Raw genomic sequence first — 57,671 nt, 5'->3', positions numbered from 1 at the left:
TCGTCGTGGCGGATCCTTTCTCTCGGTATCCCGATCCGCCTGAGCGCATCCACCCCGCTCCGGATCAGCCCGGGCGGACCCGATATGAACGCGTCGTACGAGTTCCACGGCCCGTGCCGGCCCACCGCCTGGGGCAGCTGCCCAGCCAGCCCCTCGCCCACCACCGGCCGCACCGACAGCCACGGATGCGAACGCTGCAGGCCCAGCAGGGTGTCCTTGTCGTACAGGTCGCTGTCGCAGCGCGCCCCGAAGAACACCTCCACCGGACGCCGCTCACCGTGCTCGGCCACGTCCTCGATGAGTGCCTTGATCGGGGCGATGCCGGTGCCGCCTCCCAGACACAGCATCCCGTTGTCCGTGCTGTGGTCCACCACCATCGAACCGGCCGGCGGCCCCAGCCGCAGCACGTCCCCCGGCCGAGCGTGCCGGACCAGGGCATTGGAGACCCAGCCCGCCGGCACCGCCTTGACGTGGAAGGACAGCAGCCCGTCCGCCCGCGGCGCCGAAGCGAAGGAGTAGTGCCGCCACACCCGGGGCCACCACGGTGTCTCCAGGCTCGTGTACTGCCCCGCCAGGAAGGCATACGGCCGGTCGGGACGGACCGTCACCACCGCGATGTCCGCGGTCCGCAGATCGTGGGAGACCACCTCGGCCTGCCACCACGCCGGGGCACGCTGCTCGTCCTGGGCCGCCGCATCGATCATGATCTGGGAGATCGCCGTATACGCCCGCACCCAGGCGGCCTCCGCCTCCGGCCCCCAGGTCCGCTCGGCAAACCGGGCCAGGGCCCCGATCAGCGCCTCGCCGACCACCGGATAGTGCGCGGCCTGGGTGCCGTACTTGCGGTGTCCCGTGCCCAGCCTGCGCAGATACGGGGTGAGCACCTCCGGGTTGTCGATGTGCTCGGCCGCCGTCAGCAGCGCCTTCAGCAGCCGGTCGCGCTGGACGTCCATCGCCGCCGGGAACATCGACCGCACTTCGGGGTGCCCCATGAACACCAGCGCGTAGAAGTAGGAGGTCACCTTGTCGGCAACGGGCGCTATCTCCGTAAGAGTGCGGCGGATGAGCACGGCATCGGGGGAGGGCTCCATGACTTCGCAGCATGCCAGCAGGACACCGGCCCCGCGGGCATTTGCGCAAAATCCACGCTGCGAACCCACTTCCCCCTTACGATGTCCCAACTCCCGGGCGTGCCACAGCCACCAGCTGATAAGCCTCCCGAAGGTCCCGCCCCTGGTACACGTGCGTGGCGCGCTCCGCGAGATACGGCCGTGCATTCACCGCCACCGAGACCGGCACCGCCCCGAAGAGCACGGCATCGGTCATCGAATCCCCGTAGGCCACACAGTCCGCCCGGCCCACTCCGAACCGCTCGCACAGCCGGTCCGCAACTGTCACCTTGCCCTCCGGCGTGAGGATCCCGGTCACATCCACCGGCCGCGTGAACGGCACCTCCGGAAAGACCGAGCCGTGTGCCGCATGTGCACCCCACTCCAGCAGGAGCTCCACAAAGAAGGACGGGGACAGCGAGATCACCGCGCAGTACTCGCCCCGCGCACGGATCTCCCGCCAGACCTCACGGATGCCCGCCAGCCACGGCGCTCCCTCAAACGCGGCCCGCACATGCTCGGGCGTCAGATGGGCCCACAGCGCGTGCACCCCCACCGCGAACTCCGGCGGCCCGATCTCCCGCGCGCTGAACGCCCGCTCCAGCTCCGCGATCTCCGCCAGCAGCCCCAGCTGCCGGGACAGCTCCACCGGCGCCGCCGATCCGTACATCAGGGTGCCGTCGAGGTCGAAGAGGTGCAGGCGGGTCATAGCCCTCGAGGCTAGTGGGTCCGTTTCACGTGAAACACCGTGTTTCACGTGAAACACCAAATCCTCTGGACGCCCCCCGGCCGGTGATCCACTCTGGGCCGGTGACACCATCACACCTCACCGACCAACCGATCCGCCCGCTGACCGTAGGCGATCTCGCCCGCTGCGCCGATCTCTCCGTAGACCGCGGCTGGCACCGGGAAGACCACAAGTGGTCCCTGCTGCTCACCGCGGGCACCGGATACGGCATCGACGCACCCGACGGACAGGGCCTCGCCGCCGCCTGCACGGTCACCCGCTACGGCACGGCCCCCGACCTCGCGGCCATCGGCATGGTCCTCGTCGCCGAGCGCTACGCCCGCCAGGGCCTCGGCCGACACCTGATGACCCAGGTGTGCGACGGGGTCCTCAAGGGCATCCCGCTCACCCTCCATGCCACCCCCTACGGCCGCCCCCTCTACGAGCAACTCGGCTTCACCACCGTCGGTCACGCCGAGATGCTCCGCGGCAGCTTCCGTCCCGAGCCCGGCATCGACACCTCCCCGGTCCGGCCGGCCGTCGCCGCCGACCTGCCGCACATCCTGCGCCTGGACCACGAGGTCCACGGCACCGACCGAACCCACCTCCTCGCCCGGCTCCCGGCCTTCGCCGACCAGCTGCTGGTCTCCGAGGACCGCACAGGCGCCCTCACCGGCTACGCCGCGGCCTGGCCCAATACCGACAGCGACGTGATCGGCCCGCTGATCGCCGCCGACGTCCCGACCGCCAAGGCCCTGGTCACCGCCCTCGCCGCCGGCACCGATCGGCCCCTGCGCACCGACATCGACGTACGCCACGAGGACCTGGTGAGCTGGCTGACCGCCCGCGGCCTGGAGTCGATCGCCGACAACACCGTGATGACCCGCGCGCTCCCGGCACTGCCCGGGATCTGGACCCGCCGCTTCGCGCCCCTCACCGTCGCCGCCTGACGGCACACCGGAAGGAAAGACACCACCATGACCGACCTGACCATCCGGCCCGCCACCGAGGACGACCTGCCCGCGATCGTCGCCATGCTCGCCGACGATCCGCTCGGCGCCACCCGTGAGTCCCTGGAGGACCTCACCCCCTACCGGGACGCGCTCCAGCGGATGGCCAAGGACCCCCATCAGCGCGTCGTGGTCGCCGTGCGCGACGACCGTGTGGTGGGCACCCTGCAGCTCACCCTCATTCCCGGTCTGTCGCGGAAGGGGGCGACCCGCGCCCTGGTCGAGGGCGTCCGCGTCCACGCCGACGAACGCGGCAGCGGCCTCGGCACCCTGTTCATGGAATGGGCGATCGAGGAATCCCGCCGGGAGAACTGCGCTCTGATCCAGCTCACCTCCGACGCCAGCCGCACCGAAGCGCACCGCTTCTACGAGCGCCTCGGCTTCACCGCCTCCCACGTCGGCTTCAAGCTCCAGCTCTGAGCAGCCCGCGGGAGCGCGAACCGGCCGGTTAGCCGATGCCCCGCCAGCCCTCCGGGTCCACCCCGCCGGGCACCGGGGCATCCGGGTCGTAGGGCTGCCGCGTGAACACGAACGAGCACAGGTCCAGATGGCCGACCGTGCCGTCCGGCCGGCGCACCGCCCGCAGCGACTCGCCCGCGTAATAGCCCGCCAGACCCGTCCACGTACCGTCCGCGGCGGCCCGGAACCGGGCGGCCCGGCCCATCGCACTCACCGGGCTCAGTTCCAGCAGCCCGTCGGCCGTCAGGCGCAGTACGAATGGCGTGGTCCCCCAGTACCAGGGACCGACCAGGTCCAGCGCCACCGGATCCGCCTCCCGGAACGGCCGCCACGGCTCCGGGATCCGCGGCTCCGCCTCGGCCACCAGGCGCACCAGGTCCGCCGCCACCGTCGACGCGGGCAGCCCCGAGGTGCAGTTGGCCAGCACCACCGCCGCCACGTCGTCCGCCTCGCCGAACCACAGCCCGGCCACGAACCCCGGCAGCGAGCCGCTGTGCCCGGCCAGCTTGCGGCCACCCGACTCCAGCAGCTGCAGGCCCAGCCCGTAGCCGGCCTCGGCGATCCCCGGCTCCGGCGGCGAGGCCGCCGTACGCATCTCCCGCACCGACTCCGCGCCCAGCACCCGGTCGTCCCCCCGCATCAGGAACACCGCGAACCGCGCCAAGTCACGGGTCGTCGACCACAGTTGACCGGCCGCCGCCATCAGTCCCAGATCCTCCGCGGGCTCCGGCATCATCACGTCCGCCCACGGATGCACCGCCCAGCCCCCCGCATGCGGCTGCTCCGGCTGTGCGCTCGTCCGGTCCAGTCCGAGCGGCTCCAGCACCTCGGCTCGCAGCACCTCGGCCCACGGCCTGCCCCGGACCGCCTCCACCAGCGAACCCAGCAGGGTGTAGCCGGGGTTGGAGTAGTGGTGCCGACGCCCGGGTGCCTGCCGGAACGGCTGCGTGCCCAGCACGTCCGCCAGATCGGGCCGCAGCTCGGCGGGGGTCCGCTCCCACCACTCGCCGGGGGTCTCGGCGCCCAGCCCCGCCATGTGCGAGAGCAGCTGAGCGATGGTCACCTCGCCCACCCCGGTGCCCGGAAGATGCTTCTCCAGCGGGTCGCCGAGGTCCAGCAGCCCCTCGTCCCGCAGCCGCAGCACCAGCACTGCGGTGAAGGTCTTGGTGATCGAGCCGATCCGGTACTGCACGTCACCGTCCGGGCCGTGCCCGGGCATCATCGTCCGGGAACCCTCCCAGACGATCTCCCCGCCCCGGGCCACGGCCGCCGTCAGCGAGGGCGACCGCCCCTCGGCCTGGGCCACCGCAATGCGGTGGAGCAGCGACCGGCGGGTGGCAGGAAGCAGGGCCAGATCCTCAGGCATGTCAGTCATGCCGCGGATGCTACGTGTTGGCCATGTCCACGAACCGCGAATAATGACCTTGGAAAGCCACGGTGATGGTCGCGGTCGGACCGTTACGGTGCTTCGCCACGATCAGGTCCGCCTCGCCCGCGCGCGGCGACTCCTTCTCGTACGCGTCCTCACGGTGCAGCAGGATCACCATGTCCGCGTCCTGCTCGATGGAACCCGACTCACGCAGGTCCGAGACCATCGGCTTCTTGTCCGTCCGCTGCTCCGGGCCACGGTTCAGCTGGGACAGCGCGATGACCGGCACCTCGAGCTCCTTGGCGAGCAGCTTGAGGTTACGCGACATGTCCGAGACCTCCTGCTGACGGCTCTCGGGGCGCCGGGAGCCGCCCGACTGCATCAGCTGGAGGTAGTCGATGACCACCAGCGAGAGGTCGTTGCGCTGCTTCAGCCGACGGCATTTCGCCCGGATCTCCATCATCGACAGGTTCGGCGAATCGTCGATGTAGAGCGGCGCCGCCGAGACGTCCGGCATCCGCCGGGCCAGCCGCGTCCAGTCGTCGTCCGTCATCGTGCCCGACCGCATGTGGTGCAGCGCCACCCGCGCCTCCGCGGACAGCAGGCGCATCGCGATCTCGTTGCGGCCCATTTCGAGGGAGAAGATCACGCTCGGCAGGTTGCTCTTGATCGAGCAGGCCCGGGCGAAGTCCAGGGCAAGCGTGGACTTACCCATGGCCGGACGGGCCGCGATCACGATCATCTGGCCCGGGTGCAGGCCGTTGGTCAGCGAGTCCAGGTCGGTGAACCCGGTGGGCACCCCCGACATCTGGCCACTGCGCGAGCCGATGGCCTCGATCTCGTCGAGCGCGCCCTCCATGATGTCGCCGAGCGGCAGGTAGTCCTCGGAGGTCCGCTGCTCGGTGACCGCGTAGATCTCCGCCTGGGCGCTGTTGACGATCTCGTCGACGTCCCCGTCGGCCGCGTAGCCCATCTGCGTGATCTTCGTGCCGGCCGCCACCAGCCTGCGCAGCACCGCCCGCTCGTGGACGATCTCCGCGTAGTACTCGGCGTTCGCCGCCGTGGGCACCGACTGCACCAGCGTGTGCAGGTACGAGGCGCCGCCGACCTTGGCGATCTCACCCCGGCGGGTCAGTTCCGCGCCGACGGTGATCGGGTCGGCCGGCTCGCCCTTGGCGTAGAGGTCGAGGATCGCCTGGTAGATCGTCTCGTGGGAGGGACGGTAGAAGTCGTGGCCCTTCAGGACCTCGACCACATCGGCGATGGCGTCCTTCGACAGCAGCATGCCGCCGAGCACGGACTGTTCGGCGTCCAGGTCCTGCGGCGGAACCCGCTCAAAGCCGCCCCCGCCGTCCCAGGAACCGCCCTCGCGGCCCCGCTCGTGCTGTTCCTCGCCGCGGCCCCGGCCCTCTCCTCGGCGCGGGCGGGAGACGGGCAGACGGTCACTGGGACCACTGTCGGCCCAGGGGTCGTCCATGGGCTCGGAAATGCTCACCGGGCCGCCTCCTCCCGTCCGCAACGCGGACCTCGCCGTGCCACTCTTTCCTACGACACGGCTCTGACATGTAGGGCACCCGAACCGCGCTTCAGCGAGTCGGGCAACGCACAACGGTAGGGCCGCGAGCGACGTCAGCCAATCTTGTTATCCACAGGCTGTGTGGATGAGATGTGGATGACGGGTCCGAAGCTGTGGGTAAGTCGCTTCGACCTGTGTACGGACCGGGGGACGGCACTGTGGACAAAATCACCCAACCCGCCCCGACACTCCATCTGACCTGGGATTTCTTCATCCACCGGCTGTGGGGGAGAAATTAATTCGACACTGCCTCAAGATCGCCCCGGACGGGCTGCCAGGAACGCCCAAGTCAGCGCCTCGGTAAGGGCTCAATATGGATTGCATCCATTACCTGTGGAAGATTAGATTGAGCACATGACACAGGCCCCCGCGCTACCGAAGGCCGGCCCGAAGCGGCACGACCGCGAGATCCTCGGACTCGCCGTCCCCGCCTTCGGGTCCCTCGTCGCCGAGCCGCTGTTCGTGATGGCGGACAGCGCCATCGTGGGCCATCTCGGCACCCCTCAGCTCGCCGGTCTGGGCGTCGCGGCTGCACTCCTCACCACGGGCGTCAGCGTCTTCGTGTTCCTCGCCTACGCCACCACCGCGGCCGTGGCCCGCCGGGTGGGAGCCGGGGACCTCCAGGCCGCGATACGGCAGGGCATGGACGGCATCTGGCTGGCCCTGATACTCGGTGCCCTCGTCGTCGTCGCCCTGCTGGCCTCCGCCTCCTGGCTGGTCTCCGCGTTCGGCGCCTCCGACACCGCCGCCCCGTACGCCCTCACCTACCTGAAGATCTCCGCGCTGGGCCTGCCCGCCATGCTGATGGTCCTCGCGGCCACGGGAGTGCTGCGAGGCCTGCAGGACACCCGTACGCCCCTCTACGTGGCCGTCGGCGGGTTCGCCGCCAACACCGTGCTGAACCTCGCCCTGGTCTACGGCGCCGGCCTGGGCATCGCCGGCTCCGCCTGGGGCACCGTCCTCGCCCAGTGGGCCATGGCCGCCGTCTACCTCGTCGTGGTCGTCCGCGGCGCCCGCCGGCACGGCGCCTCGCTCCGCCCCGACCCTGCGGGGATCCGGGCCTGTGCACAGGCCAGCGCGCCCCTGCTGGTCCGCACCCTGTCGCTGCGCGCCGCACTGATGCTCGCCACCGCGGTGGCGGCCCGGCTCGGCGACACGGACATCGCCGCCCACCAGATCCTGATCGCCCTGTGGAGCCTGCTCGCCTTCTCCCTGGACGCGATCGCCATTGCGGGCCAGTCGATCATCGGCCGCTATCTGGGCGCCGGGGACACCGAGGGAGCCAGGGCGGTGGGACGCCGCATGGTGCAGTGGGGCCTCGGCGCCGGGGCGGTTCTCGGCCTGCTGGTCATCGTGACCCGTCCGCTGTTCATCCCGCTCTTCACCTCCGACCCGGCGGTGGAGGCCGCGCTATTGCCCGCCCTGCTGGTGCTGGCCGTCTCGCAGCCGATCGCCGGCATCGTCTTCGTCCTCGACGGGGTGCTGATCGGTGCGGGCGACGGCCCGTACCTGGCCAAGGCCATGCTGGTGACCCTGGCGGTCTTCGCACCGGCCGCCCTGCTCGTCCCGGCCCTCGGAGGCGGTCTGACGATGCTCTGGTGCGCCATAACGCTGATGATGCTGGTGCGGATGGTCACGCTGCAGCTGAGGGCCCGCTCGGGCCTCTGGCTGGTCACCGGGGCCACCCGCTGACACCGCTGTTTCACGTGAAACATGCCGAAGGAATACCGAAGGAAACATGACGAAGGGCCGCACCCCGAGGGGTGCGGCCCTTCGTGTGCAGCCCTTAGGCGGCGACGACCTCGACGCCCAGGTTCGCGACCACGTCGGCGTGCAGACGCACGGAGACCTGGTAGGAACCGAGGGTCTTGATCGGCGCACCGAGCTCGACACGGCGCTTGTCGACCTTCGGACCACCGGAAGCCTCGATCGCCGTGGCGATGTCGGCCGGGGTCACGGAGCCGAAGAGACGGCCGGCGTCACCCGAGCGGGTGGCCAGACGGACCTTCGTGCCCTCGAGCTTGGCCTTGACCTCGTTGGCCTGCTCGATGGTCGCGATCTCGTGGATCTTGCGGGCGCGGCGGATCTGCGCCACGTCCTTCTCGCCACCCTTGGTCCAGCGGATCGCGAAACCACGCGGGACCAGGTAGTTGCGAGCGTAGCCGTCCTTGACGTCGACGACGTCGCCGGCCGTTCCGAGGCCGGAGACCTCGTGGGTCAGGATGATCTTCATTAGTCGGTCACCCTTTCCTTAGCGCGCGGTGGACGTGTAGGGCAGCAGTGCCATCTCACGGCTGTTCTTCACGGCCGTGGCGACGTCACGCTGGTGCTGCGTGCAGTTGCCGGTAACGCGGCGGGCACGGATCTTGCCGCGGTCGGAAATGAACTTCCGCAGCATGTTCGTGTCCTTGTAGTCCACGTAAGCGGTCTTGTCCTTGCAGAACGCGCAGACCTTCTTCTTAGGCTTGCGCACAGGCGGCTTCGCCATGGTGTTTCTCCTGTGTGATCAAGAAGTTTTGGTACGGGCTGCCCTAGAAGGGCGGCTCGTCCGAGTAGCCGCCGCCGGAGCCGCCGGAACCGCCGGAGCTTCCGCCCCAGCCGCCTCCGCCGCCCTGCTGCTGGCCGCCGGCCGGAGCGCTGGACGCCCACGGGTCGTCGGAGGGAGCTCCGCCGCCCTGCTGGCCGCCGCTGGGGGCTCCGCCCCAGTTGCCACCGCCGCCGCCCTGCTGGCCGCCGCCGCCGTAACCACCCTGGCCACCGCGACCGGTGGTCTTGGCGACCTTGGCCGTGGCGTTCTTCAGGCTGGGGCCGACTTCCTCGACGTCCAGCTCGTAGACCGTGCGCTTGACACCCTCACGGTCCTCGTACGACCGCTGCTTCAGCCGGCCCTGCACGATGACGCGCATGCCGCGCTGGAGCGACTCGGCGACGTTCTCGGCCGCCTGCCGCCACACCGAGCAGGTCAGGAACAGGCTCTCGCCGTCCTTCCACTCGTTGGTCTGGCGGTCGAAGGTGCGGGGAGTGGACGCGACACGGAACTTCGCGACCGCCGCACCCGAGGGGGTGAAGCGCAGCTCGGGGTCGTCGACGAGATTGCCGACGACCGTGATGACGGTCTCGCCTGCCATGGGTGAACCTCTCGGCGGGTTTTGCTGCTGGCTGCTAGTGCTACTCGGACCCGATTACCGCTGAACCGAAGTTCAGTGGGTCTCGGGACGGAGGACCTTGGTCCGGAGGACCGACTCGTTCAGGTTCATCTGGCGGTCGAGCTCCTTGACGACCGCAGGCTCGGCCTGCAGGTCGATGACCGAGTAGATGCCCTCGGGCTTCTTCTTGATCTCGTAAGCGAGACGACGACGGCCCCAGGTGTCGACCTTCTCGACCTTTCCGTTGCCCTCACGGACGACGGAGAGGAAGTTCTCGATCAGCGGGGAGACAGCGCGCTCCTCGAGATCGGGGTCGAGGATGACCATCACCTCGTAGTGACGCATGTGGAACCCACCTCCTTTGGACTCAGCGGCCACGGTCGTTCCGTGGCAGGAGGGTCGTGATGCGTGTTGCACGGCATCCGGCCAGCTCGGAAGGATCAGAGCCGACGGCAGACACCAGTGCAGTCGTACAGAGTACCTGCTCCCGTCCTTCCGGTTGAAATCCGGCAGGAGAGGACCACAATCTGTACACATCGGGTGTGCGCGATGCTATGCCCGCCTCAGCCAGGAGGTGCCTTCCGATGGCACAGGCAATGCGAAGCCGGTCCTCCATCTCTCTGCTCGCCACCGACGGCAAGCCCCATCCCCTGCAAGACGCCCTGCTCGCGGCAACAGTGGTGCTCGGCGCCGTGGCGTTGATCACGGCCTTCTTCCCCGATCTGCACCTGCTCACCTCGTGGGCCGGGCTGATCGGGATCCTGACGGGCGGGTACGGACAGTTCATTTCCGCGACGACACGCGAGCGCTTCGCACTGGTCGTCGGGCTGGGCGCGTCCGCGCTCGGCTTCTTCCTCGGCATGGCACACGGCGGCCTGTTCGGCGGCCTGATCGGCTGACCGGGGCACCTCCGCGGCAGGGCGCCCCTTGTCCCCCGGATGGGTGGCGCCCTCGTCACAGTAGGCTTCGCGGCATACCAGCGAAGCCGCCGGAGGAGACGCCCCGCATGAGCCTGTCCCTGAGGACCATTAGCCGAGAGCAGCATCTGGCCTATCTCCAGAGCCTGCCCTCGGCGAGTCACTGCCAGGTCCCGGCGTGGGCCGACGTGAAGAACGAGTGGCGGTCCGAGAACCTCGGATGGTTCGACACGTCCGGCGAACTCGTCGGCGCCGCCTTGGTGTTGTACCGACAGCTGCCCAAGGTGAAGCGGTACCTGGCCTACCTGCCGGAGGGCCCGGTCATCAACTGGTACGCCCCCAATCTGGAGGAGTGGCTCCAGCCGATGCTGGCGCACCTCAAGCAGCAGGGTGCGTTCACCGTGAAGATGGGTCCGCCGGTGGTCATCCGCCGTTGGAACTCGGCCGCCATCAAGGCCGGCATCCAGGACCCGGAGGTCAAGCGCCTGCGGGACGTGGAGGCTTCCCACATCGAGCCCCGCGCCTTCGAGGTGTCCGACAAGCTGCGCCGGATGGGCTGGCAGCAGGGCGAGGACGGCGGCGCCGGCTTCGGTGACGTCCAGCCGCGCTACGTATTCCAGGTGCCGCTGGCCAACCGTTCGCTGGACGATGTCCTCAAGGGCTTCAACCAGCTGTGGCGCCGCAACATCAAGAAGGCCGAGAAGGCCGGCGTCGAGGTGGTCCAGGGCGGCTACGAGGACCTGCCGACCTGGCAGCACCTGTATGAGATCACGGCCGAGCGCGACAAGTTCCGCCCGCGCCCGCTGAGCTACTTCCAGCGCCAGTGGACGGCCCTCAATTCCGAGGACCCCAACCGGATGCGGCTGTACATCGCCAAGCACGAGGGGGAGCCGCTGGCCGCCGCCACGATGCTCACCGTCGGCCAGCACGTCTGGTACTCGTACGGCGCATCGGCCAACCACAAGCGCGAGGTGCGTCCCTCGAACGCGATGCAGTGGCGGATGCTGCGGGATTCCTACGCCCTCGGCGCGAGCGTGTACGACCTGCGCGGTATCAGTGACACCCTGGACGAGAACGACCACCTGTTCGGTCTGATCCAGTTCAAGGTGGGTACCGGCGGCGAGGCCGTCGAGTACGTCGGAGAGTGGGACTTCCCGCTCAACAAGCTGCTGCACAAGGCGCTCGACATCTACATGTCGCGCCGCTGAGAGAACGCTGAGAGAAGGGGTCCGGACAGGCATGGCGCTCACGCTCTACGTCGACACCGCGCGCTGGCGTGCGCACCAGAAGCGGGTGTTCGACCAGTTCCCCGGGCTGATCCCGGTCTGCAAGGGCAATGGCTACGGGTTCGGCCACGACCGGCTCGCCGAGGAGGCGACCCGGCTGGGGACCGACATCCTGGCGGTCGGCACCACGTACGAGGCCGCGAAGATCAAGGACATGTTCAGCGGCGACCTGCTGGTCCTGACCCCGTTCCGGCGGGGTGAGGACCCGGTGCCGCTGCCGGACCGGGTGATCCGCTCGGTGTCCTCGGTGGACGGGGTGCGCGGGCTGGTGGGTGCCCGGGTGGTCATCGAGTGCATGAGCTCGATGAAGCGGCACGGGGTGTCCGAGCAGGACCTCGGCCTGCTGGCCGGGGCCATCGAGGATGTGCGGCTGGAGGGCTTCGCCCTGCACCTGCCGCTGGACCGGCCGGACGGCTCGGACGCCGTCGAGGAGGTCATCGGCTGGATGGACCGGCTGCGGGCGGCCCGGCTGCCGCTGCACACCATGTTCGTGAGTCACCTGCGTGCGGAGGAGCAGACGCGCCTCCAGCAGCAGTTCCCGCAGACCCGCTTCCGGGCCCGGATCGGGACCCGGCTGTGGCTGGGGGACCACGAGGCGACCGAGTACAAGGGCGGGGTCCTGGACGTCACCCGGGTGGCCAAGGGCGACCGGTTCGGCTACCGGCAGCAGAAGGCCGCCTCGGACGGCTGGCTGGTCGTCGTCGCCGGGGGCACCTCCCACGGGGTGGGCCTGGAGGCCCCGAAGGCGCTGCACGGTGTGATGCCCCGGGCCAAGGGCGTGGCCCGGGCCGGTCTGGCCACGGTGAACCGAAACCTTTCGCCCTTCGTGTGGGCGGGCAAGCAGCGCTGGTTCGCCGAGCCGCCGCACATGCAGGTGTCGATCCTGTTCGTGCCGTCGGACGCGACGGAGCCGAAGGTGGGCGACGAGCTGGTCGCGCACCTGCGGCACACGACCACTCAGTTCGACCGTTCGGTCGACCGCTGACCCCACTCGACCCGCTGTCCCTCCGAGGGCGCCGCCTGGTGCGGCGCCCTCGCGGCGTCTGAGAGGACGAACACGTCCGGGGCGCCGTCGAGGATGCCGCCGGAGGGGTCGTCCGAGCCGTCCCGGCGTACCGGGTCCCTCTCGGGCCGCAGGATGTCGCGTACGACCATCGCGCACAGGTAGAGGGTGCCCAGCAGATGGGCCGCGATCGCCAGCTGGTAGCCCTCCACGGGCAGGCCCTGGTGCTTTTCCTCGCTGGTGGTGTACGCGAGGTACATCCAGATGCCGAGGAAGTACATGACCTCGCCGGCCTGCCAGATCAGGATGTCGCGCCAGCGCGGGCGGGCCAGCGCCGCCAGCGGGATCAGCCACAGCACGTACTGCGGCGAGTAGACCTTGTTGGTCAGGATGAAGGCGGCGACGACCAGGAAGGCGAGCTGGGCGAACCGCGGCCGACGGGGCGCGATCAGGGTCAGCAGGCCGATGCCCGCGCAGAGCAGCAGGGTGAGCGCGGTGGCGTAGGTGTTGGCGCCCTCCAGGGGGTTCCCGGTGCGCTGGGAGATCAGCAGCCAGACGGAGCCGAAGTCGATGGGGCGTTCCTGGCTGAAGGTGTAGAACTTCGTCCAGCCCTGCCAGGCCCCGAGCATCACGGGCAGGTTGACCAGCAGCCAGGAGCCCGCCGCACCGAGCGCTGCGGTCCCGAAGGCCCGCCATTTCCCGGCCCGCCAGCACAGCACGAAGAGCGGGCCGAGCAGCAGGACGGGGTAGAGCTTGGCGGCGGTGGCCAGGCCAATGAGGATGCCGAAGGCCAGGGCCCGGCCGCGGGACCACATGAGCATCGCGGCGGCGGTCAGGGCGAGGGCCAGCAGGTCCCAGTTGATGGTCGCGGTGAGCGCGAAGGCCGGTGCGAGGGCGAAGAGCAGGGCGTCCCAGGGGCGGCGGCGGTGGGTGCGGGCGACGCAGACGGCGATGACGGCGGTGCAGGCCATCAGCATGCCGGCGTTGACCATCCAGTAGATCTGCTCGCGGTGCTGCATGGAGCCGCTGCCGGGGGTCAGCCAGGAGGCGATCTCCATGAACAGGCCGGTGAGCACGGGGTACTCGAGGTACTGCATGTCGCCGGGGAGCCGGTCGAAGTACGGGGTGAGGTTGTCGGCGAAGCCGCGTACGGCGTACAGGTGCGGGATGTCGGAATAGCAGGCGTGGGTGTACTGGGAGCTCGCACCCTGGAACCACGCCCAGTTGTAGCAGGGCAGTTTCTGCACCATGCCGAGGGCGAACATGCCGAGGGCGACGAGGACCACGACCCGAACCGGGGTCAGCCAGTGGCCGCCGAGCAGGGCGTGGCGGCCGAGCGGGCCGCCGATGAGCTGGCTGCCTGCGGCGGCCACCTCGTCCTGCCGGGTGGGTGGTACGGGGTGGTCCTCGTGCACCTTGGTCATGCGGTCATCCTGCCGCACCGGGGTCAGTCGGTGTCCTCACCGGTGGGTCCCCAAATGGTGCTGCCGTCGGTGGAGCCGTCCGTGGAACCGGTGGAACCGGTGGTGGTTCCACCCGGGCGACCCGGTTTGCCGGACCTGCTCGGGGAGGGGCTACCGCCCCCGGGCCCGCCGTTGTTGCCGCCCTGGCTCATGCCGCCGTTGTCGGTGCCGGTGGTGGTGCCTGCGTCGGAGTTGCAGTCCCACTGCCACGGCTTGCAGGAGGGCTTGCCGCCCTTCGACGGGGTCGGCGAGGGGGAGGGGGAGACCTCCGGCTTCTTCGTCTCCGAGGGGGAGGGGGAAGGCGACGGGCTCGGGCTGGGGGACGGCGCACCGGCCGAGTCGGCGGTGACGCCGATGTCCTCGGCCTCGGGGAAGTCCTTGACCGGGGTGCCCTTCAGCGCGGCCTTCATGTAGTCGGTCCAGATCACGGCGGGGATGTCACCACCGTGGATGGAGTCGACGCCACCGGTGCCGTTCATCGACTCGAGGGTCTTCACCTTGGCGTTGGGGTCGGTCCGGAAAAGGGTGACCGCGGTGGAGAGCTCCGGGGTGTAGCCGACGAACCAGGCCGACTTGTTCTTGTCGGTGGTTCCGGTCTTGCCGGCGGCCGGCCGGCCGAGCTTCTTGGCCTTGGTGCCGGTGCCGTTCTGGACGACGTTCTCGAGGACCTTGGTGACGTTGTCGGCGACGGCGTTGTCCATCGCCCGCTCCGCCTTGGGTGCCGCGAAGCCGTCCAGCTCGTTGCCGTTCTGGACCACCTTGGTGACGGAGAACGGCTCGCGGTGGGTGCCGGAGGCGGCGAAGGTGGCGTAGGAGTCGGCCATCCGGATGGCGCTGGGGGTGGAGGTGCCGAGGGCGAACGAGGCGTCGTTGTTCGGGTTCATCGACTCGTTGAGGATGCCGGTGGCCTTGGCCACCTTGCGCACCTTGTCGTGGCCGACGTCGAAGACAAGCTGGGCGAACGGCACGTTGATGGACTTCTCCATCGACTCGTTGAGGGTCACGTAGCCGTAGGGGAAGCTGCCCTCGTTCTTCTGCCGGAACGGCTTGCCGGAGGCGTCGCGCAGCGGCTTGCCCGCCCGGTTGTTGATCACGGTGAGGTCGTTGGCCTGGTACTTGCTGTCGACCGAAAGGCCCTCGCCGTCGGAGTTCTGGGTGCCGTACTCCATGGCCGCGGCCAGCACATACGGCTTCCAGGTGGAGCCGACCGGGACACCGGTAGTGTTGGCGTTGTTGTTGAAGTACTTCTGGTCCCAGCCCGGACCGCCGTACAGGGCGACGATGGCCCCGGTCTTCACGTCCACGGAGGCGGCGCCGAACTGCACGTTGGTGTCGTGCGCGGGCCGCTTCTTCGGGTCGAGGAAGTCATTGCGGGTGTCGTCGACGGCCTTGGTCAGGGCGTCCACCCGGGGCTTCTGGAAGGTGGTGTAGATCCGGTAGCCGCCCTGGGCCATCTGCTCGGCCGTGAGGTTCTTCGTCTTCATCACGTACTGCTTGGCCGTCTCGACCAGGTAGCCGGTCTGGCCGGTGAGCGAGCGGGCCTGCTCGGAGTCGACCAGCTTGGGGAACCCGGCGGCCTTGTGCTGATCGCGTTCCTGCGGGGTCATCCGGCCGACCTCGACCTCGCGGTCGAGCACCCAGGCCCAGCGCTGCCGAGCCCGTTCCTCGTTGGCCTCGGGGGTGGCTGCGCTGCCGATGCCGCCGTCCGGGTTGTAGAGGTTGGGACCCTTGAGGACCTGGGCGAGGAAGGCGCTCTCGGAGGGCGTGAGCTGGTTGCAGTCCTTGCCGAAGTAGGCCCGGGCGGCGGCCTGGATGCCGTAGGCGTCGCGGCCGTAGTAGGCGGTGTTCAGGTAACCCGCGAGGACGGTGTCCTTCTCCTCGCTGACGCCGAGCTTGATCGAGATGAAGAGCTCGGTGACCTTCCGCTTCACAGTCTGCTCGGAGTTGAGGAAGGTGTTCTTGACGTACTGCTGGGTGATGGTCGAGCCACCCTGGGTGGAGCCGCCGGTGGCCATGTTGTAGACGGCGCGGGCGACACCCATGGGGTCCACGCCCTTGTCGGTCTCGAAGGACGCGTTCTCGGCTGCGATCACCGCGTTCCGCATCGACTTCGGGATCTTGTCGATGGTGACGATCTGCCGGTTGGTGGAGCCACCGGTGGCCGCCATCTGGGTGTTGTCGGCCCAGTAGTAGACGTTGTTCTGGGCCTTGGCCGCCTTGTGGGGGTCGGGGGTGCCGACCATGGCGATGCCGATGCCGGCGCCCGCCGTCACGATCGCGAAGAACCCCAGGGCGGTGCCGCCGACCAGCTTCCAGGACGGCATGAAGCGCTGCCAGCCGTCCTTGTCGGACCGCGGGTAGTTGATGAATCGCTTGTCCGGCCGGCCTCGGCCGGAGCCGCGCTGGCCGGCCCGGCGGGCCTCGGCACGGCTGCCGTGGGCGGTCTGATCGCCGTGCGGGCCGCCATAGGGGCCGCTGTGCGAGGTGGTGGGGACATCGCGTCCGGGCATGGCGCTGCGTCCGGTGCCGCGCTGGCCGGCCCGGCGGGACGCTGCGCGGCCGCCGCCCTGAGGCTGCGGCGGTTTGCGGCGGTGCTCGCTCATGGCGCACAGACTACGCACGTTCAAAACCGAACCAGTGCCGAAGTTCACCCCAAATCCGGCAACTTGCCTGGTGCAAATTGGTGATGTGACACCGGTCACCATGCCCTCCCTTGTGGCCGGAGGCGGCCCGTTCTATCGTCTGGATGTATCGAGTCGATACATCGGCCCGACATGACATACGGGACTATGAGGTGGGGGAGGGAGCTGGCGGATGAGTCGACGCTCAGGCATCCTCGAGTTCGCCGTCCTCGGCCTGCTCCGCGAATCCCCCATGCACGGGTACGAACTGCGCAAGCGGCTCAACACCTCGCTGGGGGTGTTCCGGGCATTCAGCTACGGGACCCTCTACCCCTGCCTCAAGACGCTGGTCGCCAACGGCTGGTTGATCGAAGAACCGGGCAATGCCCCGGAGGACGCCCTTGCCGCTTCACTCGCAGGGCGGCGGGCCAAGATCGTCTACCGGTTGACGGCGGCGGGCAAGGAACACTTCGAGGAGCTCCTTTCCCACACCGGGCCGGAGACCTGGGAGGACGAGTCCTTCGCCGCCCGCTTCGCCTTCTTCGGCCAGACCGAGCGGGAAGTACGGATGCGGGTCCTGGAGGGCCGCCGCAGCCGGCTGGAGGAGCGCCTCGAGAAGATGCGCGCCTCGCTCGCCCGCACCCGGGAACGCGTCGACGACTACACGCTGGAGCTGCAACGGCACGGCATGGAGTCGGTGGAGCGCGAAGTCCGCTGGCTGAACGAGCTCATTGAGAGTGAGCGGGCGGGACGGGACCAGAGACGTTCCGGTCCGTCCGACGAAACCGAAAAATGAGGCCCTGCAGCTCGCAGGCCTCGTCCGAGAACAAACAGGGAGCAACCGGAATGGGTTCGGTTCGCGTAGCCATCGTCGGCGTGGGCAACTGCGCCGCCTCGCTGGTGCAGGGCGTCGAGTACTACAAGGACGCCGACCCGGCCACCAAGGTCCCGGGTCTGATGCACGTGCAGTTCGGCGACTACCACGTGCGTGACGTGGAGTTCGTCGCGGCCTTCGATGTCGACGCGAAGAAGGTCGGCCTCGACCTCTCGGACGCCATCGGCGCCAGCGAGAACAACACCATCAAGATCTGCGACGTCCCGCGCAAGGGCGTGACCGTGCAGCGCGGTCACACCCTGGACGGCCTGGGCAAGTACTACCGGATGACCATCGAGGAGTCCGCCGAGGCCCCGGTCGACGTCGTCCAGGTCCTGAAGGACAAGCAGGTCGACGTTCTGGTCTGCTACCTGCCCGTCGGTTCCGAGGACGCCGCGAAGTTCTACGCGCAGTGCGCCATCGACGCCAAGGTCGCGTTCGTCAACGCTCTCCCGGTCTTCATCGCCGGCACCAAGGAGTGGGCGGACAAGTTCACCGAGGCCGGTGTCCCGATCGTCGGCGACGACATCAAGTCGCAGGTCGGCGCCACCATCACGCACCGCGTGATGGCCAAGCTGTTCGAGGACCGCGGTGTCCGTCTTGAGCGCACCATGCAGCTCAACGTCGGCGGCAACATGGACTTCAAGAACATGCTGGAGCGCGACCGCCTGGAGTCGAAGAAGATCTCCAAGACCCAGGCCGTCACCTCGCAGATCCCCGACCGTGAGCTCGGCGACAAGAACGTCCACATCGGTCCCTCCGACTACGTGGCGTGGCTCGACGACCGCAAGTGGGCCTACGTCCGCCTCGAGGGCCGCGCCTTCGGTGACGTTCCGCTGAACCTGGAGTACAAGCTCGAGGTCTGGGACTCCCCGAACTCCGCGGGTGTCATCATCGACGCCGTGCGCGCCGCGAAGATCGCCAAGGACCGCGGCATCGGCGGCCCGATCCTGTCGGCATCCAGCTACTTCATGAAGTCCCCGCCGGTCCAGTACTTCGACGACGAGGCCCTGGCCAACGTCGAGAAGTTCATCAAGGGCGAGGTCGAGCGCTAAGCACGACAGACGAGGCGCGCCAAGGGTTCGCCTTCTCTTCCGCGGAGGGTCCCCGGGCAATATGCCCGGGGACCCTCCGCGTATGTGACCCTAGCCCTCATGGCTGTCGTACGGGATCTGCGCGTGCTGCTGCGCCTGAGGGACTTCCGGAAGCTGCTCGCCGTACGACTGCTGTCCCAGGCGGCCGACGGTGTCTACCAGGTGGCCCTCGCCACCTACGTGGTGTTCTCCCCCGAGAAGCAGACCTCGCCTGCGGCCATTGCCTCCACCATGGCGGTGCTGCTGCTTCCCTACTCGGCGATCGGCCCGTTCGCCGGGGTCCTGCTGGACCGGTGGCGCCGCCGCCAGGTCTTCCTCTACGGCAATCTGCTCCGTGCCTTCCTGGCCTGTGTCACCGGGATGCTGATCGTGGCGCAGGTGCCGGACTGGCTGTTCTACGCCTCCGCGCTGTCGGTCACCGCGGTCAACCGCTTCGTCCTGGCGGGGCTGTCCGCCTCCCTGCCCCGGGTGGTCGGGCCCGAGCAGCTGGTCATCGCCAATGCCCTGTCCCCCACCGCGGGCACCCTGGCCGCGACCGCCGGCGGGGGGCTGGCCTTCCTGGTCCGGCTGCTGGCCGCCGAGTCCAATGCCGTGGTGGTGCTGCTGGGCGCCGCTCTCTACCTGTGTGCCGCCCTGGCCTCGCTGCGACTGCCCATCGCCCTGCTCGGACCGGACCAGGACCCGGCACACCGGTATCCCACGCTGGTCGAGGGAATCGCCCTGACCGTACGGGGCATGGCAGCGGGGCTGCGGCATCTGTCGGAACGCCGGGCGGCGGCCCAGGCACTGGCCGCCATGACCTTGATGCGGTTCTGCTACGGCGCGCTCACGGTGATGGTGCTGATGCTCTGCCGGTACGCCTGGTCGGACCGGGAGTCGGACGGTCTGGCCCTGCTGGGGCTGGCGGTCGGCGCCTCGGGGGCGGGCTTCTTCACGGCCGCCGTGATCACACCGTGGCTGGTGGGCCGGGTCGGCACCCGAGGCTGGATCACGGTCTGTGCCGCCGGCGCCGCGGTCCTGGTGCCGGCTCTGGGACTGTTCTTCGCCCCCGGGCCGATGCTGGTGGCCGCCTTCGTCCTGGGCCTGGCCACCCAGGGAGCCAAGATCGCCACCGATACGGAGGTCCAGTCCCGGGTGGACGACGAGTTCCGCGGCCGGATCTTCTCTCTCTACGACGTGCTGTTCAACGTCGCGTTCGTCACCGCCGCCGCAGCGGCGGCGCTGATCCTCCCGGCCGACGGGAAGTCCGTGGCACTGATCGTGTGCGTGGCCGTCCTGTACGCCGCGACCGCAGTGGGGCTGGCACGCAGGGGGCGATGTTTCACGTGAAACATCGCCCCCTGCGTCATCACCGGCCGGCCATGGGCCCGTGATGTTTCACGTGAAACATCACCGCACCGGGATCAGTCCTGGGTCGCCCACCACTCCTTGAGAGCGGTGACGGCAGCGTCCCGCTCCATCGGCCCGTTCTCCAGCCGCAGCTCCAGCAGGAAGGCGTAGGCCTTGCCGATCACGGGACCGGGACCGATGCCGAGCACGTCCATGATCTCGTTTCCGTCCAGGTCGGGCCGAATCGCGTCCAGCTCTTCCTGCTCCTGCAGCTGGGCGATCCGGTCCTCCAGGCCGTCGTAGGCCCGGGAGAGCGCATTGGCCTTGCGCTTGTTGCGGGTGGTGCAGTCGGACCGGGTCAGCTTGTGCAGCCGGCTCAGCAGCGGGCCCCCGTCACGGACGTAGCGCCGCACCGCAGAGTCGGTCCACTCGCCGGTGCCGTAGCCGTGGAACCGCAGGTGCAGCTCCACGAGACGGGAAACGTCCTTGATCATCTCGTTGGAGTACTTCAGCGCGGTCAACCGCTTGCGGGTCATCTTCGCGCCCACCACCTCGTGGTGGTGGAAGGAGACCCGGCCGTCGACCTCGAACCGGCGGGTGCGCGGCTTCCCGATGTCATGCAGCAGTGCGGCCAGCCGCAGCACCAGGTCGGGCCCGTCCTCCTCCAGGTCGATCGCCTGCTCGAGCACGATCAGCGAGTGGTCGTAGACGTCCTTGTGCCGGTGGTGTTCGTCACTCTCCAGCCGCAGGGCCGGCAGCTCGGGCAGCACCCGGTCGGCCAGGCCGGTGTCCACCAGCAGGCCGAGGCCCTTGCGGGGGTGGGCAGAGAGCAGCAGCTTGTTCAGCTCGGCCTGGATCCGCTCGGCCGAGACGATCTCGATCCGGTCGTACATCGACTCCATGGCCGCAACGACCTCGGGTGCCACCTCGAAGTCGAGCTGGGCGGCGAACCGGGCGGCCCGCATCATGCGCAGCGGATCGTCCGAGAAGGAGTCCTCCGGGGTGCCCGGGGTCCGCAGGATCCGTGCCTCCAGGTCCTCCAGGCCGCCGTGCGGGTCGATGAACTCCTGCTCGGGCAGGGCCAGGGCCATGGCGTTGACCGTGAAGTCGCGGCGGACCAGGTCCTCCTCGATGGAGTCGCCGTAGGACACCTCGGGCTTGCGCGAGGTCCGGTCGTACGCCTCCGACCGGTAGGTGGTCACCTCGATCTGGAAGCTCCGGTCGGTGTCACCGACCCGGGCCTCCTTCTGGCAGCCGATGGTGCCGAAGGCGATGCCGACGTCCCAGACCGAGTCCGCCCAGGGCCGGACGATCCTCAGCACGTCTTCGGGGCGGGCATCGGTGGTGAAGTCCAGATCGTTGCCGAGGCGCCCGAGCAGCGCGTCGCGGACGGAGCCGCCGACCAGGGCGAGGCGGAAGCCCGCCTCCTGGAAGCGGCGTCCGAGCTCGTCGGCGACGGGGGCGACCCGCAGCAGTTCGTTCACTGCGCGGTGCTGCACCTGACTCAGGGCGCTGGGGTTGTCTTCATTGGCGTTCGGCACAACAGAAAAGGGTACGTGCCCCGCCCGCGAGGAGCTTCCCCGTTTACGGGACACCCCGCGGCCGTACCGCCGCCCGGCGGCCACGATCATGTGGAGCAGTCCGCGGCACTCGGGCACAGCGGGCCTCGTTACCATGCGTGGACGCACAAACGACGACCACTGACACCGAGGGACGGGCGAAGCGCGTGGCCGATGGGGCAGACACGGGAGACATCAGCGGGCCGGCCCCGGCTCCGCTCCGACGCCGCTGGCTGCGGCGTGCGGTCGTGCTGCTCGCAGGCACTCCGGTGCTCGCCGGCCTGGTCTACGCCCCGGCGCCCGAGGCCACAGCGGCCGAGAACGGCAACGGGACCGTCGATGTGCAATTGCTCTCGCTGGCCCCCGCCGCCCCGGTGAAGGGCGACACCCTCACCATCACCGGCACCGTGACCAACACGGGGGCGGAGACGATCACGGACGCCCATGTGGGTCTGCGGGTCGGACCTCCGCTGAACAGCCGGGACGCCATCGACAGCGTCTCCGAGCGGACCCGCTTCCGGGCCGGGGTCGACCCCGCGGAGATCGACGCGGCCTACGCGGTCAAGATCCCCGCCCTGCCGTCCAAGGTCGGCCAGGAGTTCACCCTCAAGGTCCCGGTCAACAAGCTGGAGCTGGACAAGGACGGGGTCTACCAGCTCGGCGTCTCGGTGTCCGGAGAGACCGGCAGCCGCCCGGCCGAGCAGGTCCTCGGAATCGAGCGGACCTTCCTGCCGTGGCAGCCGGAGGCAGCCGCCAAGCGCTCCCAGCTCACCTATCTCTGGCCGCTGATCTCCACCACTCACCTGACCGCCGAGACCCTGCCCGACGAGACCCAGACCCCCGTCTTCCTGGACGACGACCTGGCCGCGGATCTGGCGGAGACCGGCCGTCTGGGACAGATGGTCTCCCTCGGCAAGGAGCTCCCCGTCACCTGGGTCATCGACCCCGACCTGCTGTACACGGTCGATGCGATGACCAAGGGCTACCGGGTGCGCACCCCGGACGGAAAGGTCGTCCAGGGCAAGAGCAAGGCCGTCGCCGAGCGGTGGCTGAACTCCCTCGAAGCGGCCGTGCAGGGCAAGAAGGTCGTTGCCCTGCCCTTCGCCGACCCGGACATCGCCTCCCTCGCCCACCGCGGGAAGGACGTCTCGGGCAGCCTGGGCCAGCTCCGGCCCGCCACCGACAAGGCGGCCCAGGCCGTCGAGACCGTCCTGCACATCACCCCGTCGACCGACTTCTCCTGGCCGCTCGAAGGGGCCATCGATCCGTCGATCGTCAATGTGGCCACCTCGGCCGGCGCCCACAACGTGCTGACCCGCAGCGACAGCCTGCAGGAGAGCGGCACCCTCGGCTACACGCCCTCGGCCGCCCGACCCATCGGGGCCGGCGCCACGGCCGTCGTCGCCGACGCTCGGCTGTCCACCGCCTTCCAGGGCGACATGCTGGCCGCCGGGACCTCCACCCTCGCGGTACAGGAGTTCCTCGCCCAGAGCCTCGCCCTGAACCTCCAGCCCACCGATGCCCAGCGCAGCTTCGTGGTCGCGCCGCAGCGGATGCCCACCTCCAGCCAGGTGCAGAGCATGGCCGTCGCGCTGCGCGGCCTGCAGCCCGGCCGCTGGACCCAGCCGCTGGACCTGGAGGACGCCGCCAAGGCCAAGCCCGACCCGGGGGCCGCCACCCAGGTCCCGGGCGCCGGCCAGTACCCGGAGATGCTGCGGAAGTCGGAGCTCCCGCAGGCCGCCTTCGAGAAGATCCGCACCACGCAGAACACCCTCGACCACTTCAAGGTGATCCTCAGCGCCCCCGACCGGGTCACCATCCCGTTCGGCAACACGATCAACCGGGAGATGTCCACCTCCTGGCGCGGCCATCCCCAGGAGGCCCGGCTGTACCGGGACGGGGTGCAGCAGTACCTCATCGGGCTCACCGAGAAGGTCCGGCTGGTCCGCAAGTCCGACGCCACCCTCTCCGGGCACAGCGCCACCATCCCGGTCACCGTGCAGAACGGCCTGGTCCAGGACGTGCAGGGCCTGGTGCTGCGGCTGAAGTCCGCCAACCCGACCCGCCTGATGTTCGAGGGGGAGGGCGGCCAGGCCCAGCAGGAGGTGTCCGTCCAGGGCGGGCACAGCCAGACCGTCAAGTTCACCGCCAACGCCACGGCGAGCGGCCCCGTCGAGGTCACCGCACAGCTCTTCACCAAGGACGGCGTGGCCTACGGCAAGCCACGGAAGTTCACAGTCGAGGCCACCGAGATCACCTCCACCGTGATGCTCGTCATCGCCGGCGGTGTGCTCCTCCTGGTCCTGGCGGGCATCAAGATGTATGCAGCCCGCAAGCGGGTAGCGGCGCGTGCCGCCGCCGAGGAGAGCACGCAGCCGAGTGACGAGAGCGCGGACACCGGACCGCAAAGCGGCAGCACGTCCGGCCCGGGTGAGACAGTGGACCGTTGAGCGATGCCGTGGCCGGTCGGCCTGGGGACGATGAGGTGGGGTTTCGATGAACGCGCCGTACGACGGTGACCGTGCGCAGGGCACCGGCGGGCCAGCGCCCGGCCAGGGCACTGCCCCGGGCGCCCCGGTGGCCGGGCAGGTACCTCCGCCTGCCCACGCGCCGGACCGCGACCCGTATGTCCAGGACGCCTACGCCTACGACCCGTACCGGTCGCAGGACCTGTCCGCACAGGACCCCGTGACCGAGGCCCTCTACGACCGGGCCGCACACCCCCCGCCGCCTCCCGGCACGTACCAGGAACCCGGCCCGCTGTACGCGGCCCCGTCGGCGCCCCCGTACGCCCCCGACCCGCGGGTGTGGGCCCAGACCCCGCCGCCCGAGCCGGACGGCCCGTCCCGGCACATGCCGTACGGGGACCAGGCGGCCACCACCCAGTTCGTCGGCGTGGACTCCCTCGTCACCACGGCCGCCGAGGCGGAGCCCGAACCGGACGCCTTCGCCCACCTGTACCGCGACCAGCAGGCCACCCCCCGGCCCGCCGTCGAGGAAGCCCCCGTCGCCGCCCCGGCGCCCGCCAAGCCCGCCGGCCGGGCCGCGAGCCTGCTCAAGTCCAGCGCGCTGATGGCCGCCGGCACGATCGTCTCCCGCATCACCGGCTTCCTGCGCACCCTGGTGATCGCCGCCGCGATCGGTGTCGGCACCTTCAACGACACCTACCAGGTCGCCAACACCCTGCCGACGATGATCTACGTACTGGTCGGCGGCGGTGCCCTCAACGCCGTGTTCATCCCGCAGCTGGTGCGGGCCATGAAGAACGACAGCGACGGGGGAACGGCCTACGCCAACCGGCTCCTCACCCTCGTGGTGGTCCTGCTGGCCGGCGTCACCACGGTCTGTGTGCTGGCCGCTCCGCTGTTCATCACCATGATGTCCCCGAAGATCGCCTCCGACCCGAAGCAGATGGAGGTGGCCGTCGCCTTCGCCCGCTACTGCCTGCCCACCATGTTCTTCATGGGCATCCACGTGGTCCTCGGCCAGATCCTCAACGCCCGCGGCCGGTTCGGCGCGATGATGTGGACCCCCGTCCTCAACAACATCGTGGTCATCGCCACCTTCGGCGCCTTCATCTGGGCCTTCGGCGGATTCACCACCTCCGGCGTCAACGCCTCCACCGTCACCCCCGAAGGCGTCCGCCTGCTCGGCCTCGGCACCCTGCTGGGCCTCACCGTCCAGGCCCTGGCGATGCTGCCCTACCTGCGGGACGCCGGCTTCAGCCCGCGGCTGCGCTTCGACTGGAAGGGCCACGGCCTCGGCAAGGCCGCCCGGCTGGCCAAGTGGACGTTCTTCTTCGTCCTCGCCAACCAGGTCGGTCTCGTGGTCGTCACCCAGCTCGCCACCTGGGCCGGTTCGGTGGCCGAGAAGCAGGGCCACCCCGGTACCGGCATCACCGCCTACAACTACGCCCTGCTGCTCTGGCAGATGCCGCAGGCGATCATCACCGTCTCGGTGATGACGGCCGTCCTCCCCCGCATCTCCCGCTCCGCCCACGACGGGGACGCCGCGGCCGTCCGCGACGACATCTCCTACGGCCTGCGCACCTCGGCCGTCGCGATCGTCCCCTGCGCCTTCGCGTTCCTCGCCCTCGGCGTGCCCATGGCCACCCTGCTGTACGCGGGCTCCGGCGCCGGCGCCCAGAACATCGGCTACGTGCTGATGGCCTTCGGCCTCGGCCTCATCCCGTACTCCGTGCAGTACGTCGTCCTGCGCGGGTTCTACGCCTACGAAGACACCCGGACGCCCTTCTACAACACCGTCATCGTGGCCGGCGTCAACGCCGCCGTCTCCGCCGCCGCCTTCTTCGTGCTGCCCGCCCGCTGGGCCGTCGTCGGCATGGCCGCCGCCTACGGCCTCGGCTACACCGTCGGTGTCGGTGTCGCCTGGCGCCGCCTGAAGACCCGGCTGGGCGGCGACCTCGACGGCGCCCACGTCATGCGCACCTACACCCGCCTCACCGGAGCCTGCATCCCGGCCGCCCTGGTCGCCGGTGCCGCAGCCTGGGGCATCACCCACTACCTCGGCAGCGGAGTGACCGGTTCCCTGGCCGCGCTCGTGGCCGGCGCCATCGCCCTTGCGGCCGTATTCCTCATCGCCGCCAAGCGGATGCGGATCGAGGAGCTCAACGCCATGGTCGGAATGGTGCGCGGACGACTGGGGCGCTGATGCGCACAACCATCGGCCCCCATCGTGTGTCGTGCATAGCGTCGGACTGTGGGCACAATTGGCATGGCTTCGCAGACTGACCGACAGCGCGTAACGGATGGGGAGGCAGGAACGACGGTGGCGGAACGTAGCACGGCTGCCGTCGACGTGGCCGACAACAGCGGCGACGAGCCGCCGGCCGCTCAGGCGGCCAAGGCCACGGCCGACGGGGTGGAGACCCAGGACGCCCGACAAGCCGCGGACAAGCCCATGCCCGAACCGGACGGTGAACGGAAGGCAGCGGCCACGGCCGCGCCCGAACTCCACAGCGGCCACAAGCTGGCCAGACGCTACCGGCTCGAGGAATGCGTCACCCGTCTGGACGGATTCAGCAGCTGGCGCGCGATGGACGAAAAACTCCGCCGCGCCGTGGGTGTGCACCTGCTGCCCGCCGACCACCCCCGGGCCCGTTCGGTCCTGGCCGCCGCCCGCTCCTCGGCCCTCCTCGGCGACCCCCGGTTCGTCCAGGTCCTCGACGCCGTCGAGGAGAACGACCTCGTCTACGTGGTCCACGAATGGCTGCCGGACGCCACCGAGCTGACCGCCCTGCTCGCCACCGGCCCCATGGAGCCCCACGAGGCCTACCAGCTGGTCACCCAGGTCTCCCAGGCCATGACCGCCGCACACCGGGAAGGCCTGGCCCACCTGCGCCTGACCCCCGGGGCCATACTGCGGACCTCCACCGGCCAGTACCGCATCCGCGGCCTCGCCGTGAACGCCGCCCTGCGCGGTATCACCAGCGACAGCCCACAGCGCACCGACACCGAGGCGATCGGCGCACTGCTGTACGCCGCCCTCACCCAGCGCTGGCCCTACGAGACCGACGCCTACGGCCTCAGCGGCCTGCCCAAGGGCGTCGGCCTGATCGCCCCCGACCAGGTCCGGGCCGGCGTCCACCGCGGCCTGGGCGAGCTCGCCATGCGCGCCCTCGCCAACGACGGAGCCACCGCCTCCCGGCAGGAACCCGCCTTCACCACCCCCGAAGAACTGGCCAAGGCGGTCGCCGCGATGCCCCGCATCCGGCCCCCGGAGCCCACCTTCACCGCCCCGCCCGAATACCAGCACACCACCTACCAGCAGGGCAGCTACGGCACGCCCCGGCCCGGGGCCGCCACCACGGCGATGCCCGTGTCCCCGCCGCCGGCCCCCCTGCAGAGCCGGACCGGCCGCGCCCTCAAGTGGGGCGTCGCCGCGCTGCTCATCGCTGCCCTCGGCCTGGGCAGCTGGCAGCTCGCCGACACCCTCCTCGACAAGAGCGACAAGGGCAGCAACACCACCCAGAACCAGCCGCCCGCCACCGACAACGACGACGACGAGGCGCCACCGAAGAACGAACTCGTCCCGCTCGACATCAAGGCAGCCCAGGAGTACTACCCCGACGGCAATCCGCAGAACACCGACGGAGCCAAGTACAGCTACGACGGGAAGCCGACCACCTGGTGGCGGACCAAGAGCTTCAACGAAGGCCCGGACCTCACGTCCTACAAGGGCGGCGTCGGCCTGGTCTTCGACCTCGGCTCCGAGCAGGAGGTCAAGTCCGCTTCGATAGAGCTGAAGTACAGGGGTGACCACACCGAGATCGCGCTCTACGCGGCGGACAGCGCGTCCCCCTCGGGACCGGTCAGCTCGATGAAGAAGATCGTCGCCGGCACCACCTCGGACGGCACCATGAGCATGACCGCCAAGAACCCGGAAAAGACCCGCTACGTGGTGCTCTGGCTGACCGCCGCACCGTATGCCCCGCAATCCGAATTCAGCCAGGCCGGATACAAGCAGGGCATCACGGACGTGAAGTTCTCGGGCTGACCGACAGCAGGGGAGGGGCTCACCTTTGGACGACGCCGCACCCGGCGACAGCGACCAGGAACTCCTGGCACGGCATGTCGCCGGGGACCCCGATGCCTTCGGTGAGCTGGTACGCCGCCACCGGGACCGGCTCTGGGCCGTCGCCCTGCGCACCCTCGGCGACCGCGAGGAAGCCGCCGACGCCGTCCAGGACGCCCTGGTCTCCGCCTACCGGGCCGCCCACACCTTCCGCGGGGACTCCGCCGTCACCACCTGGCTGCACCGCATCACCGTGAACGCCTGCCTGGACCGGGCCCGCAAGGCCGCCACCCGCCGCACCTCGCCCCTGGACGACACCGACCGCTTGGAGCGGCTCCTGGAGCCCCACGAGTCCGCCGAGGCGCCCGCCGAACGCCAGGACCTCCACCGGCAGCTCCTGGCCGCCCTGGCCACCCTGCCGGCCGATCAGCGGGCCGCCCTCGTCCTCGTCGACATGCAGGGCTACCCCGTCGCCGAAGCCGCCAGGATCCTCGAGGTGCCAGCCGGCACCATCAAGAGCCGCTGCGCCCGTGGCCGGGCAAAACTCGTCCCGATGCTCACTCATCTGCGCGGCGATCACGGGGATAACCCCGCCACGGAGCGGGGAAGGAACCGGTCGCAGGGGACTCCCGTCCCACCGGCAGCAGAACACAGGGACCCGAATGCCGTGAAGGGCGGAGGTGGACGAACGTGAGCCCCACAACCGGCGCGCCCGGAACGATCCGGCACCCGGATGTCTCGGAGATCTCCGACCTCGCCGAGGGCCTGCTCTCCCCGACCCGCTCGGCGGAGGTCCGCCGGCACCTCGACGACTGCGCCCTGTGCGCAGACGTACGCGCCTCCCTGGAGGAGATCCGCGGGCTGCTCGGCACGCTGCCGGGGCCCGCCCGGATGCCCGCCGACATCGCCGGCCGGATCGACGCGGCCCTCGCCGCCGAGGCCCTCCTCGGCCGGACCTCGCCCCCGGCCGCCCGGCCGCAGTCCGAGCCCGCCCCGCGCCGCGTTTCACGTGAAACATCGCCCACCCGGCCGGCGCGCACCGCCCCGGCCGGGCGCCCCGGCTCCGCAACCGGCCCCGGCCGCAACCGGGCCCGTCGCCGGATGGCCGCACTCGGTGCCCTGGCCGCCGCGGCGGCCTGCGTGCTCGGCATCTACCTCACCGGCGGCTTCCCCTCCGGTGAGGCCGGCCACGACGCGGCGACCAAGCAGGCGCCCAGCGCCGCCGCCGACCAGTCCCACCGGGCCGCCGGCTCCTTCACCGCAGAAGGCCTCCAGGGCAACGTCCGGCAGCTCCTGACCGGCGCGGCGACAGGGGAGACGCAGGGAGAGAAGGGCGAGAAGAACACCTTCGGAGCGGACGGCACCAGCCCCCAGCCCGGCCTTGTCGCCCCGGAAGGCCGCAGCGCCGCAGCGGTACCGCAGTGCGTGCGGGCCGGCACCGGCCGCACCGAGGCCCCGCTTGCCGCCGAACGGGGGACCTTCCAGGGCACCGAGGTCTACCTGCTGGTCCTCCCCCACCCCGGCGACCTCGCCAAGGTCGACGCCTTCCTCATCGGCACCGCCTGCGAAAACACCCCCGGAAAGGCCGCCGGCGAGCCCCTGCTCACCGAGACCTACCCCCGCCCGTAACACGTAAGGGCGGTCACGGGGACAGCCTGGGAATGCACGCGCCGTAGGATCCGTTGGGTGGGGTGAGAGTCCGCACCGGCCCCCGGTAGGCAGCAGGCAGTCCGCAGAAACGAGGAAAAAACCCGTGAGCGACGTACGCAACGTGATCATCATCGGCTCTGGGCCGGCCGGTTACACCGCCGCCCTGTACACCGCACGCGCTTCGCTCAAGCCCCTGGTGTTCGAGGGTGCCGTCACCGCGGGTGGCGCGCTGATGAACACCACCGAGGTCGAGAACTTCCCCGGCTTCCGTGACGGCATCATGGGCCCGGACCTCATGGACAACATGCGCGCCCAGGCCGAGCGCTTCGGTGCCGAGCTGGTCCCGGACGACATCGTCACGGTCGACCTCAGCGGCGAGATCAAGACCGTCACCGACACCGCCGGCACGGTCCACCGCGCCAAGGCCGTCATCGTCACCACCGGTTCGCAGCACCGCAAGCTGGGCCTGCCCAACGAGGACGCCCTCTCCGGCCGCGGTGTCTCCTGGTGCGCGACCTGCGACGGGTTCTTCTTCAAGGACCAGGACATCGCCGTCGTCGGCGGCGGCGACACCGCGATGGAGGAGGCGACCTTCCTCTCGCGGTTCGCCAAGTCGGTCACCATCGTCCACCGCCGTGACAGCCTGCGCGCCTCCAAGGCGATGCAGGACCGCGCCTTCGCCGACCCGAAGATCAAGTTCGCCTGGGACAGCGAGGTCGCCACGATCCACGGGGACAGCAAGCTCTCGAGCCTGACCCTGCGCAACACCAAGACCGGCGAGACCTCCGAGCTGGCCGTCACCGGCCTGTTCATCGCCGTGGGCCACGACCCGCGCACCGAGCTCTTCAAGGGCCAGCTGGAGCTGGACGAGGAGGGCTACCTCAAGGTCGAGGCCCCCTCGACCCGCACCAACCTCCCGGGCGTCTTCGGCGCCGGCGACGTCGTCGACCACACCTACCGCCAGGCCATCACCGCCGCGGGCACGGGCTGCTCCGCCGCCCTGGACGCCGAGCGGTTCCTGGCCGCCCTGACGGACGCCGACAAGGCCGCCGCGGCCGTCTGACCCACCCCCTGATCCACCCCCCTCACACCCCACACCCCGCAGGAAAGAAGGAGGCCGCTGTGGCCGGCACCCTGAAGAACGTCACCGACGCAGACTTCGACGCCGAGGTTCTGCGCAGCGACAAGCCCGTCCTGGTGGACTTCTGGGCTGCCTGGTGCGGCCCCTGCCGCCAGATCGCTCCGTCCCTCGAAGCCATCGCCGCCGAGTACGGCGACCAGATCGAGATCGTCAAGCTCAACATCGACGAGAACCCGGCGACGGCCGCGAAGTACGGGGTCATGTCCATCCCGACGCTGAACGTCTACCAGAACGGCGAGGTCGCCAAGACCATCGTCGGTGCCAAGCCCAAGGCCGCCATCCTGCGCGACCTCGACGGCTTCGTCGAGCTCAAGCCGGTCGGCTGACAGCAGGCACCACACAGCGCCGAGCACAGCAGAACGGGGCCGCCCCCTCACCGGGGGCGGCCCCGTCCGCGTACGGTCAGAGGGGACGCAGGGCCGGCTCCTTGCGGGCCGCACCGAGCAGCCGGTCCAGGGCCAGCTCCACGTCTTCCTTCCACGACAGCGTCGACCGCAGCTCCAGCCGCAGCCTCGGATGCACGGGATGCGGACGCACCGTCTTGAAGCCCACCGCCAGCAGATGGTCCGCCGGCAGCAGGCAGCCCGGCCGTTCCCAGCGCGCATCCCCGAATGCCTCGATCGCCCGGAACCCCCGCCGCAGCAGGTCCTTCGCGACCGTCTGCACCATCACCCGGCCCAGCCCCTGCCCCTGATACCCCGGCATGATCCACCCCGTGATCAGCTGCACCGCATCAGGGGAGACCGGACTGGTCGGGAACGCCGTGGCCCGCGGCACATAGGCCGGCGGTGCGAACAGAACGAAGCCCACCGGGACCTCGTCCACATAGACCACCCGGCCGCAGGACCCCCACTCCAGGAGCACCGCGGAGATCCAGGCCTCCTTCTCGAGCTCCGGAGTACCCGCCTTCACCGCCGCCTCACCACTGACGGGGTCGAGCTCCCAGAACACGCACGACCGACAACGCCTGGGCAGGTCCTGAAGGTTGTCCAGCGTGAGAGGTACCAGCCGACGACCCATGAACGCATCGTATAAGGGCAAAGGGCGGGCCGCACCGGTCGACCACCGGCACAGCCCGCCCACCTCCCCGGGAACTACTCCCCGGAACCGCCCTGCTCCAGCACCCGGCCCTCGCCCGGCGCCAGCGTCCCCAGAATCCGCTCAAGATCCTCCATCGAGGCGAACTCGACGGTGATCTTTCCCTTCTTCTGGCCCAGATCGACCTTCACCCGCGTCTCGAACCGGTCCGACAGCCGCGAAGCCAGCTCGTTCAGCGCCGGTGAGACCCGGGCACCGGCCCGCGGCCCCTTCGGCTTGACCGGGCCCGAAGGCTCCGATGCCATCAGGGTGACGATCTCCTCGACCGCACGGACCGACAGCCCCTCGGCCACGATCCGGTGTGCCAGCCGATCCTGCACCTCGGTGTCGACCACCGACAGCAGCGCCCTGGCGTGCCCCGCCGACAGCACACCGGCCGCAACCCGCCGCTGTACCGGCGGCGACAGCTTCAGCAGCCGCAGCGTGTTCGACACCTGCGGACGCGAACGCCCGATCCGGTCCGCCAGCTGGTCATGCGTACAGCTGAAATCCCGCAGCAGCTGGTCATAGGCAGCGGCCTCTTCCAGCGGGTTCAGCTGGGCCCGGTGGAGGTTCTCCAGCAGGGCGTCCAGCAGCAGCTTCTCGTCGTCCGTGGCCCGGATGATCGCCGGAATACGCTCCAGACCGGCCTCCCGGCAGGCCCGCCAGCGACGCTCACCCATGATGAGCTCATAGCGGTCCTGGCCCGACTGCCGCACCACCACCGGCTGGAGCAGTCCCACCTCCTGGATGGAGGTCACCAGCTCCGCCAGCGCGTCCTCGTCGAACACATCCCGCGGCTGCCGCGGGTTCGGCGTGATCGCGTCCATCGGAAGTTCCGCGAACGTCGCCCCCGCCACCATGTTGGCCGGCACCGGCTCCACCGCGGCCGACGACTCCGATTCACCGGGGATCCCCCCGGCCAGGCCAGAGGGAGAAGCATCGGCCTGCGCCAGCGAAGCCAGCTTCGCCGCCGCAACGCCACGCTCTGCCGTCAGGACCGGCACCGCCGAAGGGGAGGTCGAACCCGCCCCCACCGCCGGCACGTCCTTCTCCTGCGGCGCTGCGGGGATCAGCGCACCGAGCCCCCGTCCCAGACCTCTACGTCGCTCACTCACTGAATCCCCTCCACCGCACTGTGCATGTTGTTCGTACCCCGCAGCGCAATCTCCCGCGCCGCCTCCAGATAGGAGAGGGAACCACTGGACCCCGGATCGTAGGTCAGAACCGTCTGACCGTAGCTCGGCGCCTCCGAGATGCGCACCGACCGCGGGATGCTCGTCCGGAGCACCTCGTTCCCGAAGTGGCTGCGCACCTCGTCCGCCACCTGCGAAGCCAGCCGCGTCCTGCCGTCGTACATCGTCAGCAGGATGGTCGACACGTGCAGAGCCGGGTTCAGATGGGCCCGCACCAGGTCGACATTACGCAGCAGCTGCCCCAGACCCTCCAGCGCGTAGTACTCGCACTGGATGGGGATCAGCACCTCCGCGCCTGCCACCAGGGCATTGACGGTCAGCAGTCCCAGCGAGGGCGGGCAGTCGATGAGGATGTAGTCCAGCGGCTGCTGGTAGGCCTGGATCGCCCGCTGAAGCCGGCTCTCGCGGGCCACCAGCGATACCAGCTCGATCTCCGCACCGGCCAGATCGATGGTGGCCGGGGCACAGAACAGGCCCTCCACGTCCGGAACGGGCTGGACCACCTCCAGCAGCGGCCGGCTCTCCACCAGAACCTCGTAGATGGAGGGCACCTCGGCGTGGTGGTCGATGCCCAGGGCGGTGGACGCATTGCCCTGCGGATCGAGGTCGATCACCAGGACCCTGGCCCCGTGCAGCGCCAGCGAGGCCGCCAGGTTCACGGTCGTGGTGGTCTTACCCACGCCGCCCTTCTGGTTGGCGACCACCATGACCCTGGTCTGCTCCGGCCTGGGCAGGCCCTCGCCCGCCCGGCCCAGAGCCTCTACGGCCAATTGGGCGGCACGGCCGATCGGTGTGTCGTTGTCCACCAAAGGTGGCGGCGGTGTTTCACGTGAAACATCCTCGCCCGCCGCTTCGGTGCGGGGGCCGGGGACCGGATCGGCCATCGGCCCCGCGAGGTTGGCGTCTGACCGCACGGATTCACTCTCCTCGACATCAGGCTCGCGATGGACAGAGCCTGCCATGCCTTCGGGGTCGCGAACCAGCGGGGCCCGTACTCCTGTGGATGAATCCACCATTGTGGACAACGGAACCACCGGATCGGAGGCCCCCGTTTCCTTGCGCTGACGAGGGGACGCAGCCGCACGACCGCGACTGATGATTCCGTGCAGCAGAGAGCGACGTTTCACGTGAAACACGATGCACGGGCGGGGTCGTCACCCCGCTACGACACTCCGAAATCCATACCTACAGGGATCAACCGGCCATCAACGGCGCCGACGGGTCCGGCCCGTCCGAGCCGCCTTCGCCCGCTTGGCAGCGAACCGCACTCCCCCCGGGCTCTCCCCGACCTCGACCCTCACCAAGGTCGACAGGGGGTCCACCACGCCCTCGCCGACGTGCAGCACCGAGGTCTTCACCACACCGAGCTTCGCCAGCGCGGTCTTGGCCGCCACCAGCTCCTCATCGGCGGTATCGCCCTTGAGTGCCAGCATCTCCCCATAGGGACGCAGCAGCGGAACGCCCCAGCCCGCCAGCCGGTCCAGCGGGGCCACCGCACGTGCGGTCACCACATGCACCGGCTGGAGCTTGCCCAGCATCTCCTCGGCCCGGCCGCGCACCACCGTCACATGGTCCAGGCCCAGCAGCTCCACGACCTCCTGGAGGAAGGTGGTGCGCCGCAGCAGGGGCTCCAGCAGCGTGATCTTGAGATCCGGCCGGACCAGCGCCAGCGGAATACCCGGAAGACCCGCCCCGGAGCCCACATCGCACACGGTGACGCCCTCGGGTACCGCTTCCGCCAGCACCGCGCAGTTCAGCAGGTGCCGCTCCCACAGCCGGGGCACCTCACGGGGCCCGATCAGGCCCCGCTTGACGCCCGCGTCCGCCAACAGTTCCGCGTACCGAACAGCCTCCGGGAAATGCTCACCGAATACCGCCCGGGCCTCTTCCGGCGCCGGGGGAAGCGCCGCTGCTGCCTCGGTCACGGGGAACCGTCCTTCCGTACCGCACTCTGATCTATCAGGCTGACAAACTTCGGCCCCGTCTGCGACACAGACGGGGCCGAACACTCACACGTCCGGTCAGGCCGGAAGGACAACGACGAAGCGCTGCGGCTCCTCGCCCTCCGACTCACTGCGCAGACCCGCAGCCGCCACGGCGTCGTGGACGACCTTTCGCTCGAACGGGGTCATCGGAGCCAGCTTCAGCGGCTCGCCCGAGGTCTTCACGTCCTCGGCGGCCTTGGCGCCCAGCGCCGCCAGCTCCTCGCGCTTCTTCGCCCGGAACCCGGCGATGTCCAGCATCAGCCGGCTCCGGTCCCCGGTCTCCCGGTGCACGGCCAGGCGCGTCAGCTCCTGCAGAGCCTCCAGGACCTCGCCGTCACGGCCCACGAGCTTCTGCAGATCACGGCCGGCCGAGTCGCTGACGATCGACACCGCCGCACGATCGGCCTCGACATCCATGTCGATGTCGCCGTCCAGGTCGGCGATGTCGAGCAGACCCTCGAGGTAGTCGGCCGCGATCTCACCCTCCTGCTCCAGGCGGGTCAGGGTGTCGCCACCCTCTGCGGCGGCGGCGGAGGTGGTGCCTTCCGTCACGGGACGACTCCTTCTTGCTTCTCGGGGGCTTCTTACTTCTTGGACGAGGGCTTGCCGGGGACCTGGCGCTGCGACTTCGACTGCCGCTTCGGCTGCTGCCGCTTCACGGCACCGCCGCTCGCCGCATCGGAATCCGCCGTGGCCTCGACGCTCTTGATCACAGAACCGTCCGCCTGCGCGGCCATGCCCTGCTTCGTGAGTGCGGAGATGAACTTGCGCTCGTTGTCGTTGCGGTCCGGGCCCTTGGCCACGATCGCCGCGACGACCCTCTTCTTGCCCCGGCCCTTGACCTCGCCGTGCGTGGTCACCTGCTTGAGCAGTCGGGTCAGGTACTGGTCCTGCGCCTTGCTGCCCGGCGTCGGGTTCTGGTTGATCACGTACATCTGCTGACCCATGGTCCAGACGTTCGTGGTCAGCCAGTAGACGAGGACACCGACGGGGAAGTTGATACCCATGACCGCGAAGATCACCGGGAAGATGTACATCAGCATCTTCTGCTGCTGCATGAACGGCGTCTTGACCGAGAGGTCGACGTTCTTCTGCATCAGCTGACGCTGGGTGTAGAACTGCGACAGCGACATCAGGATGATCATGACCGCGGTCACGATCCGGACGTCGAGCAGCGTGGAGCCCAGCGCCTCGACCTTCTCCGGGCTGTCCATGAACTTGGCGGCGATCGGCGCACCGAAGATCTTGGCCTCACGAGCGCTGTTGACCAGCTGCTGGTCCATCGCGCCGATGGTCTTGCCATTGGCGATGTTCGCAAGCACGTGGTACAGCGCGAAGAAGAACGGGGACTGCGCCAGGATGGGAAGGCACGAGGAGAGCGGGTTGGTACCCGTCTCCTTGTACAGCTTCATCATCTCTTCGGACTGACGCTGCTTGTCGTTCTTGTAGCGCTCCTGAATCGCCTTCATCTTCGGCTGGAGCGCCTGCATGCCCCGCGTCGCCTTGATCTGCTTCACGAAGAGCGGGATCAGGCAGATACGGATCAGGATCACCAGGGACACGATGGACAGGCCCCAGGCCCATCCACTGTCCGCCCCGAAGACCGCTCCGTACAGCGAGTGGAACTGGACGATGATCCACGAGACGGGATAGGTGATAAAGCTGAACAGACTGGCAATCGTGTCCACTAATCAGGCTCCTTGAGCATTGCGAGGTCTACGCAACGCACTGCGCAGCTGCTCGTGCCAACGCGGGCGTTTACGAGGTGGGACGTGATCCACACCGCCCGGGGACCACGGATTGCACCGCAGGATCCGCCAGGCGGTCAGAGCAGTCCCCTTCACCGCACCATGCCGGTCGATGGCCGTGTACCCGTAGTGCGAACACGAGGGGTAGTAGCGGCACACCGGCCCGAGCAGCGGACTGATCGTCCACTGGTACAGCTTGATCAAAGCGAGCAGCGGGTACTTCATCGAGGCACGCCTCCCAGCAACCGCGTGAAAGCGGCATCCAGGTCCCGGGCCAGATCATCGGCGCCGGCGTCGCCCGCTCCGGGCAGGGCCCGTACCACCACCAGGCTACCTGCGGGCAAGACGGACAGCCGCTCCCGCATCAGGTGACGTAGCTTGCGCTTCACCCGGTTACGGACCACAGCCGGACCCACTGCCTTGCTGACGACGAAACCCGCACGCGTCGAGGGAGCGATCTCCCCCGGCTCGTGCGGGTCCGTTGCACCGCTGGTACGTAGGTGAACGACGAGGAGCGGGCGTCCTGCCCGGCGGCCTCGGCGTACCGCGTTCGCGAAGTCCTCGCGCCGCCTCAGCCGATGTTCGGGAGACAGCACGACGTCATGCCCTGTGTGATCAGGCGGACAGGGTGGCGCGGCCCTTGCCACGACGGGCGGCGAGGATCGCGCGACCGGCACGGGTACGCATCCGCAGACGGAAGCCGTGGGTCTTGGCGCGACGACGGTTGTTCGGCTGGAAGGTGCGCTTGCTCACTCGGGGGCTCCAGAGAATGAATCGTTGTGGCGTGACATCGCCTGGCTGTCACCGTGCGCCCACGAGGAATTTCGCGTGATCGCCCGAGTGGACACCGCTAAACGATCACAATCAGTGACCTTCGCCCATCGGTAGGCAGGCGGCAGCAGCCATCGACAACTCGACCTCGTTACGGTACGCGCGGCTACGCCATCCGGTCAAACCGAGCCGTCATCGCGCCGAGACGGGGCCGCACTGTGCACAGGCTGTGGACAACGACTTGAACCCTACCCGTCAGGCTGACTACCGTTGCCTGACCCCGGATTTTTTTGTCCCGACCGTCCCAAAGAACCACACATTCGTGGGACCTGTGAGAGAGCGTGCTCTGTGGCTGACGTACCTGCCGATCTTGCCGCAGTGTGGCCACGCGTACTCGAGAAGCTCCTCGGGGAGGGTCAGCAAGGCATCGAGCCCAAGGACAAGCAGTGGATCGAGCGCTGCCAGCCCCTGGCCCTGGTCGCCGACACGGCACTGCTCGCCGTCCCGAACGAATGGGGCAAGCGGGTCCTGGAAGGCCGTCTCGCCCCGCTGATCAGTGACACCCTCAGCCGCGAGTGCGGACGCCCCATCCGGATCGCGATCACCGTCGACGACTCCGCCGGCGAACCCGCACCCCCGGCCCCGCCGGCCGCCGCGCAGCGGGAGCCGTACGCCGACCAGCGCGACTCCTACTCCGACCAGATGCCCACCGCCCGGCCCGCCTACCCGGACTACCAGCAGCCCCGCCCCGAGCCCGGCGCCTGGCCCGGCTGGCAGCAGCCCCGGCTCGGCGGGTACCCCGAGCGCGACCCGTACGCCTCCCCGCAGCCCGGCTACCTCCAGCAGCCGGACTCCGGGTACGAGCCCTCGTACGAGCAGCCCTCGTACGAACCCCCCTCCTACGAGCAGCCCGCCCCGCTGCCCCCGCCCGGCCGCGCCGGTCCCGCAGCGCCCCCGGCTCCCTCCGGCGGCTCCTCCTCCGGCCCGCTGGAACCGACGGCCCGCCTGAACCCCAAGTACCTGTTCGACACCTTCGTGATCGGCGCATCCAACCGCTTCGCGCACGCCGCCGCGGTCGCCGTCGCCGAGGCCCCCGCCAAGGCCTACAACCCGCTCTTCATCTACGGCGAGTCCGGCCTCGGCAAGACCCACCTGCTGCACGCCATCGGGCACTACGCGCGGAGCCTCTACCCCGGCACCCGGGTGCGGTACGTGAGCTCGGAGGAGTTCACCAACGAGTTCATCAACTCCATCCGCGACGGCAAGGGCGATGCGTTCCGCAAGCGTTACCGCGAGATGGACATCCTGCTGGTCGACGACATCCAGTTCCTCGCGAGCAAGGAGTCGACGCAGGAGGAGTTCTTCCACACCTTCAACACGCTCCACAACGCGAACAAGCAGATCGTGCTGTCCTCCGACCGGCCGCCCAAGCAGCTGGTGACCCTGGAGGACCGGCTCCGCAACCGCTTCGAGTGGGGACTGATCACCGACGTCCAGCCGCCCGAGCTGGAGACCCGGATCGCGATCCTCCGCAAGAAGGCCGTGCAGGAGCAGCTCAACGCCCCGCCGGAGGTCCTGGAGTTCATCGCCTCCCGCATCTCGCGCAACATCCGCGAGCTCGAGGGGGCGCTGATCCGGGTCACCGCCTTCGCCAGCCTCAACCGGCAGCCCGTCGACCTGGGGCTGACCGAGGACGTGCTGAAGAACCTGATCCCCGGCGGCGAGGACACCGCTCCGGAGATCACCGCGGCGGACATCATGGCGGCCACCGCGGACTACTTCGGCCTGACCGTGGACGATCTGTGCGGCTCCTCGCGGAGCCGGGTCCTGGTGACCGCCCGGCAGATCGCCATGTATCTGTGCCGGGAGCTGACCGACCTGTCGCTGCCGAAGATCGGGGCACAGTTCGGCGGGCGCGACCACACCACCGTGATGCACGCGGACCGCAAGATCCGTGCCCTGATGGCGGAACGGCGCTCCATCTACAACCAGGTCACCGAACTCACCAACCGCATCAAGAACGGCTGACGCCACCGCCACGCCTTCGAAGGGCGCTCCCGGACCACTCCGGGGGCGCCCTTCGGCGTTCCTGAACCGTCCCGGGGCGGGTCCGGGGGCGCGTTCAGCCCACACCCCGGGGCGCACCCGAATGGCCGCACGCCCCTGATCTGTTCGAATGCGCCCCCATCGGCCCAACTTGTCCACAGATTCCACAAGTTTCTGCCGTCCACAGCCTGGGGACTCGATCCGTCGCCCACAATCTGTCCACAGGGCCACCTATTGAGGGACCATCAGAGCAGGTCACGGGGCTGTGGAATTGTTGAATCAAGTTATCCACAGACTGTGGACGATCATTTCATCCACAGGGCTGTCCACCTCACTGTCCCCAGACAACCCACAGGGCACGGGCTCCTGTGCACAGGTTCGGGGCTGTCGTCCACATCCTTGTCCACTGTTCGGCAACTCCGCAGCCGTTCTCACCGCCCCGAGTGAAAGCCGTCACACCACCGTGGACGTTTGGGCTGTGGAGTAGTGGGGGAAACCTGGGGACACAGCTGTGGACTGTGAGGGCATGTCTGGGGACGGCCTGTGCAGAAGTTTTTGTTCTCCACAGACATGCCGTGTTGTCCACCGCCTTCGCCCACAGGCCCGGTGGATAAAAAACCGGCAGTGACCTGCGAGAACAGGGTTATCCACCGTTTCCACAGGCCCTACTACTACTCCCATAGACAGTTAGGCCGGATTCGGTTTTCAAGCAGGTCCTGTGCACAACTCGTCGGACCGCCGCCCCGACGCCTCGCTCCCGACTTGACGGCCGACCGCACCGACTGTCGGTGCCGTACGTCAGACTGGACCCCGGCACTGAGCCGACGAACGAGAGCCAGCAACAGCAGGAGGCGGTTTCCGGTGAAGATCCGGGTGGAGCGCGACGTACTCGCGGAGGCGGTGGCGTGGGCGGCCCGTAGCCTTCCGGCCCGGCCGCCGGTGCCCGTTCTCGCGGGCCTTCTCCTGAAGGCCGAGGAGGGCATGCTCAGCCTCTCCGGCTTCGACTACGAGGTCTCGGCCCGCGTCTCCGTCGAGGCGGACGTCGAGGAGGACGGCACCGTCCTCGTCTCCGGCCGGCTGCTCGCCGACATCTGCCGCGCACTCCCCAACCGCCCGGTCGAGATTTCCACAGACGGTGTACGGGCGACCGTGGTCTGCGGTTCCTCCCGGTTCACCCTCCACACCCTGCCTGTGGAGGAGTACCCGGCCCTGCCGCAGATGCCGACCGCCACCGGCACCGTGCCCGGCGAGGTCTTCGCCTCCGCCGCCGCCCAGGTGGCCATCGCCGCCGGCCGCGACGACACCCTGCCCGTGCTGACCGGTGTGCGCATCGAGATCGAGGGCGACCGGGTCACCCTCGCCTCCACCGACCGCTACCGCTTCGCGGTCCGCGAGTTCCTGTGGAAGCCGGAGAACCCGGACGCCTCCGCCGTGGCCCTGGTCCCGGCCAAGACCCTCCTCGACACCGCCAAGTCGCTGACCAGCGGCGACACCGTCACCCTGGCGTTGTCCGGCTCCGGCAAGGGCGAGGGCCTGATCGGCTTCGAGGGCGCCGGCCGGCGGACCACCACCCGCCTGCTCGAGGGCGACCTGCCCAAGTACCGCACCCTGTTCCCGACCGAGTTCAACTCCGTCGCCGTCATCGAGACCGCCCCGTTCGTCGAGGCCGTCAAGCGCGTGGCCCTGGTCGCCGAGCGGAACACCCCGGTGCGGCTGAGCTTCGAGCAGGGCGTGCTGATCCTGGAGGCCGGCTCCTCCGACGATGCACAGGCTGTGGAGCGCGTGGACGCCAAGCTCGAGGGCGACGACATCTCGATCGCCTTCAACCCGACCTTCCTGCTGGACGGCCTGAGCGCGATCGACTCCCCGGCCGCGCAGCTGAGCTTCACCACCTCCACCAAGCCGGCGCTGCTCAGCGGTCGCCCGGCGGTGGACGCGGAGGCGGACGAGGCCTACAAGTACCTGATCATGCCGGTTCGGCTGTCCGGCTGAGCCCACAGGTGTGCACCTGCGTCCGGGCGTAGGCTCGGACGCGGGTACGAAACTGGACACACACCTTAAGGAATCACCTGATGGAGCTCGGTCTCGTCGGTCTCGGCAAGATGGGCGGCAACATGCGCGAGCGCATCCGCCGCGCAGGCCACACCGTCATCGGATTCGACCGCAATCCGGACCTCGCAGATGTCCACAGCCTGGAAGAACTTGTGGGCAAGCTGAAGGGCCCGCGGGTGGTGTGGGTCATGGTGCCGGCCGGTGCCGCCACCCAGTCCACCATCGACGAGCTGGCGGAGCTGCTCGCACCCGGCGACATCGTCGTGGACGGCGGGAACTCCCGCTGGACGGACGACGAGAAGCACGCCGCGGAGCTGTCCGCCAAGGGCATCGGCTTCGTGGACTGCGGTGTCTCGGGCGGCGTCTGGGGCCTGGAGAACGGCTACGCGCTCATGTACGGCGGCGACGCCGAGCACGTCGCCCGCGTCCAGCCGGTGTTCGACGCGCTGAAGCCGGAGGGCGACTTCGGTGCCGTGCACGCCGGCAAGGTCGGCGCAGGCCACTTCGCGAAGATGGTCCACAACGGCATCGAGTACGCCATGATGCAGGCCTACGCCGAGGGCTGGGAGCTGCTCGAGAAGGTGGACTCGGTCACCGACGTGCGCGAGGTGTTCCGGTCCTGGCAGGAGGGCACGGTCATCCGGTCCTGGCTGCTGGACCTGGCGGTGAACGCGCTGGACGAGGACGAGCACCTGGACGGGCTGAAGGGCTTCGCCCAGGACTCCGGCGAGGGCCGGTGGACGGTGGAGGCCGCGATCGACAACGCGGTGCCGCTGCCCGCGATCACGGCTTCGCTGTTCGCCCGTTTCGCCTCCCGCCAGGAGGACTCCCCGCAGATGAAGATGATCGCCGCCCTGCGCAACCAGTTCGGCGGCCACGCGGTCGAGAAGAAGTAACGACACAGCAGTACCGCAACACAGCAGTACCGCAGTACAGCAACACCGCAGTAGCCGGGGGAGGTCGGCGCCGTCATGCACGTTTCGCATCTGTCGCTGGCCGACTTCCGCTCGTACGCCCGGGCCGAGGTTCCCCTCGACCCGGGCGTCACCGCTTTCGTGGGCCCGAACGGTCAGGGCAAGACCAATCTCGTCGAGGCCGTCGGCTATCTGGCGACATTGGGCAGCCACCGGGTGTCCTCGGACGCCCCGCTGGTCCGGATGGGAGCCGACCGGGCCGTGATCCGTGCCGCCGTACGGCAGGGGGAGCGGCAGCAGCTGATCGAGCTGGAGCTGAACCCCGGCCGGGCGAACCGGGCCCGGATCAACCGGTCCTCGCAGGTCAGGCCCCGGGACGTGCTGGGCATCGTCCGGACGGTCCTGTTCGCCCCGGAGGACCTGGCCCTGGTGAAGGGGGACCCGGGGGAGCGCCGGCGGTTCCTGGACGAGCTGATCACCGCGCGCTCGCCCCGGATGGCGGCGGTGCGCTCGGACTACGAGCGGGTGCTCAAGCAGCGGAACACCCTGCTGAAGTCGGCGGCGATGGCCCGGCGGCACGGTGGCCGGCAGGGGGCACCTCCCGGACGGAGTCTGGGGGCGGACCTGTCCACCCTCGACGTGTGGGACCAGCATCTGGCCCGGGCGGGGGCGGAGCTGCTGGCCCAGCGGCTGGACCTGATCGGGGTGCTGCAGCCGCTGGCGGACAAGGCGTACGAGCAGCTGGCGCCGGGCGGCGGTCCGCTGGGGCTGTCGTACCGGGGCAGTGCGGAGCCGGCCGGCGCGCAGTCCCGGGAGGAGCTGTACGAGGTCCTGCTGGCGGCGCTGGCGGAGGCCCGCAAGCAGGAGATCGAGCGGGGCGTGACCCTGGTCGGCCCGCACCGGGACGAGCTGGTGCTGAAGCTGGGGGACCTGCCGGCCAAGGGGTACGCGAGCCACGGGGAGTCCTGGTCGTATGCGCTGGCGCTGCGGCTGGCCTCGTACGACCTGCTGCGCTCGGAGGGCAACGAGCCGGTGCTGGTGCTGGACGACGTGTTCGCGGAGCTGGACGCCCGGCGTCGGGAGCGGCTGGCGGAGCTGGTGGCCGGCGGAGAGCAGGTACTTGTCACCGCCGCGGTGGAGGACGACGTGCCGGGGGTGCTGGCGGGGACCCGGTTCGCGGTCTCGGGCGGAGAGGTGACCCGGCTGTGAGTGACTCCAAGAGCAGCGATCCCAAGAGCAGCGATCCCAAGAGCAGCGATTCCCAGAGAAGCGATTCCACCAGCGAGGAGCCGCGGAAGGCTCCCGAGCCCTCCGGGGTGGATCTTGCCCGGCAGGCGCTGGCGGCGGCCCGGGAGCAGGCGCGGTCCCGCGGCCAGGGCCAGGCGGGCCGCAGGCGCCAGGGCCAGCCGGGGCTGCGGTCCGGTGCCCGCGCGGACGGCCGGGACCCGATGCCGCTGATGGCGGCGCTGGACCGGCTGCGTACGGAGCGCGGCTGGGAGATGCCGATGGCGGTGGCCGGGGTGATGGAGCGCTGGCCGGAGATCGTGGGCCGGGAGATCGCCGTGCACTGCGTGCCGGAGAAGTACGAGGACCACGAGCTGACCGTGCGCTGCGATTCCTCGGCCTGGGCGGCGCAGCTGAAGCTGCTGGCTCCGCGGCTGGTGGCGACGTTGAACAAGGAGCTCGGCCAGGGCACGGTGCGGCTGATCCGGGTGCAGGGTCCGGGTGGCTGGCCGCGCCGGTACGGGCCGCTGCGGGCGCCGGGAAGTTCGGGTCCGGGCGACACCTGGGGATAGTCGGCCAGTGGTGTCCCTCACGGTAGCCGGAGGTTGACAGGCCGAAGCGCTCAATGCCCGCGTGAGCCTCTTTGAGCCCCTTCCTGAATATGGGGAGTCGGCCGAGGGAGGTTCAGGGCGGCACATGCGGACTCAGGGACCCGCAAACCCCCATTCATGTCAGCGCTACCGGTAGACTGGTGGTAAGAACGCAGATCGACGCAGCCGCTCCTGATTGGCATTCCTGCCGGCCCGGAGTACGGCCTGCGCTGTGCCAGAAAGGGCGCTTCGTGGCCGATTCCGGCGACTCCAACGAGAACAACCAGTACACGGCCAGCAACATCCAGGTCCTCGAAGGCCTGGATGCCGTACGCAAGCGGCCCGGCATGTACATCGGCTCGACCGGTGAGCGCGGGCTCCACCACCTCGTCTACGAGGTCGTCGACAACTCGGTCGACGAAGCGCTGGCCGGGCACGCGGACACCATCGACGTGACCATCCTCGCGGACGGCGGCGTGCGGGTCGTGGACAACGGCCGCGGTATCCCCGTCGGCATCGTGCCGTCCGAGGGGAAGCCGGCCGTCGAGGTCGTTCTGACGGTCCTCCACGCGGGCGGCAAGTTCGGCGGTGGCGGCTACGCCGTCTCCGGCGGTCTGCACGGCGTCGGTGTGTCCGTCGTGAACGCCCTGTCGACCAAGGTCGCGGTCCAGGTCAAGACGGACGGCCACCGCTGGACCCAGGACTACAAGCTGGGCGTGCCGACGGCCCCGCTGGCCAAGAACGAGGAGACGGCGGAGACCGGCACCTCGGTCACCTTCTGGGCCGACGGCGACATCTTCGAGACGACCGAGTACTCCTTCGAGACGCTCTCGCGCCGCTTCCAGGAGATGGCCTTCCTCAACAAGGGCCTGACCCTGACGCTGACCGACGAGCGTGAGTCGGCCAAGGCGACCGTCGGCGCGGACTCGGCCGAGGAGGCCGATGACGACAAGGCGCGGACGGTCACGTACCACTACGAGGGCGGCATCGTCGACTTCGTGAAGTACCTGAACTCGCGCAAGGGTGAGCTGATCCACCCCACGGTGATCGACGTCGAGGCCGAGGACAAGGAGCGGATGCTCTCGGTCGAGATCGCGATGCAGTGGAACTCGCAGTACAGCGAGGGTGTGTACTCGTTCGCGAACACGATCCACACGCATGAGGGCGGTACCCACGAGGAGGGTTTCCGGGCTGCGCTGACCTCGCTGGTCAACAAGTACGCGCGGGACAAGAAGCTGCTCCGGGAGAAGGACGACAACCTCACGGGTGACGACATCCGCGAGGGTCTGACGGCGATCATCTCGGTGAAGCTGGGCGAGCCGCAGTTCGAGGGTCAGACCAAGACCAAGCTGGGCAACACGGAGGCGAAGACCTTCGTGCAGAAGGTCGCGCACGAGCACCTCAACGACTGGTTCGACCGGAACCCGAACGAGTCGGCGGACATCGTCCGCAAGGCCATCCAGGCGGCCACCGCGCGCGTCGCGGCCCGCAAGGCGCGGGACCTGACCCGTCGCAAGGGCCTGCTGGAGAGCGCGTCGCTGCCGGGCAAGCTGTCGGACTGCCAGTCCAACGACCCGACCAAGTGCGAGATCTTCATCGTCGAGGGTGACTCGGCCGGCGGCTCGGCCAAGTCCGGCCGCAACCCGATGTACCAGGCCATCCTGCCGATCCGCGGCAAGATCCTGAACGTCGAGAAGGCGCGGATCGACAAGATCCTCCAGAACACCGAGGTCCAGGCGCTGATCAGTGCCTTCGGCACGGGTGTGCACGAGGACTTCGACATCGAGAAGCTCCGCTATCACAAGATCATCCTGATGGCGGACGCCGACGTCGACGGCCAGCACATCAACACCCTGCTGCTGACCTTCCTCTTCCGTTTCATGCGTCCGCTGGTCGAGGCGGGGCACGTGTACCTGTCGCGGCCCCCGCTCTACAAGATCAAGTGGGGTCGTGACGACTTCGAGTACGCGTACTCGGACCGTGAGCGCGACGCCCTGGTGGAGCTCGGCAAGCAGAACGGCAAGCGGATCAAGGACGACTCGGTCCAGCGCTTCAAGGGTCTGGGCGAGATGAACGCCGAGGAGCTGCGCGTCACCACCATGGACGTGGACCACCGGGTGCTCGGCCAGGTGACCCTGGACGACGCGGCCCAGGCCGACGACCTGTTCTCGGTGCTGATGGGTGAGGACGTCGAGGCCCGGCGTTCCTTCATCCAGCGCAATGCCAAGGACGTCCGCTTCCTCGACATCTGAGTCGGCCCGACGCTGACCGTCTGAAAGGATCTGAAGACCGGCAATGGCCGACGAAACCACTCCCACCGCAGAGAACACCGAAGAAGAGGGGCCGCAGCTGCGGATCGAGCCCGTGGGGCTCGAGACGGAGATGCAGCGCTCCTACCTCGACTACGCGATGTCCGTCATCGTGTCGCGCGCGCTGCCCGACGTACGGGACGGCCTCAAGCCGGTCCACCGCCGGGTGCTGTACGCGATGTACGACGGCGGTTACCGGCCCGAGAAGGGCTTCTACAAGTGCGCCCGCGTCGTCGGTGACGTCATGGGTACGTACCACCCGCACGGCGACTCCTCGATCTATGACGCGCTGGTGCGCCTCGCCCAGCACTGGTCGATGCGGCTGCCGCTGGTGGACTCCAACGGCAACTTCGGCTCCCCGGGCAACGACCCGGCCGCCGCCATGCGGTACACCGAGTGCAAGCTGATGCCGCTGGCCATGGAGATGGTCCGGGACATCGACGAGGAGACCGTCGACTTCCAGGACAACTACGACGGCCGCAACCAGGAGCCGACGGTCCTGCCGGCCCGGTTCCCGAACCTGCTGGTGAACGGCAGCGCCGGTATTGCGGTCGGCATGGCGACCAACATCCCGCCGCACAACCTCCGCGAGGTCGCGGAGGGCGCGCAGTGGTACCTGGCGAACCCGGAGGCCTCGCACGAGGAGCTGCTGGACGCCCTCATCGAGCGGATCAAGGGCCCGGACTTCCCGACCGGTGCGCTGGTCGTGGGCCGCAAGGGCATCGAGGAGGCGTACCGGACGGGCCGCGGCTCGATCACGATGCGCGCGGTGGTCGAGGTCGAGGAGATCCAGAACCGGCAGTGCCTGGTCGTTACGGAGCTGCCGTACCAGACCAACCCGGACAACCTCGCGCAGAAGATCGCCGACCTGGTGAAGGACGGCAAGATCGGCGGCATCGCCGACGTCCGTGACGAGACCTCCTCGCGGACCGGTCAGCGTCTGGTGATCGTGCTCAAGCGCGACGCGGTCGCCAAGGTCGTGCTCAACAACCTGTACAAGCACACCGATCTGCAGTCGAACTTCGGCGCGAACATGCTGGCGCTGGTCGACGGGGTGCCGCGCACGCTGTCGATCGACGCGTTCATCCGGCACTGGGTGCACCACCAGATCGAGGTCATTGTCCGCCGGACGAAGTTCCGGCTGCGCAAGGCCGAGGAGCGCGCCCACATCCTGCGCGGTCTGCTGAAGGCGCTGGACGCGATCGACGAGGTCATTGCGCTGATCCGGCGCAGCGACACCGTCGAGGTGGCCCGTGAGGGCCTGATGGGCCTGCTGGAGATCGACGAGATCCAGGCGAACGCGATCCTGGAGATGCAGCTGCGTCGGCTCGCCGCTCTGGAGCGGCAGAAGATCGTCGCCGAGCACGACGAGCTCCAGGCGAAGATCAACGAGTACAACGCGATCCTGGCCTCGCCGGAGAAGCAGCGGGCGATCGTCAGCGAGGAGCTGGCGGCCATCGTCGAGAAGTTCGGCGACGACCGGCGCTCCAAGCTGGTGCCGTTCGACGGTGACATGTCCATCGAGGACCTGATCGCCGAAGAGGACATCGTCGTCACCATCACCAACGGCGGGTACGTCAAGCGCACCAAGACCGAGGACTACCGGTCGCAGAAGCGCGGCGGCAAGGGCGTTCGCGGGACGAAGCTGAAGCAGGACGACATCGTCGACCACTTCTTCGTCTCGACCACGCACCACTGGCTGCTGTTCTTCACGAACAAGGGCCGGGTGTACCGGGCGAAGGCGTACGAGCTGCCGGACGCCGGCCGGGACGCGCGCGGCCAGCACGTGGCGAACCTGCTGGCCTTCCAGCCGGACGAGCAGATCGCGCAGATCCTGGCGATCCGCGACTACGAGGCGGCCCCGTACCTGATCCTGGCCACCAAGGCCGGTCTGGTGAAGAAGACCGCACTGAAGGACTACGACTCGCCCCGCTCGGGTGGCGTCATCGCGATCAACCTGCGCGAGACGGCCGGCGGGGAGGACGACGAGCTGATCGGTGCGGAGCTGGTGTCCGCGGACGACGACCTGCTGCTGATCAGCAAGAAGGCGCAGTCGATCCGCTTCACCGCGACCGATGACGCGCTGCGCCCGATGGGCCGTGCGACCTCGGGTGTGAAGGGCATGAGTTTCCGCGAGGGTGATGAGCTGCTCTCGATGAGCGTGGTCCGGCCCGGTACGTTCGTCTTCACCGCGACCGACGGCGGTTACGCCAAGCGGACGCCGGTCGACGAGTACCGCGTCCAGGGTCGTGGTGGTCTGGGCATCAAGGCCGCGAAGATCGTGGAAGATCGCGGGTCGCTCGTCGGAGCGCTCGTGGTGGACGAATCGGACGAAATTCTGGCAATCACCCTCGGCGGCGGTGTGATTCGTACGCGCGTCAACGAAGTCAGGGAGACCGGCCGTGACACCATGGGCGTCCAGCTGATCAACCTGGGCAAGCGTGACGCCGTCGTAGGTATCGCGCGCAATGCCGAGGCCGGTCAGGAGGCCGAGGAGGGCGATGAGCCCGAGACGGCCGAAGGACAGGCCACCGAGGCCGCCGAGGACATGTCGTCCTCGGCCGGGGAGCAGTAGGAGTAAGACGTGAGTGGAGCCACGGGCGCCGGACCGGCCACGACGGGAGCGAACAGCGCCCGTGGCGCCGCAGCCGACTCCAAGGGTGCACCGGCGACGGACACCCGGGGGTCGGAGCCCCAGCCGTATCATCCGCCGCAGGCGTACGCGGGTCCGGGCGCGGGCCCGGGCGCGCAGCGCGGTGAGCAGGGCCAGGACGGCGGCACGGCCGCCGCCGGCCTGCGCAAGCCGCGTACGGGCGCCCGTACGACGCCCAGGACGCGCAAGGCGCGGCTGCGGGTGGCGAAAGCCGACCCGTGGTCGGTGATGAAGGTCAGCTTCCTGCTGTCGATCGCCCTGGGCATCTGCACCGTCGTGGCCTCGGTGGTGCTGTGGATGGTCATGGACGCCATGGGCGTCTTCTCGACCGTCGGCGGGACCATCAGCGAGGCCACCGGGTCCAACGAGAGCAACGGCTTCGATCTGCAGTCGTTCCTTTCGCTGCCCCGCGTGCTGATCTTCACCTCCGTGATCGCGGTCATCGACGTGGTGCTGATGACGGCTCTGGCGACGCTGGGAGCCTTCATCTACAACCTGTCGGCGGGCTTCGTGGGCGGTGTGGAGCTCACCCTCGCCGAGGACGAGTAGGCCCCTGATCTGCGATTTGGGAACTCCCGGGTCTGTGCGCTAATCTTCAGAGGTCAGCGCGCAGCGCGGAGGGGCTATAGCTCAGTTGGTTAGAGCGCATCCCTGATAAGGATGAGGCCACAGGTTCAAATCCTGTTAGCCCCACAGTACGGTTACGGCCCGGCGGAGATTCTCCGCCGGGCCGTTGCCGTTGGATCTCCGGGTCGTTTTCAGCTCGTTCCCAGGTCACCGATCGGTATCGGTCGGTGTGTATTGTTGGGCGCCAGAAGTCCCCTACGTCAAAGAGAGACGAGGTCGCGCGGTGAAGAAGCTGCTCCTGGTCGCACTGGCCGCCATCGGCGGGCTCCTCGTGTACCGCCAGATCCAGGCGGACCGCGCCGAGCAGGACCTGTGGACGGAGGCGACCGACTCCGTGCCGTCCGGTTCCGGTGTGTGAGACCGAAGGTTGTGACGCGAAGCCCCGGACGCCGCTGCGGCCGGGGCTTTGTGCTGTTCCGGGGCGAAAAGACCCCCCGGTTCCGTTTCGCTAATATTTGAGTTGCGTCAGCAAATTCGGGGTGGGGCGTGATGAGTCGGGTCCGTACAGGGCTGGCGACGGCCGGGGCTGCGGCTCTGTGCGCGGCGGTCACGGCGGTCGCGGCGGGTGCCGCGCCGGGAGCGGCGTACGCGGCGGGTCCGGGCGAGGGATCCGCGTACCGGACGGGCCCGGACAGCCGGCGGATCGAGGGCGGGGCGAACCAGGCGGTGGGGCCCACCCTGGAGCTCGGCCGGTTCTACGAGGACACCCTCGCCCCCGCGCAGGAACGCTTCTACCAGGTGGTTCTGGACGACCGGTCCAGCGTGTACGTCACGGCGGTCGCCCGGCCCGGACAGCAGAGCAAGGTCGCCTACGGGGACGGCCTCGAGGCGATCCTGCTCGACACCAAGGGGAACTCCTGCAGCACGCCGGACGGCGTCAGCTTCGGCTCCGAACAGGCCCGGCCGCTGGCCGACGCGGCCGTCCGGCGGCTGGAGGAGGACGGCAAGTGCCAGCAGGCGGGCCCCTATTACGTGAAGCTGACCCGGACCAGCGCCAAGGACTCCGACCCGGCGCCGTGGCCGGTGGAACTGCACATGATCCGGGAGCCGAAGCTGTCCGGCAGCAACGCCCCGCAGACCGCGCCCAGCGCCTGGCCGTCGGCTCCCGTGACCCAGCCCTCCGACCAGCGGGTGGTGCGCCCCGGCGGCACCGGGTTCAACGATGCGCGGGCCCTGGAGACCGGGGTGTGGGGCGACACCGTGCAGCCGGGACAGACCCGCTTCTACCGGATTCCGGTGGACTGGGGGCAGCAGCTCAGCATCGGCACGGAGCTGACCGGCGGCAAGCTCACCCAGGCCTCCGGGTACGCGGGCAACGGCCTGGTCACCGAGGTGTACAGCCCGGCCCGGCTGATGATCGCCGCCGTGGACGAGTCGTACAACGGCAAGCAGGCGCAGGCGGCCGTCGGGCCGCTGGCCCCGGTGGCGTACGAGAACCGGTACGCGGACGCCCGCGAGGTGCGGCCGGTGCGGACGGCCGGCTGGTACTACCTGGCGGTGACCGTGGACAAGAAGGTCGGTGAGTTCACCGCTCAGGACGTGCCGCTGCAGCTGACCCTGCGGGTGAAGGTCACCGGGACGGCCGTGCCCGGACCCGCGTACGCCGAGAGTCTGTCCGCGGCCGGGTTCGGGGTCGGCGGGGACGACCGGGCCGCCGCCCGGGAGGGGCTGACGGCCCCGGAGGCCGCCGATGCGGCGGACACCCGGTCGACGATGACGGTGGTGGCCGCGGCCGGCTTCGGTACGGGGACGCTGCTGCTGCTCGCCCTGGGCGGGTGGATGCTGCTGGGGCGGCGGTCCGCTACATCCGGATGAGCGCCCAGATGCCCATGGCGTAGCAGGCCAGCGCACCGGCCAGCAGGGACAGCTTCGCCTTGGCGGAGGGGCCGGCGGGGGTCCGGCGGGCCGCGGCCGGCGCAGGTGCAGGTGCCGGGTCCAGCGGCATCGGGGTGGTCCGGACGGGCGGCGCGAGGGGGAAACTGCCGGTCGCCGAGGGCTGCGGGGCCTGCGGGGGCAGGGGCGGTCCGAATCCCGGGTGCGGCGCGGGGTGCGGCTGCCGGGCGGAGGTCCGGGTCTGCTCGGTGTCCAGCGTGGCGCCGGTGTCGGGGCCGGTCTGTGCGGACAGCACGGTGGACTCGGCGGGAACGGATCGGTTCTGCGGCGGGACCGTGGGCGCGGTGGCGGTGCCGGTCGTCGGGGTGCTTTGCGGGCCGAGCGGGCCCTGCGGGCCGAAGCCGGCCGGGAGCGGCCCCAACTGGTCGAAGACCTCGACCGGTTCCGCCCCCGGATCGGCCGGCGGGAGCAGCTCCACGGCCTCGGCGAGGGCCTTGCGGGCGCCTGTGGCGGTACGGAACCGGGCCTGGGGGTCCGGTTGCAGGAGGTTCGCCACGACCTGCCAGACGGGCGCCGGGACGCCTTCGGGGGCCCCGGGGGTGCCGTGGGCGAGGAAGTACTCGACCAGGGCCTGGGAATCGGGTTTGCGGCCCTGCAGGAGGTAGAGGGCGACCAGGCCGACCGCGTAGAGATCGGCCGGGAAGTCGGGTTCGGCACCGAGGAGTTGTTCGGGGGCGAAATAACCCGGCGTGCCGACCACGTAGTTGGTCTCGGTCAGCCGGGGCTCGCCCTTGCGCATGGAGATCCCGAAGTCGGACAGCCGCAGGTGCGGCCGCCCGGATCCGGTGGTCTCCATCAGGATGTTGGCCGGTTTGATGTCGCGGTGGACCACGCCCTCTGCGTGCACCGCCGCCAGCCCGGAGAGCAGCTGGTCGAGCAGGGTGCAGACGAACCGGGGCGGCAGGGCCCCGTAGTCGCCGATGACATGGGCCAGCGAACCGCCGCTGACCAGATCCATGGTGAACAGGACCTTGTCGTCGTCCGCCGCCCAGCTGGCCGGGGCCAGCACGTGCGGGTGGTCGATACGGAGGGCCTGTTCACGCACGAAGCGCAGCAGGGTGTGGGCGTCGCTCTGCAGGAGCACCTTGGCGGCGACGTACCGGCGGCGCCGGTGGTCCCATGCGCGCCAGACGGCGCCGGCTCCGCCGCGCCCGATCGGATCGGCCAGTTCGTACCGGCCGGCGAAGATCTCACCCATCCGCTGTGCCCGTCCCCCGTGATCTCTGCCGCGTGCCGTCAGTTCTGGTGGGCCTCGTAGTGGGCGACCGCGTCGGCGGTGCGTCCGGCTCCGTACACCCGGAGGAACTCTGCCAGTTCCGGATGGCTGGGGGCGAGGGTGTCCGCCGCGTCGATGATGTCCCCGGCCGCGGAGACCGAACGCAGCAGCGACTGGATCTCACGGACCACGCGCTTGACGGTGGGAGCTCCGGAACCGGTCGCGGTCTGGCCGCTGTTGCTGAGGACCGAGCCTCCCTGGGTCTTCTTGATCTCGTCCATGCGGTCGGTGGCCTCGGCGGCGCTGACGCTGCCGTCGGAGACCTGTCCGGCCAGGTCCTGGAGTGCCTGGACCCGCTGGACCACGGCCGGGTTCCCGATCTTCGCGCGCTGGCCGCTCATCAGCTGGGAGAGCATGGGCGCGGACAGTCCGAGGACGGCAGCGAGGCGTGCCTGGTTCAAGCCGAGATCATCTATGAGCCGGCGGAAGAGCGCCCCGAGCGGCTCCCCGTACCAGCTGCGCTGAAGTTCTCTGGCTCTGGCGGTGGCCTCTTGCTGTACTGCGTCCACTCTTACTACTCCCCTTCGCTGGTGCGAACCTCGCGAGCATCTTACGGAGAGTGGTCGCGGGACGGGAGTCCCTATCATTTTGCGAGATCAGGGGGTACACCCGGTACTCTGGTCTGCGGACGCGGCCACACCTGCACGGGTGGGGGTCTCATCCGCTTTTCCCGGGGCCTTAGCTCAGTTGGTAGAGCGCTGTCTTTGCATGGCAGATGTCAGGGGTTCGACTCTCCTAGGCTCCACAGAAGGAACGCCCTCCTGACCTGCGGAAACGCAGGTCAGGAGGGCTCTTTTGTTTCCTCTGGTGGGCACATGGTGGGCACATCCGGTCGATTACCGTCGTCCCATGGCCTACATCGAAACCAAGGAGCGAAGGGGCGGAGACCCCACGTTCGTCGTCCGCTGGCGCGCAGCCGGAGCCCGAAACGGCAAGCGAGAGTCTGAGTCGTTCGACGATCTCCCGTCCGCTGAGAAGTTCCGAGACCTCGTGAAGGCGCACGGGGAACACTGGCCGCCTGGGTGGACCCGAGGTCACGGTTTCGTTGCAGACCGGCGCCGCAAGGAGACGATGTTCGAGCCCTTCGCGCTCGCCTACGTCGACCGCCTCACCGGCATTCAGGGCGACACGCGCAGTAAGTACAAAAAGGAAATACGGGAGAACATGGCTCCCTGGTTCGGTCCGTACTCCGTGGAGGACGGCGAGGGCAGCATCGTCCGGACCATGATCCAGGACTGGGTCAACGACCTGGAAGCCGGACGCCTCGCTCCGCTCGACCCCCGCGACCGGAATCCCCGGACCGCGTACGCACCGAAGACCGTCCAGAACAAGCACGGCCTCCTCAGCGCCATCATGCAGTCCGCCGTGGACGCAGAACCGTCACTGCGGGCCTCTAACCCGTGCGCGAAGACTCGTTTGCCCCGGCTCGACGGGGCGGAGGACGAAGAGGAGATGGTCTTCCTCGAACGGGACGAATGGGCCTGGATCTACGAATGCCTCCGTGACGACGCCAAGGATCTTGGCGAGACCATCGCGGAGACCGGATTCCGGTGGGGCGAGGCCACCGCGCTCCAGCCCCGTGACCTCCGACGACGCAACGGCCGCCCGGCCATCCGTGTCCAGCGGGCATGGAAGAAGGACGAGGACGGCAAGTCCATCCTCGGCCCCCCGAAGACCCGGAAGTCCCGCCGCACCGTCGTCATCACTCACAAGCTGGACCGGATGCTGCGGCGCCGCGCCAAGGGGCTGGCCCCCGATGCCCTGATCTTCACCGGCCCCGAAGGTGGCAAGTGGGACCCGGGTACCTTCCGCCGCCTGCGCTGGGTGCCGGCGATCGAGCTGGCCGCGGAGAAGTACGGACTCATCAAGCGACCGCGCATCCATGATCTCCGTCACTCTCACGCATCGTGGCTGATCGCCGCGAAGGTTCCCCTGCCGGCGATCCAAGGACGGCTTGGACACGAGTCCATCACCACCACCGTGGACCGCTACGGCCACCTCCTGGACGCCTTGGACGACGAGGTCATGGCCGCCATCGAATGGGCCATGGACCCGACCGCCCCGCTGCCGGGCTTCTTGGAGCGCTCCGGCCTGGCAGCCGCGACGGACGGACTCCCCCACGTTCCCCGTCAGCTCTCGGGGCTGGCCCAGGAGACCTGGAAGGATGCCAGCGCCGTGCCACAGGACGGCGTGGAAGAGGGAGACGACCCGGTCTTCGTCGTCACGCTGGGCGGCCGGGAGGTGCCGTTCGCGGACTGTCAGCACGCGCAGGACGTTGCGGACCAGTGGAACGACGATCACGAGGACGAGATCGCGACCATGCGGGCGGACGGCTGGCCAGAGGAGGAGATCGCCCGCCGAGGAGCCCTCGGCCCAGAGGAACGCGAGCGGTGGATCGGTGGCGGCTCCGTCTGGACCCGGATGCCGGAGAGGCAGTTCGTGTACTCCGCTCTGGCGTCGTACGAAGCCGAGGGCACCTTGACCTACGAGCCGCTTCCGGTGAGTGGCCGGTGGACGTGGGAGTTCGAGCACGACGGCTTCACCACGAGGGCCGCGGAGTTCCGGACGGAGCTCCGCCCTGGTGGCAGCACCGAGGCACACGCTCGGGGAATCAACAGGTCGGCGGTGTCCCGTGCCTTTGAGCAGGCCCGTGTGGAGGCTCTGGAGGCGTGCTCCAAGCACCCAGACGCTGATCTCACCAGCACGCAGGCATGACGAGGTAGCCCACCTCGTCACCCGAAGAGGCGTGTCCTTCATCACAACAAGTTCGGCCCGCTCCTGTCGAGGAGCGGGCCGAACTCGTCTGTGCTTCGCAGGGGAAAACCGTCGGTCGCCTCAGCCCACGACTTCGGAGGTGGGGTAGCAGACGGTTTGCCACCGATCGGGTGCGTCAGTCTGCGACCAGCCGTTGACGGTGTCGGACTTCCCTCGCTCCCGCGGGTCGATGATGAACCCGTTCTCGATCAAGCGATGACCGAACGACGCGGGGGCGAAGCCGGAGTCCGCCGGACCCAGGTCCCGGGCGACGAGTAGCCGTACGGGGTTGGGGTCCTCGACGCGAACCTCCTGCTGTCCCGCGGAGGCGAGCGGGGCCACGATCAGGCGCCAGCGTCCTTCCTGTATGTACACGAGGGCGCGGTGCGGGCCGGTGGGTGTCACGTTCTCTCCCAAGCTGGATCGGTCTGGTGGCGATCGGTCGTCACCAGAGACTGAGGGGGCGCCCTGCTGCGATCGCCGCCCGGATGCGCGCGGCGATCTCCGCCGTGGGCTCCCCGCCCTCTCGGCCGGCCCGGATGGCGGCGCCGATCGCGCGGGAGCGGCCGGCCGGGCCGCGCAGGTCCGCAAGGGGGCTGCCCGGGTCCCTGCGGCGAGCTAGCCATTCCGCCCGGTTCTCCGCCGCCGTGCCCAGCCGGAGGTGCGTCGGCTGCTGGCAGGAGTGGTTGTCGCACGTGTGGCAGACCGTCGGGCTGTCGGTCCCCCAGCCGAGGCGCGGGATCACGCCGTGCGCGAGCTGGTACCCGTACAGGTGGCCCGGCGCTGTGCCCCGTCGCGTTCTGCCCGGCCGCGAGGCGGCTCTGAAGCTGGCGTGACCGGTGCTGGAGATCCCGCCGAAGAAGAACCAGCAGTCCTCGGTTGACGAGGTGCGGTAGACCTTGGCCCAGTAGCGGGCCTGAACGGACTCGTCGGCCAGCCAGACCGACCACTCGGTAGCCGGTATGCGCACGGGCGTTGGCTCACCGATGAGGGCAAGCTGCTCATCAACGTGAGCGGGCCCGGACCCCTTCACCGCCGCGAGCGGGAAGAGTCCGGACCCGAGGTCGTTCTCAGGCGGCATCAGCCCGGCTGCCGTCTGCCGTGACGACCGGGTTCGGGGCGTCCGAGGTCGCGGAGTTCGCCGCATCCGCCCGAGGCTTACGGGTTCGGGGGGTGCGGGGCCGCTCGGCGCGGGCCCGCAGCGATTCGATGATCTCCTTCGCCCGAGCGGCGGTAACAGGCTTCGCCTCGCGTTCCAGCTCCTCCGCCGGGACGCCCAGCAGTTCCGAGACCAACTCGGCGTCGTTGTCGAACAGTCGCAGGACTACAGCAGCAGCCTCCCGCGCCGTGACATCGGCCTCCTCCTTCGCCTTAGCCGCCTTCACCGCGGCATCACGCGCGGTCAGCGCGCTCTCGGCGGCCATCTCCCGCGTCTTCGCCTTCACCGCTTCAGCAGCGCGAACCCGCCGCCGCAGCTCCGACGCGCTCACCGGTCCTGCCGAATTCGTGCTCACCCGTGCCCCCAGTTCTGTTCGAAAAGACTGCTCGTCGCGCGCACCGTAGGCACAGGTCCGCGGACATCTCGAACCACGAGTTCGTTGGGTGCCGGCGAGGGCGGAAAGGCTGCCTCCGGCGGGTCCTCCTCGGAGGGGGTGGGGGCTGGTCGGTCGAGTGCCGCGCCGTCGTGGT

General features: G+C 69.3%; 52 protein-coding genes and 2 tRNA genes (1 of these 54 running past the window's edge). 29 read left to right on the top strand and 25 right to left on the bottom strand.

All coding sequences use genetic code 11. The features are described 5' to 3' along the window. On the bottom strand, nucleotides 1-1,091 hold the 5' portion of the coding sequence (locus tag ABT123_RS08355) for a globin domain-containing protein (RefSeq protein WP_351311061.1). 37 nt of this gene lie to the left of the window's left edge; only the first 1,091 of its 1,128 coding nucleotides appear in the window; its start codon is at nucleotides 1,089-1,091; the stop codon falls past the left edge of the window. Between the two features lie 76 nt (nucleotides 1,092-1,167). Continuing rightward, entirely contained in the window at nucleotides 1,168-1,818 is a 651-nt protein-coding gene (locus tag ABT123_RS08350) for an HAD family hydrolase (RefSeq protein WP_351311059.1), read from the bottom strand. A 101-nt stretch (nucleotides 1,819-1,919) separates the two neighbouring features. Between ABT123_RS08350 and ABT123_RS08345 the strand changes: the two genes are divergently transcribed. Together ABT123_RS08345 and ABT123_RS08340 are read left to right on the top strand one after the other, a co-directional pair. Then, a complete protein-coding gene (locus ABT123_RS08345; protein WP_351311057.1) occupies nucleotides 1,920-2,786 on the top strand; it encodes a GNAT family N-acetyltransferase in 867 nt (288 codons plus the stop codon). A gap of 27 nt (nucleotides 2,787-2,813) precedes the next feature. Then, nucleotides 2,814-3,266, top strand: coding sequence for a GNAT family N-acetyltransferase (locus ABT123_RS08340; RefSeq protein ID WP_351311055.1), 453 nt, complete (start codon nucleotides 2,814-2,816; stop codon nucleotides 3,264-3,266). Between the two features lie 28 nt (nucleotides 3,267-3,294). Here the strand turns inward: ABT123_RS08340 and ABT123_RS08335 are convergent, their stop codons facing one another. Together ABT123_RS08335 and dnaB are read right to left on the bottom strand one after the other, a co-directional pair. Then, nucleotides 3,295-4,680, bottom strand: coding sequence for a serine hydrolase domain-containing protein (locus ABT123_RS08335; RefSeq protein WP_351311053.1), 1,386 nt, complete (start codon nucleotides 4,678-4,680; stop codon nucleotides 3,295-3,297). A gap of 10 nt (nucleotides 4,681-4,690) precedes the next feature. Further along, nucleotides 4,691-6,169 (bottom strand): replicative DNA helicase, encoded by a 1,479-nt coding sequence (dnaB, locus tag ABT123_RS08330; protein WP_351311051.1) that lies wholly within the window; start codon nucleotides 6,167-6,169, stop codon nucleotides 4,691-4,693. A gap of 435 nt (nucleotides 6,170-6,604) precedes the next feature. On the opposite strand from dnaB, the gene ABT123_RS08325 reads away from it, so the two are divergent. Continuing rightward, nucleotides 6,605-7,942, top strand: coding sequence for an MATE family efflux transporter (locus ABT123_RS08325; RefSeq protein ID WP_351311049.1), 1,338 nt, complete (start codon nucleotides 6,605-6,607; stop codon nucleotides 7,940-7,942). Between the two features lie 94 nt (nucleotides 7,943-8,036). Here the strand turns inward: ABT123_RS08325 and rplI are convergent, their stop codons facing one another. The 4 genes from rplI to rpsF form a co-directional block, all read right to left on the bottom strand. Then, nucleotides 8,037-8,483: a 50S ribosomal protein L9 gene (gene rplI / locus ABT123_RS08320; RefSeq protein WP_351311047.1), complete on the bottom strand. Its 447-nt coding sequence runs from the start codon at nucleotides 8,481-8,483 to the stop codon at nucleotides 8,037-8,039. Nucleotides 8,484-8,501: 18 nt separating this feature from the next. Continuing rightward, complete coding sequence (gene rpsR, locus ABT123_RS08315; RefSeq protein ID WP_005315025.1) at nucleotides 8,502-8,738, bottom strand: 30S ribosomal protein S18; 237 nt, start codon at nucleotides 8,736-8,738, stop codon at nucleotides 8,502-8,504. A 43-nt stretch (nucleotides 8,739-8,781) separates the two neighbouring features. Next, a complete protein-coding gene (locus ABT123_RS08310) occupies nucleotides 8,782-9,378 on the bottom strand; it encodes a single-stranded DNA-binding protein (RefSeq protein WP_351311045.1) in 597 nt (198 codons plus the stop codon). A gap of 72 nt (nucleotides 9,379-9,450) precedes the next feature. Continuing rightward, a complete protein-coding gene (gene rpsF, locus ABT123_RS08305) occupies nucleotides 9,451-9,741 on the bottom strand; it encodes a 30S ribosomal protein S6 (protein WP_004950685.1) in 291 nt (96 codons plus the stop codon). A 239-nt stretch (nucleotides 9,742-9,980) separates the two neighbouring features. Here rpsF and ABT123_RS08300 point away from each other — a divergent pair, with 239 nt between their 5' ends. The 3 genes from ABT123_RS08300 (at nucleotide 9,981) to ABT123_RS08290 (ending at nucleotide 12,584) form a co-directional block, all read left to right on the top strand. Beyond that, nucleotides 9,981-10,295: a hypothetical protein gene (locus ABT123_RS08300; protein ID WP_351311043.1), complete on the top strand. Its 315-nt coding sequence runs from the start codon at nucleotides 9,981-9,983 to the stop codon at nucleotides 10,293-10,295. Nucleotides 10,296-10,402: 107 nt separating this feature from the next. After that, nucleotides 10,403-11,521, top strand: coding sequence for a lipid II:glycine glycyltransferase FemX (locus ABT123_RS08295; protein ID WP_351311041.1), 1,119 nt, complete (start codon nucleotides 10,403-10,405; stop codon nucleotides 11,519-11,521). A 31-nt stretch (nucleotides 11,522-11,552) separates the two neighbouring features. Continuing rightward, a complete protein-coding gene (locus tag ABT123_RS08290; protein ID WP_351311039.1) occupies nucleotides 11,553-12,584 on the top strand; it encodes an alanine racemase in 1,032 nt (343 codons plus the stop codon). Here the strand turns inward: ABT123_RS08290 and ABT123_RS08285 are convergent. Together ABT123_RS08285 and ABT123_RS08280 are read right to left on the bottom strand one after the other, a co-directional pair. Continuing rightward, the gene (locus ABT123_RS08285; protein ID WP_351311037.1) at nucleotides 12,557-14,026 is read right to left on the bottom strand and encodes a glycosyltransferase family 87 protein; all 1,470 of its coding nucleotides are present in this window, start codon (nucleotides 14,024-14,026) and stop codon (nucleotides 12,557-12,559) included. The two genes, ABT123_RS08290 and ABT123_RS08285, sit on opposite strands and share 28 nt — an antisense overlap. Nucleotides 14,027-14,049: 23 nt before the next feature. Next, nucleotides 14,050-16,668 carry a transglycosylase domain-containing protein gene (locus ABT123_RS08280; RefSeq protein ID WP_351311035.1) on the bottom strand — a complete coding sequence of 873 codons (2,619 nt, stop codon included), beginning with the start codon at nucleotides 16,666-16,668 and terminating at the stop codon, nucleotides 14,050-14,052. 211 nt (nucleotides 16,669-16,879) lie between these two features. On the opposite strand from ABT123_RS08280, the gene ABT123_RS08275 reads away from it, so the two are divergent. The 3 genes from ABT123_RS08275 to ABT123_RS08265 all read left to right on the top strand — a co-directional run bounded on the left by ABT123_RS08275 (nucleotide 16,880) and on the right by ABT123_RS08265 (nucleotide 19,983). Next, nucleotides 16,880-17,482, top strand: a complete 603-nt coding sequence (locus ABT123_RS08275) for a PadR family transcriptional regulator (RefSeq protein ID WP_351311033.1) — start codon at nucleotides 16,880-16,882, stop codon at nucleotides 17,480-17,482. Between the two features lie 50 nt (nucleotides 17,483-17,532). Continuing rightward, nucleotides 17,533-18,615: an inositol-3-phosphate synthase gene (locus ABT123_RS08270; protein ID WP_351311031.1), complete on the top strand. Its 1,083-nt coding sequence runs from the start codon at nucleotides 17,533-17,535 to the stop codon at nucleotides 18,613-18,615. A 99-nt stretch (nucleotides 18,616-18,714) separates the two neighbouring features. Beyond that, a complete protein-coding gene (locus ABT123_RS08265; RefSeq protein WP_351311029.1) occupies nucleotides 18,715-19,983 on the top strand; it encodes an MFS transporter in 1,269 nt (422 codons plus the stop codon). A 74-nt stretch (nucleotides 19,984-20,057) separates the two neighbouring features. On the opposite strand, the gene ABT123_RS08260 is transcribed toward ABT123_RS08265, so the two are convergent. Next, a complete protein-coding gene (locus ABT123_RS08260; protein ID WP_351311027.1) occupies nucleotides 20,058-21,524 on the bottom strand; it encodes a CCA tRNA nucleotidyltransferase in 1,467 nt (488 codons plus the stop codon). Nucleotides 21,525-21,709: 185 nt separating this feature from the next. Between ABT123_RS08260 and ABT123_RS08255 the strand changes: the two genes are divergently transcribed. From ABT123_RS08255 to trxA, 7 genes are all read left to right on the top strand, one after another. Continuing rightward, nucleotides 21,710-23,992: a DUF6049 family protein gene (locus ABT123_RS08255; RefSeq protein ID WP_351311025.1), complete on the top strand. Its 2,283-nt coding sequence runs from the start codon at nucleotides 21,710-21,712 to the stop codon at nucleotides 23,990-23,992. A 46-nt stretch (nucleotides 23,993-24,038) separates the two neighbouring features. Next, nucleotides 24,039-26,213, top strand: a complete 2,175-nt coding sequence (gene murJ, locus ABT123_RS08250; protein ID WP_351311023.1) for a murein biosynthesis integral membrane protein MurJ — start codon at nucleotides 24,039-24,041, stop codon at nucleotides 26,211-26,213. Between the two features lie 117 nt (nucleotides 26,214-26,330). Beyond that, a complete protein-coding gene (locus ABT123_RS08245; protein WP_351311021.1) occupies nucleotides 26,331-28,058 on the top strand; it encodes a protein kinase family protein in 1,728 nt (575 codons plus the stop codon). A gap of 25 nt (nucleotides 28,059-28,083) precedes the next feature. Beyond that, nucleotides 28,084-28,770, top strand: coding sequence for an RNA polymerase sigma factor SigM (gene sigM, locus ABT123_RS08240; protein WP_351311019.1), 687 nt, complete (start codon nucleotides 28,084-28,086; stop codon nucleotides 28,768-28,770). Next, nucleotides 28,767-29,705 (top strand): anti-sigma factor family protein, encoded by a 939-nt coding sequence (locus ABT123_RS08235; RefSeq protein ID WP_351311017.1) that lies wholly within the window; start codon nucleotides 28,767-28,769, stop codon nucleotides 29,703-29,705. Before sigM ends, ABT123_RS08235 begins: the two co-directional genes overlap by 4 nt. A gap of 124 nt (nucleotides 29,706-29,829) precedes the next feature. Continuing rightward, a complete protein-coding gene (trxB, locus tag ABT123_RS08230; RefSeq protein ID WP_351311015.1) occupies nucleotides 29,830-30,789 on the top strand; it encodes a thioredoxin-disulfide reductase in 960 nt (319 codons plus the stop codon). Nucleotides 30,790-30,848: 59 nt separating this feature from the next. Then, on the top strand, nucleotides 30,849-31,193 hold the full coding sequence (gene trxA / locus ABT123_RS08225; protein ID WP_351311013.1) for a thioredoxin: 345 nt from the start codon (nucleotides 30,849-30,851) through the stop codon (nucleotides 31,191-31,193). A gap of 76 nt (nucleotides 31,194-31,269) precedes the next feature. Here the strand turns inward: trxA and ABT123_RS08220 are convergent, their stop codons facing one another. The 9 genes from ABT123_RS08220 to rpmH form a co-directional block, all read right to left on the bottom strand. Further along, nucleotides 31,270-31,887, bottom strand: a complete 618-nt coding sequence (locus ABT123_RS08220) for a GNAT family N-acetyltransferase (protein ID WP_351311011.1) — start codon at nucleotides 31,885-31,887, stop codon at nucleotides 31,270-31,272. Nucleotides 31,888-31,961: 74 nt separating this feature from the next. After that, entirely contained in the window at nucleotides 31,962-33,062 is a 1,101-nt protein-coding gene (locus ABT123_RS08215; RefSeq protein WP_351311009.1) for a ParB/RepB/Spo0J family partition protein, read from the bottom strand. Further along, nucleotides 33,059-34,102, bottom strand: a complete 1,044-nt coding sequence (locus tag ABT123_RS08210; protein ID WP_351311007.1) for a ParA family protein — start codon at nucleotides 34,100-34,102, stop codon at nucleotides 33,059-33,061. Before ABT123_RS08210 ends, ABT123_RS08215 begins: the two co-directional genes overlap by 4 nt. Before the next feature lie 243 nt (nucleotides 34,103-34,345). Continuing rightward, nucleotides 34,346-35,065 carry a 16S rRNA (guanine(527)-N(7))-methyltransferase RsmG gene (gene rsmG / locus ABT123_RS08205; RefSeq protein ID WP_351311005.1) on the bottom strand — a complete coding sequence of 240 codons (720 nt, stop codon included), beginning with the start codon at nucleotides 35,063-35,065 and terminating at the stop codon, nucleotides 34,346-34,348. Nucleotides 35,066-35,161: 96 nt separating this feature from the next. Then, nucleotides 35,162-35,677 (bottom strand): Jag family protein, encoded by a 516-nt coding sequence (locus ABT123_RS08200; RefSeq protein ID WP_351311003.1) that lies wholly within the window; start codon nucleotides 35,675-35,677, stop codon nucleotides 35,162-35,164. A 32-nt stretch (nucleotides 35,678-35,709) separates the two neighbouring features. Then, nucleotides 35,710-36,813 (bottom strand): membrane protein insertase YidC, encoded by a 1,104-nt coding sequence (gene yidC, locus ABT123_RS08195; RefSeq protein WP_351311001.1) that lies wholly within the window; start codon nucleotides 36,811-36,813, stop codon nucleotides 35,710-35,712. Between the two features lie 3 nt (nucleotides 36,814-36,816). Beyond that, a complete protein-coding gene (gene yidD / locus ABT123_RS08190) occupies nucleotides 36,817-37,098 on the bottom strand; it encodes a membrane protein insertion efficiency factor YidD (protein ID WP_150208749.1) in 282 nt (93 codons plus the stop codon). Beyond that, complete coding sequence (gene rnpA / locus ABT123_RS08185) at nucleotides 37,095-37,469, bottom strand: ribonuclease P protein component (RefSeq protein ID WP_351310999.1); 375 nt, start codon at nucleotides 37,467-37,469, stop codon at nucleotides 37,095-37,097. The genes yidD and rnpA overlap by 4 nt, the downstream gene beginning before the upstream one ends. 19 nt (nucleotides 37,470-37,488) lie before the next feature. After that, the gene (gene rpmH, locus ABT123_RS08180) at nucleotides 37,489-37,626 is read right to left on the bottom strand and encodes a 50S ribosomal protein L34 (protein WP_351310997.1); all 138 of its coding nucleotides are present in this window, start codon (nucleotides 37,624-37,626) and stop codon (nucleotides 37,489-37,491) included. 366 nt (nucleotides 37,627-37,992) lie between these two features. Here rpmH and dnaA point away from each other — a divergent pair, with 366 nt between their 5' ends. The 11 genes from dnaA to ABT123_RS08125 all read left to right on the top strand — a co-directional run bounded on the left by dnaA (nucleotide 37,993) and on the right by ABT123_RS08125 (nucleotide 51,874). Next, the gene (gene dnaA / locus ABT123_RS08175) at nucleotides 37,993-39,672 is read left to right on the top strand and encodes a chromosomal replication initiator protein DnaA (protein ID WP_351310995.1); all 1,680 of its coding nucleotides are present in this window, start codon (nucleotides 37,993-37,995) and stop codon (nucleotides 39,670-39,672) included. An 879-nt stretch (nucleotides 39,673-40,551) separates the two neighbouring features. Continuing rightward, nucleotides 40,552-41,682, top strand: coding sequence for a DNA polymerase III subunit beta (gene dnaN, locus ABT123_RS08170; RefSeq protein ID WP_150208752.1), 1,131 nt, complete (start codon nucleotides 40,552-40,554; stop codon nucleotides 41,680-41,682). An 80-nt stretch (nucleotides 41,683-41,762) separates the two neighbouring features. Next, nucleotides 41,763-42,638 (top strand): phosphogluconate dehydrogenase (NAD(+)-dependent, decarboxylating), encoded by an 876-nt coding sequence (gene gnd, locus ABT123_RS08165; protein WP_351310993.1) that lies wholly within the window; start codon nucleotides 41,763-41,765, stop codon nucleotides 42,636-42,638. A 75-nt stretch (nucleotides 42,639-42,713) separates the two neighbouring features. Beyond that, complete coding sequence (gene recF, locus ABT123_RS08160) at nucleotides 42,714-43,865, top strand: DNA replication/repair protein RecF (RefSeq protein WP_351310991.1); 1,152 nt, start codon at nucleotides 42,714-42,716, stop codon at nucleotides 43,863-43,865. A 107-nt stretch (nucleotides 43,866-43,972) separates the two neighbouring features. Further along, the gene (locus ABT123_RS08155; protein ID WP_351311333.1) at nucleotides 43,973-44,452 is read left to right on the top strand and encodes a DciA family protein; all 480 of its coding nucleotides are present in this window, start codon (nucleotides 43,973-43,975) and stop codon (nucleotides 44,450-44,452) included. A 248-nt stretch (nucleotides 44,453-44,700) separates the two neighbouring features. Next, entirely contained in the window at nucleotides 44,701-46,722 is a 2,022-nt protein-coding gene (gyrB, locus tag ABT123_RS08150) for a DNA topoisomerase (ATP-hydrolyzing) subunit B (protein ID WP_351311331.1), read from the top strand. Nucleotides 46,723-46,765: 43 nt separating this feature from the next. After that, the gene (gene gyrA, locus ABT123_RS08145; RefSeq protein WP_351310989.1) at nucleotides 46,766-49,354 is read left to right on the top strand and encodes a DNA gyrase subunit A; all 2,589 of its coding nucleotides are present in this window, start codon (nucleotides 46,766-46,768) and stop codon (nucleotides 49,352-49,354) included. Nucleotides 49,355-49,363: 9 nt separating this feature from the next. Further along, nucleotides 49,364-49,981 (top strand): DUF3566 domain-containing protein, encoded by a 618-nt coding sequence (locus ABT123_RS08140; protein ID WP_351310987.1) that lies wholly within the window; start codon nucleotides 49,364-49,366, stop codon nucleotides 49,979-49,981. Nucleotides 49,982-50,051: 70 nt separating this feature from the next. After that, a tRNA-Ile gene (locus tag ABT123_RS08135) sits at nucleotides 50,052-50,125 on the top strand. Nucleotides 50,126-50,282: 157 nt separating this feature from the next. Beyond that, nucleotides 50,283-50,417, top strand: coding sequence for a DLW-39 family protein (locus tag ABT123_RS08130; protein ID WP_208809277.1), 135 nt, complete (start codon nucleotides 50,283-50,285; stop codon nucleotides 50,415-50,417). A gap of 131 nt (nucleotides 50,418-50,548) precedes the next feature. Beyond that, nucleotides 50,549-51,874 carry a hypothetical protein gene (locus ABT123_RS08125; protein ID WP_351310985.1) on the top strand — a complete coding sequence of 442 codons (1,326 nt, stop codon included), beginning with the start codon at nucleotides 50,549-50,551 and terminating at the stop codon, nucleotides 51,872-51,874. Here the strand turns inward: ABT123_RS08125 and ABT123_RS08120 are convergent. Both ABT123_RS08120 and ABT123_RS08115 read right to left on the bottom strand, forming a co-directional pair. Then, a complete protein-coding gene (locus ABT123_RS08120) occupies nucleotides 51,861-53,150 on the bottom strand; it encodes a serine/threonine-protein kinase (protein WP_351310983.1) in 1,290 nt (429 codons plus the stop codon). The genes ABT123_RS08125 and ABT123_RS08120 overlap by 14 nt on opposite strands. Before the next feature lie 38 nt (nucleotides 53,151-53,188). Beyond that, the gene (locus ABT123_RS08115) at nucleotides 53,189-53,737 is read right to left on the bottom strand and encodes a helix-turn-helix domain-containing protein (RefSeq protein ID WP_150208762.1); all 549 of its coding nucleotides are present in this window, start codon (nucleotides 53,735-53,737) and stop codon (nucleotides 53,189-53,191) included. A gap of 163 nt (nucleotides 53,738-53,900) precedes the next feature. Between ABT123_RS08115 and ABT123_RS08110 the strand changes: the two genes are divergently transcribed. Both ABT123_RS08110 and ABT123_RS08105 read left to right on the top strand, forming a co-directional pair. Beyond that, nucleotides 53,901-53,973 (top strand) — tRNA-Ala (locus ABT123_RS08110). Nucleotides 53,974-54,299: 326 nt separating this feature from the next. After that, nucleotides 54,300-55,943, top strand: a complete 1,644-nt coding sequence (locus ABT123_RS08105; protein WP_351310981.1) for a tyrosine-type recombinase/integrase — start codon at nucleotides 54,300-54,302, stop codon at nucleotides 55,941-55,943. 120 nt (nucleotides 55,944-56,063) lie between these two features. Here the strand turns inward: ABT123_RS08105 and ABT123_RS08100 are convergent, their stop codons facing one another. The 3 genes from ABT123_RS08100 to ABT123_RS08090 form a co-directional block, all read right to left on the bottom strand. Beyond that, the gene (locus ABT123_RS08100) at nucleotides 56,064-56,387 is read right to left on the bottom strand and encodes a hypothetical protein (RefSeq protein WP_351310979.1); all 324 of its coding nucleotides are present in this window, start codon (nucleotides 56,385-56,387) and stop codon (nucleotides 56,064-56,066) included. A 40-nt stretch (nucleotides 56,388-56,427) separates the two neighbouring features. Continuing rightward, a complete protein-coding gene (locus tag ABT123_RS08095) occupies nucleotides 56,428-56,952 on the bottom strand; it encodes an HNH endonuclease family protein (protein WP_351310977.1) in 525 nt (174 codons plus the stop codon). Between the two features lie 100 nt (nucleotides 56,953-57,052). Then, the gene (locus ABT123_RS08090) at nucleotides 57,053-57,427 is read right to left on the bottom strand and encodes a hypothetical protein (protein ID WP_351310975.1); all 375 of its coding nucleotides are present in this window, start codon (nucleotides 57,425-57,427) and stop codon (nucleotides 57,053-57,055) included. Nucleotides 57,428-57,671: the final 244 nt, after the last annotated feature.

The organism is Streptomyces sp. NPDC002054 (assembly GCF_040296685.1).
In the GTDB taxonomy this organism is placed as follows: domain Bacteria; phylum Actinomycetota; class Actinomycetes; order Streptomycetales; family Streptomycetaceae; genus Streptomyces.
The sequence above is the reverse complement of the archived record's forward strand: the minus strand, read 5'-3'. Positions and strand labels throughout refer to the sequence as shown.

Coding starts and splice junctions, on each gene's coding strand:
- ABT123_RS08350 (WP_351311059.1), bottom strand. CDS start 1,818: ATGACCCGCCTGCACCTCTTCGACCTCGACGGCACCCTGATGTACGGA.
- ABT123_RS08340 (WP_351311055.1), top strand. CDS start 2,814: ATGACCGACCTGACCATCCGGCCCGCCACCGAGGACGACCTGCCCGCG.
- ABT123_RS08335 (WP_351311053.1), bottom strand. CDS start 4,680: ATGACTGACATGCCTGAGGATCTGGCCCTGCTTCCTGCCACCCGCCGG.
- ABT123_RS08325 (WP_351311049.1), top strand. CDS start 6,605: ATGACACAGGCCCCCGCGCTACCGAAGGCCGGCCCGAAGCGGCACGAC.
- rplI (WP_351311047.1), bottom strand. CDS start 8,483: ATGAAGATCATCCTGACCCACGAGGTCTCCGGCCTCGGAACGGCCGGC.
- rpsR (WP_005315025.1), bottom strand. CDS start 8,738: ATGGCGAAGCCGCCTGTGCGCAAGCCTAAGAAGAAGGTCTGCGCGTTC.
- ABT123_RS08310 (WP_351311045.1), bottom strand. CDS start 9,378: ATGGCAGGCGAGACCGTCATCACGGTCGTCGGCAATCTCGTCGACGAC.
- rpsF (WP_004950685.1), bottom strand. CDS start 9,741: ATGCGTCACTACGAGGTGATGGTCATCCTCGACCCCGATCTCGAGGAG.
- ABT123_RS08300 (WP_351311043.1), top strand. CDS start 9,981: ATGGCACAGGCAATGCGAAGCCGGTCCTCCATCTCTCTGCTCGCCACC.
- ABT123_RS08295 (WP_351311041.1), top strand. CDS start 10,403: ATGAGCCTGTCCCTGAGGACCATTAGCCGAGAGCAGCATCTGGCCTAT.
- ABT123_RS08290 (WP_351311039.1), top strand. CDS start 11,553: ATGGCGCTCACGCTCTACGTCGACACCGCGCGCTGGCGTGCGCACCAG.
- ABT123_RS08285 (WP_351311037.1), bottom strand. CDS start 14,026: ATGACCAAGGTGCACGAGGACCACCCCGTACCACCCACCCGGCAGGAC.
- ABT123_RS08280 (WP_351311035.1), bottom strand. CDS start 16,668: ATGAGCGAGCACCGCCGCAAACCGCCGCAGCCTCAGGGCGGCGGCCGC.
- ABT123_RS08275 (WP_351311033.1), top strand. CDS start 16,880: ATGAGTCGACGCTCAGGCATCCTCGAGTTCGCCGTCCTCGGCCTGCTC.
- ABT123_RS08270 (WP_351311031.1), top strand. CDS start 17,533: ATGGGTTCGGTTCGCGTAGCCATCGTCGGCGTGGGCAACTGCGCCGCC.
- ABT123_RS08265 (WP_351311029.1), top strand. CDS start 18,715: ATGGCTGTCGTACGGGATCTGCGCGTGCTGCTGCGCCTGAGGGACTTC.
- murJ (WP_351311023.1), top strand. CDS start 24,039: ATGAACGCGCCGTACGACGGTGACCGTGCGCAGGGCACCGGCGGGCCA.
- ABT123_RS08220 (WP_351311011.1), bottom strand. CDS start 31,887: ATGGGTCGTCGGCTGGTACCTCTCACGCTGGACAACCTTCAGGACCTG.
- ABT123_RS08210 (WP_351311007.1), bottom strand. CDS start 34,102: ATGGCAGGCTCTGTCCATCGCGAGCCTGATGTCGAGGAGAGTGAATCC.
- yidD (WP_150208749.1), bottom strand. CDS start 37,098: ATGAAGTACCCGCTGCTCGCTTTGATCAAGCTGTACCAGTGGACGATC.
- gnd (WP_351310993.1), top strand. CDS start 41,763: ATGGAGCTCGGTCTCGTCGGTCTCGGCAAGATGGGCGGCAACATGCGC.
- recF (WP_351310991.1), top strand. CDS start 42,714: ATGCACGTTTCGCATCTGTCGCTGGCCGACTTCCGCTCGTACGCCCGG.
- gyrA (WP_351310989.1), top strand. CDS start 46,766: ATGGCCGACGAAACCACTCCCACCGCAGAGAACACCGAAGAAGAGGGG.
- ABT123_RS08125 (WP_351310985.1), top strand. CDS start 50,549: ATGAGTCGGGTCCGTACAGGGCTGGCGACGGCCGGGGCTGCGGCTCTG.
- ABT123_RS08120 (WP_351310983.1), bottom strand. CDS start 53,150: ATGGGTGAGATCTTCGCCGGCCGGTACGAACTGGCCGATCCGATCGGG.
- ABT123_RS08105 (WP_351310981.1), top strand. CDS start 54,300: ATGTTCGAGCCCTTCGCGCTCGCCTACGTCGACCGCCTCACCGGCATT.